Consider the following 44,433-nt stretch of genomic DNA (forward strand, 5'->3'; position numbering starts at 1 on the left):
GCAATGCGTGGCTAGGGTGAAAGCGCCACGGGCTTTCGGGAGCCCGCTTTGCTAAAATCGTAATTTTAAACGAGTTGGGCCGATCCCATTTTCCTATGAGCATCATCGACAACAGAAAAGCGTTCTTCGATTACTTCATCGAAGAGCGCCACGAGGCCGGGCTCGTGCTGGAAGGATGGGAAGTCAAGGCCATGCGCGCCGGGCGAGCCAACATCAAGGAAAGCTACGTCGTGATCAAGGACGGCGAGCTCTACCTGATCGGCACGCACATCAGCCCGCTGCCCGAGGCCTCGACGCACATCCAGCCGGACCCCACGCGCACCCGCAAGCTGCTGCTCCATCGCGAGGAAATCGACAAGCTGATCGGCAAGGTCGAGCAGCGCGGCTTCACGCTCGTGCCGCTGAACTTTCACTACAAGGGCGGCCGCGTGAAGTGCGAGATCGGCCTCGCCAAGGGCAAGAAGCTGCACGACAAGCGCGAAACCGAGAAGAAACGCGATTGGGAGCGCGAAAAGGCGCGCCTGATGCGCTCGCCCACCTGATTCTTCCGGAAGTTCAGATGGACAACGGGCCGCTCATGCGGCCCGTTGTCATTTGCAGCGGCCGGAGCGCTTATGCGCCCTTCGCCGCCCCGGCCCCACTGATCTGCCCCTCGCGCAGGCCTGCCCGGTTCACGATCGTCAGCGCTGAAGCGATCATCGAGCTCAAGTCGCCCATATTGCCCGGCACGATCAGCGTATTGCCCTGCTTCGCCAGATTGGCGAAAGCATTCACGTACTGTTCGGCCACCTTGAGGTTGACGGCGTCCATCCCGCCCTGCGCCTGGATCGAGTTGCCGATCTTCTGGATGGCCTGCGCGTTGGCCTCGGCCACTGCGAGAATGGCGGCCGCCTGACCCTGCGCCTGGTTGATCGCCGCCTGACGCTCGCCTTCCGACTTCTGGATCGCTGCTTCGCGCGCGCCGGCTGCCAGGTTGATCTGCTCCTGCTTGCGGCCTTCCGAGGCCGCGATGAGCGCGCGCTTTTCGCGCTCGGCGGTGATCTGCGCCTGCATGGCGTGCAGGATTTCCTTCGGCGGCGTGAGATCCTTGATTTCGTAACGCAGCACCTTCACGCCCCAGTTCGATGCGGCTTCATCGAGCGCCGACACGACGCTATGGTTAATGAAGTCGCGTTCCTCGAAGGTCTTGTCGAGTTCGAGCTTGCCGATCACCGAGCGCAGCGTGGTCTGCGAAAGCTGCGTAATCGCGAACACGAAATTGCTCGAGCCGTACGACGCCTTCATCGGATCGGTCACCTGGAAGTACAGCACGCCATCCACCTGAAGCTGCGTGTTGTCTCGCGTGATGCAGACCTGGCTCGGCACGTCGAGCGGAATCTCCTTGAGCACGTGCTTGTACGCCACGCGATCCACGAACGGCAGCACGATCGTCAGCCCCGGCGTAAGCGTGGCGTGGTAGCGCCCAAGCCGTTCGAGCACCCAGGCATGCTGTTGCGGCACGATCTTGATAGTCTGCGCGATCAGCACGACGACGATCACGAGCAGAATCAGGCCGACGACTGGGACTTGCATACGGGACCTCCGTTCGCTTCTGTGTGGTGTGTTGGTGTGAGGTGAATTCGGCCGGTCACGCGTGGCGCGCGTCGTCGCGAGCGGCGCCGGGCGCATTGGCATCGCGCCGCTCGCGCTTCGCCGCCACGACGAGGCAACTGCCGCGCACTGCCTTGATTTCATAGAGCGGCGCGTCTTCGGGCTCGCCGGGCGCGAGTTCGACGTCCCATTCGGCGCCGCGATACATCGTGCGCGCGCGGCCGTCGCGCCATGCGGCGACAGCAAGCGTCGCGCCAATATCGAGGTTCACGCCCGGATCCGTCGAGGCGTCGGTCATGCGCCGGCGGCGGCCAAAACGCGAGCGCCGCAGCGTGACCACGGCCGCGAGCCCGACCGCCGCCGCGACGAGCAGCTGCCCGTCGAGCGGCCAGCCAAGCTCATAGCTGAGCGCGCCGGCGAGAAAGCCGAGCGCGATCATCAACAAATAGAAGGTGCCGGTCATCAGCTCGGCGACGATGAGCACGCCAGCGGCAATCCACCAGAACAAACCATGCGGACCCACGACGACCTCCCAAAGTAAAACACCCCGGATAGACCGGGGTGTTATAGCACGAAGCTGACACTTTTTTCCGCAGCGTGCAGTGACGCAGGGGAAGCTGCATCAAGCTCCGTATGTGCCGAAGATTGACGCCCTCGGCACCGCGCTTACTTACTTCGACTGCGACTTCGCCAGCTGCTGCCACGTCTCGACAACCGAGTCCGGGTTCAGCGAGATCGAAGCGATGCCCTCTTCCGCGAGCCACTGGGCGAAATCCGGGTGATCGGACGGGCCCTGACCGCAGATGCCGACGTACTTGTTCAGACGGCGGCAGGTTTCGATCGCGCGCTTGAGCATGAACTTCACGGCCGGATCGCGCTCGTCGAAGTCGACGGCCAGCAGTTCCATGCCCGAGTCCCGGTCGAGGCCGAGCGTGAGCTGCGTAAGGTCGTTCGAGCCGATCGAGAAGCCGTCGAAGTACTGCAGGAACTCTTCGGCGAGAATCGCGTTCGACGGCACTTCGCACATCATGATCAGCTTGAGGTCGTTCACGCCGCGCTTGAGGCCGAACTTCTCGAGCAGACCGACCACGCGCTCCGCCTGCTTGAGCGTGCGCACGAACGGCACCATGATCTCGACGTTCGCGAGACCCATTTCTTCACGCACGCGCTTGAGCGCCAGGCACTCCATTTCGAATGCCTGCGCGAAGTCCTCGGCGATGTAACGCGACGCGCCGCGGAAACCCAGCATCGGGTTTTCTTCGTCCGGCTCGTAGCGCGAACCGCCGATCAGCTTCTTGTACTCGTTCGACTTGAAGTCCGACAGACGCACGATGACGGGCTTCGGATAGAACGCCGCCGCGATCGTGGCGATGCCTTCCGTGAGCTTGTCGACGTAGAACGCGCGCGGCGAGGCGTGGCCGCGTGCCACGCTTTCCACGGCCTTCTTCAGGTCCGCGTCGACATTCGGGTACTCGAGAATCGCCTTCGGGTGCACGCCGATGTTGTTGTTGATGATGAACTCGAGACGCGCGAGGCCAACACCCGCGTTCGGCAGCTGCGAGAAGTCGAACGCGAGCTGCGGGTTGCCGACGTTCATCATGATCTTGACCGGAATGGCCGGCAGATCGCCACGCTGGACTTCGCTGACTTCGGTTTCGAGCAGCCCGTCGTAGATGCGGCCTTCGTCGCCTTCCGCGCACGAAACCGTCACGAGCGCGCCGTCCTTCAGCACGTCGGTCGCGTCGCCGCAGCCCACCACGGCCGGCACGCCCAGCTCGCGCGCGATGATCGCCGCGTGGCAGGTACGGCCGCCACGGTTCGTGACGATCGCCGAAGCGCGCTTCATCACTGGCTCCCAGTTCGGGTCGGTCATGTCGGCGACGAGCACGTCGCCCGGCTGCACGCGTTCCATTTCGGACGGGTCGTGAATCACCTTCACGCGGCCCGCGCCGATCTTCTGGCCGATCGCGCGGCCCGTTGCGAGCACCTGCGACTGGCCCTTGAGCTTGAAGCGCTGCTCGACCTTGCCGGCGGCCTGGCTCTTCACGGTCTCCGGACGCGCCTGGAGAATGAAGATCTTGCCGTCGAGACCGTCCTTGCCCCACTCGATGTCCATCGGACGCTGGTAGTGCTTCTCGATGATGACGGCGTACTTCGCCAGCTCGATCACGTCTTCGTCGGTGATCGAGAAGCGGTTGCGCTGTTCGTGCGAGACGTCGACCGTCTTCACGCGGCCCGGTTCACCCGGCTGCGTGAATTCCATCTTGATGAGCTTCGAGCCGATCGAGCGGCGGATGATCGGAGCCTTGCCCTGCGCGAGCGTGGTCTTGAAGACGTAGAACTCGTCCGGATTCACGGCGCCCTGCACGACCGTTTCACCGAGGCCGTAGCTCGACGTGATGAAGACGGCGTCCTTGAAGCCCGATTCCGTGTCCAGCGTGAACATCACGCCTGCGGCGCCGCGGTCCGAGCGGACCATGCGCTGCACGCCAGCCGACAGCGCGACTTCGGCGTGGGTGAAGCCCTTGTGGACGCGATAGGAAATGGCGCGGTCGTTGTAGAGCGACGCGAACACGTGCTTGAGGCGATCGAGCACGTCTTCGATGCCGACCACGTTGAGGTAGCTTTCCTGCTGACCGGCAAACGATGCGTCGGGCAGGTCTTCCGCCGTTGCCGACGAACGTACGGCGAACGAGAGCTCGGACGGCGAACCGTTCTGCAGCGTCTCGAAACCGGCGCGGATGTCCGCTTCGAGTTTCGGCTGCAGCGGCGCGTCGATGATCCACTGACGGATCTCCTTGCCAGCTTCGGCCAGCGCCTTCACGTCGTCGACGTCGAACGTCTCCAGACGAGCCGCGATCCGTTCGGTCAGGTTGTTATGTTTCAGGAAGTCGCGGAAGGCGAGCGCCGTCGTCGCGAAACCCGTGGGCACTCGCACGCCTGCCTCAGCCAACTGGCTGATCATTTCGCCGAGCGAGGCGTTCTTGCCGCCCACGATCTCGACATCGGTCATCCGCAACTGCTCGAAAGGCACTACATACGCCTGATCCTTGGCAACGGTGTTAGTCATACAAGCCCCTAAGTGTGAAAAAAATTCACGATTGCGCAAGTGGGCTCGAACGCGGTCCGCCCATTGGGGACGGATTCACGTCTTGCGCAACCTGTTGGAGAAGCAATCGCTCAAGAGCCGAGCGAATTTCCATTCAATGGAAAAGCACGAAGATGCGGGCGATTACATAAAGTTAGACGGAATCGCTGCAAATTGACACCAGAATGCACCGCGATAGGCGGCGGTTTGGCGCGGTTGCACTGCAATTGCTTATCCAACAGGTTGCCGCTATTCTACCGTGCCGACTCTCGAATTTGTGCCAGTCGGCGAGAATTGCCCCTCGGTCCCGCCGGACGGGGCTTTCCGGGCGCCCAAGCCTGTCCCGAGCGGCCCTGCAGCTCACGTACCCAGCCTCAACCGATGCCGCCTACCGTATTCATCGTCTCCGACGGTACCGGGATCACTGCCGAAACTTTCGCGCATTCGATCCTGTCGCAGTTCGACCAGAAATTCCGCCTCGTGCGCGTGCCCTTCGTCGATTCGTCCGAAAAGGCCTACTCGACCGCCGAGAAGATCAACGAAGCCGCCGTGCAGGAAGGCCGCCGTCCGATCGTGTTCACGACGCTCGTGGACAGCAACTCGAACGAGATCGTCAAGCGCGCGAATGCGCTCGTGATGGACATGTTCCAGACCTTCGTGGAACCGCTCGAGCAGGAGCTGGAGCTCAAGTCGAGCCACGCCATGGGCCGCGGCCACCAGAACGCCGACACCGACGAATACAAGAACCGTATCGAGGCGATCAACTTCTCCCTCGCGCACGACGACGGGCAGTCCGACCGCAATCTCGCCGACGCCGACGTCATCCTCGTGGGCGTGTCGCGCAGCGGCAAGACGCCGACGAGCCTCTATCTCGCGATGCAGTACGGTGTGAAGGCCGCGAACTACCCGCTCATCCCCGACGATTTCGAGCGCGGCAAGCTGCCGAATGCGCTGCTTTCGCATCGAACGAAGATTTTCGGCCTCTCGATCGATCCGCAGCGCCTGACCGAGATCCGCAACGAGCGGCGCCCGGGCAGCAAGTACGCCGCGCTGGAAAATTGCCGCTACGAGGTCAACGAAGCCGAGGCGATGATGCGGCGCGAAGGCATCAAGTGGCTCTCGTCGACGCACAAGTCGATCGAGGAAATCGCCACCACGATCCTGCAGGAAATCCGCATCGACAAGCCGTCGTATTGAAACGCCCGGCCTGAAACGAAAAGGCCCGCATCTGAGCGGGCTTTTTTATTGCTATCCGGCGCGAGTGTCAACGTGCGTGACGCTGCTGCCGGCATTGCTCGAACACGCACACCGCCGCCGCCGCCGCGACGTTGAGCGACTCCATGCCGCCCGGCTGCGGGATGGTCACGCGCAGCGCGGCCGCGTCGCGCCAAACCTGCGAGACGCCCGCTCCTTCGTTGCCGAACACCCACGCGACCTGGCCCGTCAGATCGGCCTCGTCGATCGCCTGCGCGCCGTGCGAATCGGTGATGACGACCGGCACGCCGAGCATCTCGACGAGCGCTTCGGCCTCCACGTTCTCGAACACCTGTAAGAGGAAATGCGCGCCCATTGCCGAGCGCAGCACCTTCGACGACCACACATAGGCCGTACCCGGCGTGCAGAATACCCTGTCGATGCCGGCGGCCGCCGCGCTGCGCAGGATCGAGCCGACGTTGCCGGCGTCCTGCAATCCGTCGAGCACGAGGCAGGTCGATGCAACGCGTTCGGGCAACGGCGCTTCAGGCATATCGACGAGCAGTAGCAGCCCTACGCCGTGCACGACGTTCGAGAGCTGCCCGAAGAGTGCATCGGGCAGTGTGATGACGCGGCGCTCGTCGACGCGGGCAACGATCGCCTGCGCTTCTTCGTGCGCGAGCGCGCCTTCGGTCACGACGCAGTACTCGGGCTGTGTGCCGCCGTCGAGCCACGCGCTCGCGAGATGGAAGCCTTCGAGCAAGGCCTGATGGCTGCGCCGCTGTTGATGCGTCGAGCCGGCGAGCGCCTTCAGACGCTTGTAGAGCGGATTGTCGCGCGAGGTAATGGCTTTCACGGGCGGCTCAGGCGTGTCAAATGAGAATCGGGAGATAGAAAAACGGCTGCGCCGGCACCGTGCGAGACGGCGCCGGCTCGCGCGAGACGCCGTCAGCGGCGGCTCAAGGCAGCGGCGCGAAGGCGTCGTCTTCTTCGAGGCCGGCGGCGTCGCTGACCACGGTCGAAGCGTCGGGCAGGACGATGCCGTGCAGCACGTAGGCGTCGCGCACGGGAGCGAACGAGCGCCGGTGATGCTCGCACGGACCATGTACGCGCAACGCTTCGAGGTGCTGCGGCGTGCCGTAGCCCACATGGGCGTCGAAACCGTAATACGGATGGCGTTGGTGCAGATCGATCAGCATGCGGTCGCGCGTAACCTTGGCGACGATCGACGCCGCCGAAATGCTCGGCACGAGCGCGTCGCCGCCGATCACTGCCTCGCTGCGCACCGGCATCACCGGGCAGCGATTGCCGTCGATCTTCGCGAGCGTCGGCACGAGGCTCAAGCCCTCGACCGCGCGCCGCATCGCCAGCATCGTCGCGTGCAGGATGTTGAGCGTGTCGATTTCCTCGACGCTCGCCGATGCGACGCACCACGCGAGCGAGCGTTCGACGATGCGCTCGTAGAGCGTTTCCCGCGCCTGTGCCGTCAGCACCTTCGAATCGTTGAGCCCGCGAATCGGCCGGGCCGGATCGAGAATCACGGCCGCGGCAACCACGGGCCCGGCGAGCGGCCCGCGGCCGGCCTCGTCCACGCCGCAGATCACGTCGTCCGGCGATTCGAACAGCAGTCCGGCCTGGCGCGCCGCCTTGCGACGCGCGGCGAGCTTGAGCGCCGCCTGCGACGGCGGTTTTTTCTCCGCCGGCGCTGTCGTGCGCCTGGCCGTGCGCTTGATCGTGCCCTCGCTCATGCCCGCCCCTTTCGGCCTTCGACGATGCTCGCGACCACCTCGGCCGCGCGCTCCGCTGTGTTCTGGCGCAGGGTCAGATGCATCTGCGTGAACACCTCGGTCAGCGTGCGCCGGTTTGCCTCGTCCTGCAACTGCGTGAGCGTCGCGTCGGCAAGCGCGTCTGGCGTCGCGAAGTGCTGCAGAATTTCCGGCACGACGAAGCGCCCCGCGAGAATGTTCGGCAGGCCGACATACGGCAGGTAAGCCTGACGGCGCATGATCTGCCCCGTGAGCCAGGGCACCTTATAGGAGATGACCATCGGCTTCTTGAGCAGCGCCGCTTCGAGCGTGACCGTGCCGCTCTTCACGAGGATTGCGTCGGCGGCCGTCATGGCGAGTTGCGACTGGCCGTCGATGATCGTGAGCGCGAGACCCTGATGCGCGTTCGCGAGTTCCTGCAGCTGCGCGTGGATGGCCGGCGTTGCCGCCGGCATCACGAAACGCAGCGCCGGCTCGCGCCGCTGCATGATCTGCATCGCGTCGAAGAAGGTCGGCCCGATCAGGTTGATTTCCGAGCGGCGGCTGCCCGGCAGCACCGCGATCACCGGGCCGCTTTCCGGCAGGCCCAGCGTGCGGCGCGCACCGGGCATATCCGGTTCGAGCGGAATCTCGTCGGCGAGCGGATGGCCCACGTACGATGCCGCCACCCCGGCCTTCTCGAGGAGCGCCGTTTCGAACGGAAACACGCAGAGCATGTGATCCACAGCCTTCTGGATCTTCTTGATGCGACCGCCGCGCCACGCCCAGATCGACGGGCAGACGAAGTGGATGGTCGGAATACCCGCGTCGCGCAGCGCGTGCTCGAGACCGAAGTTGAAGTCAGGCGCGTCCACGCCGATGAAGGCGTCAGGCGGCTCGGCCAGCAGCTGATGCTTGAGCTCGTTGCGGATGCGCAGAATCTCGGGAATGTGCCGCAACGCCTCGACGTAGCCGCGCACCGAAAGTTTTTCCATCGGCCAGTGCGCATCGAAGCCGGCGGCCATCATGCGCGGGCCGCCGATTCCGTAGTACTGCGTAGTGTCGGGCAAGCGGGCTTTGAGACCTGCAAGCAGCGACGACGCAAGCAGGTCGCCGGACGGCTCGCCGGCGACCATTGCCAGGCGCAGCGGACGCGTTTGCAGCGCCATCGATCAGCGAATGATGCCGCGTTGCGACTGCTCGACGAAGTCGAGCAGCGCCTTCACGTGCACGTCGCCGTCGCCGCCCGCCTGCGCGAGGTCGGCGAGCTGCACCTTCGCCTCTTCGAGCGAGAGCCCGTTCTTGTAGAGCGTGCGATACGCCGAGCGCAGCGCGGAAATCGCGTCAGCCGAAAAGCCGCGACGGCGCAGACCTTCGACGTTGATGCCGTGCGGCACCGCCTTGTTGCCGGCGGCGATCACGAACGGCGGCACGTCCTGCACGAGCGCCGAGGCGCCGCCGACCATCGAATGCGCGCCGATGCGCACGAACTGGTGCACGCCGGTCATGCCGCCGACGATCGCGTGGTCTTCGACGAACACGTGGCCCGCGAGCTGCGCGTTGCTCGACATGATGACGTTGTTGCCCAGACGGCAGTCGTGGCCGACGTGCACGTAGGCCATGATCCAGTTGTCGTCGCCGATGATCGTGACGCCGGTGTCCTGCACCGTGCCCGTATGCAGCGTCGTGAACTCGCGGATGGTGTTGCGGCTGCCGATCACGAGCTTGGTGGGCTCGCCCTTGTACTTCATGTCCTGCGGACGGCCGCCGATCGACGCGTAGTGGCCGATCGTGTTGTCTTCGCCAATCGTCGTGTGGCCTTCCAGCACGCTATGCGAACCGACATTCGTGCGTGCACCGATGGTGACGTTCGCACCGATGACCGCGAACGGTCCGATTTCGACCGATTCGTCGATCTGCGCGCCCGACTCGACGACCGCAGTGGGATGGATCCTGCTCATTCGTCCTCGCTCTCCGATTCTGTTTCCGTGCGCCGGCGCCTCGAGGTCAAGGCGCGCTGCGGCATGCGGCGGCGCTTCTTATTGCGCCGCGTCCATTTTCTTGACGGTGCACATGAGTTCCGCCTCGCAGGCCACGGAGCCTTCCACTTCGGCCACCGCCTTGAACTTCCAGATGCCGCGCATGTAGCGCTCGAACGTCACGTTGAGGATGAGCTGGTCGCCCGGCTCGACCACGCGCTTGAAGCGCGCGCCGTCGATGCCCACGAAGTAGTACAGCGTATTCTCGAAGTCCTGCTCTTCCTCCGAGAACGTGAGCAGCGCGGCGGTTTGCGCCAGCGCCTCGAGAATCATCACGCCGGGCATGACCGGACGCTGCGGGAAGTGTCCCGTGAAAAAGGGCTCGTTGACCGTCACGTTCTTCAACGCCTTGATGCTCTTGTGCGGCTCGAGCTCGATGACCCGGTCCACCATCAGGAACGGATAGCGGTGCGGCAGCAGCGTGAGAATCTTGTGGATGTCGAAGTTGAGTTTTTCGATGTTCATGGTGGTTCTGCTCACGCAGGAATTGCGCGTGTGACTTTCGATTTCGATATTCGAGGCGCCGGACCAAACACGCCCGCGCTGACGCGAAGTATGCGCCACGCCCGCGCTCCCGTGCATGCGTATTGCCCCGGGCGGGCAGCCCCGGGGCGGCCAGTCTGGTCGTCCGCGACGCAAAGCGGCGCGCCGCTCCCGCGACACGCCGCCCGCTACCTCGATACTGCTTTCTTATTCGCCCTGCGGCTTCTGGGCTACCGCCGCCTCGAGCGCCTTGATACGGTCGCGCAGCTTGTCGATGTTACGCAACAGCGCGGCGCTCTTGTTCCAGTCGGCATGATCGACCGCCGGGAAAGCGCTCGTGTAGATGCCAGCCTTCGGCAACGACTTCGAGACACCCGACTTCGCCGTGACGATCACGTAGTCGCCCAACGTGACGTGCCCCGCGACGCCCACCGCGCCGCCAATCATGCAATGACGCCCGATCGTCGTGCTGCCCGCAATGCCGGCGCAGCCCGCGATGACCGTGTACGCGCCGATCCGGCAGTTGTGGCCGATCTGCACGAGGTTATCGATCTTCACGCATTCTTCGATGATCGTATCGGCCATCGCGCCACGGTCGATCGTGGTGTTCGCGCCGATCTCGACGTCCGGCCCGATGGCCACGCCGCCCACCTGCGGAATCTTGACCCAGCTACCCGTGCGCGCGGCGCCCTCGCCCGTGAAATCGGGGGCGAAACCAAAGCCGTCCGAACCGATCACGGCGCCGGCATGCACGATGGCGCGCGGGCCAAGCTTGCAGCTGTGGTAGACGGTCACGCCCGGATACAGGTGCGAGCCCTCGTCCACCTGGGTGCCGCGGCCGATGAAGACGTTCGCGTCGAGCCGTACGTTTTCCCCGATCACTGCGCCGGCTTCGACCGTGACGTTCGGGCCGATCACCGCGCTCGCGGCAACCTGGGCCTTCGCGTCGACGTGGGCGCTGGCGTGGATGCCCGGCTGCGCCTTCGGCGCGGCGAGGTCGATATACGCCTGCGCGACACGCGCGAAGTAAGCATACGGATTCGGTGTGACGATGAAGTTGCGTCCTTCGCGCGATGCGAGCTTCTCGAGGTCGCCGGGGCTGATGAGCACCGCGCCCGCCCGGGTCGTCTCGACCTGCGCGAGATACTTCGGATTGGCGAGGAACGCGAGCTGTTGCGGACCAGCCTGGTCGAGCGGCGCCAGCGAACTGACGCGTTGCGTCGCATCGCCCACCACCTCGCCGCCGAACCGCCCGACGATGTCCTCAAGCGTAAATGCCATGCGCGTGCTGCTCCTGCCTAGTTGCTTTTCGTTGCCTTAGTTGCTGCTGCTACCGCCCGCGCTATTCGCTGCGAGCGCCTTCAGCACCTGGTCGGTGATGTCGATGCGCGGGCTCACGTACACCGCTTCCTGCACGATCAGGTCGTAATGCTGCTGCTCGGCGATCTGCTTGATCACCTTGTTCGCGCGATCGAGCACCGCAGCCAGTTCCTCATTGCGGCGCTGGTTCAGGTCTTCGCGGAATTCGCGCTGCTTGCGCTGGAAGTCGCTGTCGAGCGCGGACAGGTCGCGCTGCTTCGACGCGCGATCGGTCGGCGCCATCGACGGGCCGTTCTTGTCGAGCGAATCCGACATCGACTTCAGGCGCTGCGCCATGTCCTGCAGATCCTTGTCGCGCTTGGCGAACTCGGCTTCGAGCTTGGTCTGCGCGGCCTTCGCGGGAGCGGATTCGCGCAGGATGCGATCGGAGTTCACCGCCGCGATCCTGGCTTCCTGCGCCTGCGCCACGCCCATGCCAAAACCGAGGAGCGCCAGCGACACGGTCATCGCCCCGATCGTCCGTCTGGAAAACATACCCGTTAGCAAAGTCATCCTCTCGTTTCCTGGATTCCGGCGCTGTGCGCTGCGCGCGCAACCATCGCCGGGCAAAACATACGTCAGAACGCCGTCCCGATCTGGAACTGGAACTTCTGGTACTGGTCGCCCGTGTGCTTGGTCACCGGGAAGCCCAGGCTCAACTTCAGCGGGCCGATCGGCGAAATCCACGCGAGACCGAAACCGTAGCTGTAACGCAGGCCGTTGGCGCCAATGCTGTTGCCTTCCGTGCCCCAGACGTTACCACCATCGACGAACGTGAAGACGCGCAGCGTGCGGTCATAGCCCGTACCCGGCAGCGGGAAGGTCAGCTCGATGTTGCCGACCAGCATCTTCGAGCCGCCGATCGGGTCGTTCGTCGTCTTGTCGCGCGGACCCAGCGAGCTCGGCTCGTAGCCACGCACCGAACCGATACCACCGGCGTAGTAGTTCTTGAAGATCGGGTACGGCTTGCCGCTGAGGCCGTTACCGTAGCCGCCCTGGAAGTTCAGGCCCAGCACGAAGCCTCGCGCGAACGAGTAGTAGTACTGCGCCTGAATATCGGCCTTGTAGTACTGCGTACCGCCGACCGGCGTGCCGTATTCGGCGTTCGCCTGCGTGAAGTAGCCCTTGCTCGGCACGAGCGCGCTGTCACGCGCGTCGCGCGACCAGCCCACCGTGAGCGGCACGTTGTTCGACACGCGGCCAAACTGGTTCACGTAGTCGATATAGCTCTGCGGCGTGTTCGAGTCGATGTCGAGCGTGTCCTGCTCGAAGCCGGCGCCGAAGTAGACCGTGTCGACTTCCGAGAACGGGATGCCGAACTTGAGGTCGCCGCCCATCGTGATGATGCGGAAGCTCGAATCGGTCGAGTAGTACAGCGGCTGGTACGTGCGGTAGTAGACGTCGGTAATGCGCTTGATGCCGTCCACCGTGAAGTACGGGTCCACCTGCGTGAGAGCCAGCGTGCGGTACGTCTTCGCGGTGTTCACGTTCAGCGAGAGCGAGGTGCCCGAACCGAACACGTTGTCCTGCGACACGCCCGCCGACAGCACCACCTTGTCGGTCGACGAGAAGCCCGCACCCAGCGTGATCGCGCCGGTCGGCTTTTCAGCGACCTTCACGTTCACGTCCACCTGGTCGGCCGTGCCTTCCACGGGCACCGTGGTCACGTCGACGTCGGTGAAGTAGCCCAGACGGTTGATACGGTCCTTCGAGAGCGCGAGGCGGTTCGAATCGAACCAAGAGCTTTCGAGCTGGCGCATTTCGCGGCGCACGACTTCGTCGCGTGTGCGCGTGTTGCCCACCACGTTGATGCGGCGCACGTACACGCGGCGGCTCGGATCGACCTGCAGCGTGAGGTTGACCGTGTGGTTCGCCTGATCGATCTGCGGCAGCGCATTGACGGTCGCGAACGCGTAACCGTATTCGCCGAGCTTGTCGACGATGGCCTTGGTCGTGGCCTGCAGCTTCTCGGCCGAGAAGGTGTCGCCCGGCTTGATCTTGATGAGCTTCTTGAGCTCGGCCTCACGGTCGAGCAGATTGCCCGACAGCTGGATGCCCGACACCTTGTACGGCTCACCTTCGTGAATGCCGATGGTGAGGTACATGTCCTTCTTGTCGGGCGAGATCGAGACCTGCGTCGAGTCGATGTTGAACTCGAGGTAGCCGTGGTTCAGGTAGTACGAGCGCACGTTCTCGAGGTCGCCCGTAAGCTTTTCCTTCGAGTACAGGTCGTTCTTCGTGTACCACGAGAACCAGTTCGGCGTGGACAGCTGCATCTCCGAGAGAAGCGTGCCGCTGCTGTACGTCTTGTTGCCGATGAAGTTGATCTGGCGGATCTTCGCGCTCGGACCTTCGACCACCGAAAACAGCAGACCGACGCGATTGCGGTCGATCGGTGTGACCGTGGTCGTGACCTCGGCGGCGTAGAAGCCGCGCGTGAGGTACTGGCGCTTGAGCTCCTGCTCGGCCTTGTCGACGAGTGCCTTGTCGTAGTAGCGGCCTTGCGAGAGACCCACGGCGCGCAGCGCCTTCGTGAGGTTGTCCTTGTCGAATTCCTTGATGCCCGCGAAGTCGATCGTGCCGATGGCCGGGCGCTCCTGCACCTGCACCACCACTACGCCGCCTTCGGTGGCGATCTTCACGTCGTTGAAGAAGCCCGTCGCATACAGTGCGCGGATGGCCTCGGACGCCTTGTCGTCGGTGAACGTGTCGCCCTGCTTGATCGGCAGGTAGGCGAACACCGTGCCCGGCTCGACGCGTTGCAGCCCTTCGATGCGGATGTCCTGAACCACGAAAGGCGTCGTTGCTGCGTGGGCAACGAGTCCATGTGCGGCGATCGCCGCGGCCGCAACCGTTTTTGGAACCAAGCGATGAGGTCTAAACAACGTGCTTCCCCAATTATGTATAGCTGCATCAGGTCAGGCGGCCCGCCCACGGACGCCGCCAGACATCTTTAAAAATGGATTAACCGAGCCAGATCGTTGAACAACGCGATCGCCGACAGTGCGACGATGCAGGCAAGTCCCGCGCGCTGCAGTACGAGCTGCCAGCGGTCCGAGACGGCTTTGCCCGTTACGGCTTCAACCGCATAATATAACAGATGCCCCCCGTCCAATACCGGAATTGGGAGCAGATTCAATACGCCGAGGCTGATGCTCACGAGAGCGAGGAACGACAGGAACGCCGAGGGACCGAGTCTCGCGCTCTTGCCGGCATAGTCGGCAATCGTCACCGGGCCCGACAGATTCTTCAGCGAGGCTTCGCCCGTGATCATGCGGCCGAACATCCTCAGCGAATACACGGCAATGTCCCACGTGCGATACGCACCGAGCCGCACGCTCTCGAGCGGCCCGTAACGCACGTCCACGGAAGGCGCCTGCGCCGAGAGCGCCGCGCCGATTCGGCCCACTTCCTCACCGGTCTGCGCGTCGCGCTGCAGGGCGGGAGTGACCGTGAGCATGAGCGTCTGCTGCGCGTGCTGGGAAGCGTCGCCGCGCGCGACCGTGAGCCGCACGGGCTTGCCCGCACGCGCCTTCACCCAGGCGATGAAAGTGCTTGCGCTGTCCACGGGCCGGCCATCGACGGCGCGCAGCTGATCGCCCGCCTGCAGCCCGGCATGTTGCGCCGCACTACCCGCCTCCACCGCCGCCACCTTGAGCGTGTTGCCGCCCGCCTCGAGGCCGAGCTTCGCCATGAAGTCGTCGTCGAGATCCTTGCCGGTCAGTTGCGAGAGATCGAGCGGAAAATCGTAGGTGCCCTCGCCATCGCGCGCGGCAAGGACGACATGGCCCTGGTCGAACGCCGTGGCGAGCAGTTTCCAGCGCAGGTCCGACCACGATCGCACGGGCTCGGTGCGGCTGCCATTTGCATCGCTCACCGAAAGAATCGTTTCGCCGCCCTGGAAGCCGGCACGCGCCGCTGCCGTTTGCGCGGGCGGCGCCGCGACAATCGCCTTCTGCTCGGTCACCCCGCTCGCGTAGACCACGGAAAAGAGCGCAATGGCCAGCACGAAATTGGCGATCGGCCCCGCCGCGACGATCGCAATGCGCTTGCCAACCGACTGGCGGTTGAATGCATGTGGCAAATCGCTTGCGGGAATCTGATCGGCCGATTCGCGCTCGTCGAGCATCTTCACGTAGCCGCCGAGCGGCAGCGCTGCGATGGTCCACTCGGTGCCGCTCTTTTTGCTGACCCACTGGACGAGCGGCCGGCCAAAGCCGATCGAGAAACGCAGGACCTTCACGCCGCACAGACGCGCGACGCTGTAGTGCCCGTATTCGTGCACGACGACCAGAACGCCGATCGCCACGACGAATGCGACCAGTTCGGTAAGCAGGTTCATGAGCGCCTCCTGGGCTGGAAGCAGCGCACCGGTGCGGGAGCGGCCCCGAGGTCAGGCTCGCGTGCCTGAGGGGCCGCCAGGGCCCTTCCGCAAGCCCCTCGCTGACCTGTCAGGCCGGCACCGGCAGGCTGTCGATGATGGTGTGAGCCGCGCGGCGAGCCGCCGCGTCGGCTTCGAGCACGACTTCGAGACTCGACGCATTGCGGTTCTCGAGCGCGTTCAGTACGGCATCCACCGTCTGGGCGATGGCCATGAAGCCGATGCGCCGGTTCAAAAATGCCTCCACTGCCACTTCGTTCGCGGCGTTCAGTGCCGCGCTCGCCACGCCGCCGGCGGCCAATGCCTGCATCGCGAGTGCGAGACACGGGAAGCGCGCGTAGTCGGGTTTTTCGAACGTGAGCGTCGCGATTTGCGCGAGATCCAGCTGCGCGACGCCGGAATCGACACGGTCCGGGTACGCCAGCGCGTGCGCGATCGGCGTGCGCATGTCGGGGTTGCCTAGTTGCGCGAGCACCGAACCATCGGCGTACGAAACCATCGAGTGGATCACGCTCTGCGGGTGAATCAGCACGTCGATGCGCTCGCCCGGCAGGTCGAACAGGTAGTGCGCCTCGATCACTTCGAGGCCCTTGTTCATCATCGTGGCCGAATCGACGGAGATCTTGCGGCCCATCGACCAGTTCGGGTGCTTGCAGGCCTCGTCGGGCGTCACATTCACGAGCGTCGAGGGCTCGCGGGTGCGGAACGGGCCGCCGGAGGCGGTCAGGATGATCTTCGTGACGCCGTCGCGCTCGGCGTTCTCGCGCGGGAAGCACTGGAACACGGCGTTGTGCTCGCTGTCGAGCGGCAGCAGAACGGCGCCGCTGTCGCACACGGCATCGATGAAGATGTCGCCCGACATCACGAGCGCTTCCTTGTTGGCGAGCAGGATCTGCTTGCCGGCCTTCGCCGCTGCGAGCGTGGGCGCGAGACCCGCCGCACCGACGATGGCCGCGACCACGGTGTCGCACCCGTCGCTCTTCGAGACTTCGACGAGCGCCTGCGGCCCGTAGGTCACGACGGTCTTCGAGCCGGCCGCGCGCAGCTTGCACTCGACCTGTGCGGCGGTGTCGGCGTCGCCGACCACGGCCACTTCGGGGGCGAAGCGCAGGCATTGTTCGACGAGCTTCTCGCCGTTGCGATGCGCAGTGAGCGCATAGACCGAGAAGCGTTGCGGATGACGCGCGACGACGTCGAGCGTGCTGTCTCCAATCGAGCCCGTGGAACCGAGCAGTGTGAGTCGTTTTTGCATATTCAAATCTCTAACCTGGCGTCCCGGCCAGACGCCTTTAGCCGAGCAGCAGCATGGCGAGCGGCAGCACGGGCAGCAGTGCGTCGATGCGGTCGAGGACTCCGCCGTGGCCCGGCAGAAGCCCGCTCGAATCCTTCACGCCGGCCTGGCGCTTCATCATCGACTCGAACAGATCGCCGATCACGCTGAACGCGACCAGCACGGTAAGTACGAAAAGCGCACGGCCGAGCCCGATCTGGGCGGCGAGCGCGGAATACAGCGTGGGTTCGAACGCGTGCAGCGCGATTGCCGCTCCGGACACCACCATCACGGCCGCCCAGCCGCCCACGGCGCCCTCCCAGGTCTTGCCGGGGCTGATCGCAGGCGCAAGCTTATGCCTTCCGAATGCCTTACCTGCAAAGTATGCGCCGATATCGGCCAGCCAGACCACGAGCAACAGGGACAGAACAAACGCCACGCCGGCCGTGCGCGCGGCCACCAGGGCGTGCCAGCAGGCCGCGAAAACGACGAGCCCGGCGGCCAGCAGGAAGGCGCGCCAGGCGCCGGCGGCGAGCACCGGCTTGTGCAGCAGCACGTAAGGGCCGGCAATGATCCAGAACACGCCCGCCGCCTGAAAGAGCGGCCGGGGCGCCGGCAGGCGCGTACTGAGCGCCACGGCGGCCGCCGCGATCATGGCGTAGACGATCGAGCCGGTCGCGCCCGCCTTCAGCAGACGCGCCCACTCCCATGCGGCGAAGACGACCACGACGCCGATCAGCGCGCCGAACGCCGCCACAGGCGCGAACAGCGTGATCGGCAGGAAGACTGCCAGCAGGACGAGCGCCGTAATGACGCGGGTCTTCAGCATGAAAGCGAATCGGCGTTCTGGGCGACGACCTGCGCGCTCGTGCGGCCGAAGCGGCGCTCGCGCTCCGCATACGAGGCAATGGCGCGGCTGAGCGCTTCGGCGTCGAAATCCGGCCAGAACGTATCGGTGAAATAGAACTCCGCGTAGGCGAGTTGCCAGAGCAGGAAGTTGCTCACCCGCTGCTCGCCGCCCGTGCGAATGAAGAGATCCGGTTCGGGCGCGTAGGCCATGGCCAGATGCTGGGACAGCGTGTCTTCGGTGACGGGAACCGGCTGGCCCGTGGCCGCGGCTTCCTCGACCAGCTTGCGCGTGGCCTGCAGGATATCCCAGCGGCCGCCGTAGTTCGCGGCGATCGTGAGGGTGAGACGGGTGTTGCGCGCGGTTTTGGTTTCCGCGCGGCGAATCAGGTCCTGGATGCGCTCATTGAACATCGACAGGTCGCCGACCACGCGCAGGCGGATGCCGTTCGCGTGCAGGCGCGCCACCTCGCGCTCGAGCGCAGTGACGAAGAGGCGCATGAGGAACGACACTTCGTCGGTCGGGCGGCGCCAGTTCTCGGAGCTGAACGCGAAGAGCGTCACGTATTCGACGCCGCGCTGCACGCACGATTCGACGACCGAGCGCACGGCGTCGACGCCGCGCGTGTGGCCCGCGACGCGCGGCAGGCGCCGCTGGGTTGCCCAACGGCCATTGCCGTCCATGATGATCGCGATGTGGCGCGGCACGGCCGCCACGTCGGGCACGCGAACGGTTGAGCTGGTATAGGTCATGGCCGTCGGACTGTAACTGCGATAAGAAAGGGAAACCGCCTGGAATCTGGCGAATCTGGAGGCCTGAGGCCTCAGACCGTCATGATCTCGGCTTCCTTCGTCTGGACGAGCTTTTCGATTTCGGTCACGAAGCGGTCGGTCAGCTTCTGCACTTCGTCGCCGCCACGGCGCTCGTCGTCTTCGGAAATTTCCTTGTCCTTCACGAGCTTCTTGAGCTGCTCGTTGGCATCGCGACGCAGGTTGCGCACGGCGACCTTCGCCGTTTCACCTTCGTTCTTGACGACCTTCGTGAGCTCCTTGCGGCGTTCTTCGGTCAGCGCGGGCATCGGCACGCGGATCAGGTCGCCGTGCGTGGCCGGGTTCAGGCCGAGATCCGACTCGCGGATCGCCTTTTCGATGACCGGCACCATCTTCTTTTCCCACGCCTGCACGCCGATCGTGCGCGCGTCGACGAGCGTGAGGTTCGCGACCTGCGAGATGGGCACGGGCGAGCCGTAGTAGTCGACCTGGATGTGGTCGAGCAAACCGGTATGGGCGCGGCCCGTGCGGATTTTCGCCAGATCGCTCTTGAACGCTTCGATCGAGCGCTGCATTTTCTGCTCGGCGCCCTTCTTGATGTCAGCCACAGCCATTTTGATACCTCCGAACCTTCATAACGGAACGGGCCCGCCGGCGCGCTGATGGGCGGCGCGGCCCGTGTTCGAACCTCTCGTGAAACGAGAGTTTACACGTGGACGAGCGTACCTTCGTCTTCGCCCAGAACGATGCGCTTGAGCGCACCCGGCTTGACGATGGAAAAAACCCGGATCGGCAGCTTCTGGTCGCGGCACAGCGCGAACGCGGTGGCGTCCATCACCTGCAGATTGCGGCCAATTGCCTCATCGAAGCTGATCGTCGAGTAGCGCGTGGCGGTCGGGTCCTTCTTCGGGTCGGCCGAATAGACGCCGTCGACCTTGGTGGCCTTCAGCACGACTTCGGCGCCGACTTCCGAGCCGCGCAGCGCAGCAGCCGTGTCGGTGGTGAAGAACGGGTTACCCGTGCCGGCGGCGAAGATCACGACCTTGCCTTCTTCGAGCTGGCGAATCGCGCGGGGGCGGATGTACGGCTCGACGACCTGGTCCATGCGCAGCGCCGACTGCACGCGCGCCTCGATGCCCGCGTGACGCATGGCGTCCTGCAGCGCGAGCGCGTTCATCATCGTGGCCAGCATGCCCATATAGTCGGCCGTGGCGCGGTCCATACCGGCTGCGCCGCCCGCGACACCGCGGAAAATGTTGCCGCCGCCGATCACGACTGCGAGCTGGGTGCCCAGACGCACCACCTCGGCCACGTCTGCCACCATACGTTCGATCGTGGCGCGATTGATGCCGAAGGCATCATCGCCCATCAGGGCTTCGCCGGAAAGTTTGAGCAGGACGCGTTTATAGGCGGGTGTGGGCATGGAGGTATCCAGGATCGCGCGCAAAGGGCAATAACTTGAAACTGTAGGGGTGAAATACGGCTTCGGGCAAGCGCCGCCAGAAATAGCGAAGATTTCCGACGCCGCGCACGGCGGGGGACTACCATGCGCGTCGCCGCTACGCTGCCCGCCACGGCGGATTGCTCCGCCACGGCTTACCACTGAACAAACTGCGGTGCTGCAACAACTGCAGTCGCCGCCTGCCGCGCCGGGCGCGGCGAGACGGGCTGACCGATCCTTATTGCTGCTTTGCAGCAGCGACTTGCGCGGCCACTTCGGCAGCGAAGTCGTCCTGGCGCTTCTCGATGCCTTCGCCGACCACGAAGAGGGCGAACTTCTGCACCGTCGTGCCAGCAGCCTTGAGCATCTGCTCGATCGTCTGCTTGTCGTTCTTAACGAACGGCTGGTTCAGCAGCGAGACTTCCTTCAGGTACTTCTGGACCGAACCTTCGACCATCTTCGCGACGATCTCAGCCGGCTTGCCCGATTCGGCAGCCTTCTGCTCGGCGATGCTGCGCTCCTTGGCGATCAGGTCGGCAGGCACGTCGTCCGACGACAGCGAGACCGGCTTCATCGCGGCGATGTGCATCGCGACGTCCTTGCCCACTTGCTCGTCGGCACCCGTGTACTCGACCAGCACGCCGATGCGCGTGCCGTGCAGGTACGCAGCCAGCTGGTTGGCGGTTTCGAAACGCGCGAAACGGCGGATCGAGAGGTTTTCGCCGATCTTGCCGACCAGTGCGAGGCGCACTGCGTCGACCGTCGAGCCGTCCAGCGCCAGCGCCGACAGAGCGGCGACGTCAGCCGGGTTTTGCGTGGCGACGAGTTCGGCGATCTTCTTCGAGAAGCCGATGAAGTCATCGTTCTTCGAAACGAAGTCGGTTTCGCAGTTCAGTTCGACGATCGCGCCAGCGCCGCCGCCGATGAACGACGAGATCACGCCTTCAGCCGTGACGCGCGAAGCGGCCTTGCTGGCCTTGTTGCCGAGCTTCACGCGCAGCAGTTCTTCGGCACGCGCCAAGTCGCCGTCGGCTTCCGTCAGCGCCTTCTTGCATTCCATCATCGGCGCGTCGGTCTTCGCGCGCAGTTCTGCCACCATGCTTGCGGTAATTGCCGCCATCATTCGCTCCTTGAGTCTGTCTGGTACACGCCGCCCGCCTTTCGACGCGGCCGGCAGAAATTCGTTTCCGTTTCCGCCTGCGGTGAAACGCTTTTTTACAGCTGCTTCTACAGGGCTACGGTGCCGCTCATATGACGCGGCGACGAAAGTCGCGGCTTAAAAAAAAGGGGCCTATGGAAAGCCCCCTTTTCTTGCCGGACACGGGGCAGCTTACGCCTCCGGGTTGACCTCGACGAACTCGTCGTCGCCGTCGTTGCCGCGCGCAGCGACAACCACGTCGTTGACCGCGTTCGCACGGCCTTCGAGGATCGCGTCAGCCACGCCTTGCGTGTAGAGCGCAACAGCCTTGCTCGCGTCGTCGTTGCCCGGGATCACGTAATCGATGCCTTCCGGCGAGTGGTTCGTGTCGACCACGGCGATCACGGGGATGCCCAGCTTGTTCGCTTCCGTCACGGCAATCTTGTGGTAGCCGACGTCGACCACGAAGATCGCGTCCGGAATGCCGCCCATGTCCTTCACGCCGCCGATCGACTTCTGCAGCTTGGCGATTTCGCGTTCGAACAGGAGCGCTTCCTTCTTGCTCATCTTCTCGAGCTCGCCCGCTTCCACGGCTGCTTCCATGTCCTTCAGGCGCTTGATCGAAACCTTCAGCGTCTTGAAGTTGGTCAGCATGCCGCCGAGCCAGCGTGCGTTCACGAACGGCATACCAGCGCGTTGCGCCTCTTCGGCGATCGTGTCGCGCGATTGACGCTTCGTGCCGACGAACAGGATCGTGCCGCGGTTCGCTGCCAGTTGACGCACGTACTTCAGCGCGTCGTTGTACATCGGCAGCGTCTTTTCGAGGTTGATGATGTGAATCTTGTTGCGATGACCGAAGATGAAGGGGGCCATCTTCGGGTTCCAGAAGCGCGTTTGGTGACCGAAGTGGACACCGGCTTCCAGCATTTGGCGCATGGTAACTGCCATGAGAAATTCTCCGCTAGGGTTTGGGTCTGAAGCCGGCTGCCGTATCGGTGCGCCCTCCCATTTCCGGAGATCGACGCGCCCGACACCCTGGGTGCGCCGGCTTGCGAGTGTGCTGCCTGAAGAAGATGCTTCCGAATGTTCTTCGCGCACCCGCCAAAATGCGTTTTTGGCAAAGCGCTCCGCGGCAACGGCGGATCCAGCCACTTCCACGAACTCCGAACGCTATGGGAAGCGACTTAGCCGAAGAGTATAGCACGCAAACTGCCCCTTACTCAAGACAGCTATTACCCGCGGAATACGGCGCCATCAATGGCAATGCGGCGCGCGCCGCATTTGCCATTGATGGCGCCCCGCCTTCTCAAAAGTCAGCGACCCCTGGCATTAGGTGCGATAATTCGATATTCGACTGCATTTCCGGGCGCATACCATGGCCATTTCGATCAAGAACGAACAAGACATCGCGCAAATGCGCGTCGCCTGCCGGCTGGCGAGCGAGGTGCTCGACTACATCACGCCGTTCGTCACCGCGGGTGTGACGACGGGTGAGCTCGACCGCCTTTGCCACGAGTACATGACCAACGTGCAGGGCACGGTGCCCGCGCCGCTGAACTATCAGCCGCCGGGCTATCCGCCCTACCCGAAGGCAATCTGCACCTCTGTGAACGACGTGATCTGTCACGGTATTCCCGGCGACAAGGCGCTGAAGAACGGCGACGCGCTCAATATCGACATCACCGTCATCAAGGAAGGCTATTTCGGCGACACGAGCCGCATGTTCATCGTCGGCGAAGGCTCGATCCTCGCGAAGCGCCTCGTGCAGACCACCTATGAATGCATGTGGCTCGGCATCGACCAGGTGCGTCCCGGCGGCCATCTGGGCGACATCGGCCACGCCATTCAGCGCTACGCCGAAAGCCAGGGCTACAGCGTGGTGCGCGAATACTGCGGCCACGGCATCGGCACGGTGTTCCACGAAGATCCGCAGGTCCTGCACTACGGCCGCCCCGGCACCGGCATCGAGCTCGTGCCCGGCATGATCTTCACCGTCGAGCCGATGATCAATGCCGGCCGCCGCGACATTCGCACCATGCCGGACCAGTGGACCGTCAAGACGAAGGACCGCAGCCTCTCGGCACAGTGGGAACACACGGTACTCGTGACGGAAACCGGCTACGAAGTGCTGACGGTCTCGGCGGGTACGCCCGCCAAGCCTGCCATCGTCGCGCAGATGGCGGGCACCGCGGCCTGAGCGCCCGACTAAGTGCCGGAAAGCGCTTCGTGGCGCGATCCGGCGCAAAATGGATAGGCTCGTAGAACATCGGCCTGCGGCCTCGAGGCAGTACGTCCAGCGCGAGCGATGCACCGAATGCGGACGCCGCCCGGCGCCCGCGGCCGATGAGGCGGCCCGTAAAGCAGCCGACGCATTAACCGACGAACCAACGCGGCCAGCCGCCATCGCGAGGCGCGCCGCGCGCACGACCAGCCGCCCGCCCAACCACGCCAGACACGACCCGAGCCCATGAGTGTTCCCGCTGTCGCCGTTCCCGATACGTCGTCGCTGAAGTCCGACTACAAGGCCGCCAAGGCCCAGTTGCTCGAGCGTTTCAAGACCGCGACCAATGTCGACTCGCTGATGCGCGCCCTCGCCCGCATCACCGACGACACCTTGCGCAGCGCCTGGGACCGGTGCGAGCTGCCGGCCACGCTGGCGCTCGTGGCGGTGGGCGGCTTCGGGCGCGGCGAGCTTGCGCCCTGGTCCGACGTCGACATCCTCGTGCTGCTGCCGGACGACGAGCCGCTCGCGCCGCTCGAAGAACGCATCGAGCGTTTTATCGGCCTTGCATGGGATCTCGGACTCGATATCGGCAGCAGCGTGCGCAGCGTCTCGCAATGCCTCGAAGAAGCCGCCAATGACGTCACCGTGCGCACGTCGCTCCTCGAGGCGCGCCGCATCACGGGCAGCGCGACGCTGTTCGGCGACTTCGCGCAGCGCTATCGCGACGCCATGGACCCGCGCGCGTTCTTCCAGGCGAAGGTGCTCGAAATGCGCCAGCGCCATGCGCGCTTCCAGGACACGCCCTATTCGCTCGAACCCAACATCAAGGAAAGCCCCGGCGGCCTGCGCGACCTGCAGCTGATCCTCTGGATCACCGAGGCCGCCGCCTTCGGCAGCAGCTGGAAGGAGCTGGACCAGCGCGGCCTCATCACCGGGCGCGAGGCGCGCGAACTGCGCCGCAACGAGGCATTTCTCAAGGCGCTGCGCGCGCGCCTGCATGTGATCGCGGGCCGCCGCCAGGACATCCTCGTGTTCGACCTGCAGACGGCCGTGGCCGAAAGCTTCGGCTACAAGGCGAGCAGCGCGCGGCGCGCGAGCGAACAGCTCATGCGCCGCTACTACTGGGCCGCGAAGGCGGTCACTCAGCTTTCTACCATCCTGATCCAGAACATCGAGGCGCAGCTCTTCCCGAGCACGAGCGGCATCACGCGCACGCTCTCGGAGCACTTCGTCGAGAAGCAGGGGATGCTGGAGATCGTCAGCGACGACGTGTTCGAGCGCGAGCCGCACGCAATCCTCGAGGCGTTCCTGCTCTACGAGCAGGTGCCCGGCGTGAAGGGCCTGTCGGCGCGCACGCTGCGCGCGCTCTACAACGCGCGCGAGACCATGGACCAGAACTGGCGCCGCGACCCGGAAAACCGCCGGCTCTTCATGGAGATCCTCAAGCAGCCGGCCGGGATTACGCACGCCATGCGCCTCATGAACCAGACGAGCGTGCTCGGGCGCTATCTGCTGAATTTCCGCCGCATCGTCGGGCAGATGCAGCACGACCTCTATCACGTCTATACGGTCGATCAGCACATCCTGATGGTGCTGCGCAATATGCGCCGCTTCGCCGTGGCCGAGCATGCGCACGAGTATCCGTTCTGCAGCCAGCTCATCGCCAACTTCGAGCGTCCGTGGGTGCTCTACGTCGCGGCGCTGTTCCACGACATCGCCAAGGGCCGCGGCGGCGACCACTCGCAGCTCGGCATGGCCGACGCGCGGCGCTTTTGCCGCGAGCACGACATCACGGGCGACGACGCGGACCTGGTCGTCTGGCTCGTCCAGCAGCACCTGACGATGAGCCAGGTCGCCCAGAAGCAGGACATCACCGACCCTGAGGTCGTGAAGCGCTTCGCGGAGCTCGTCGGTACGGAGCGGCGTCTTTCGGCGCTCTACCTGCTGACGGTCGCCGACATTCGCGGCACGAGCCCAAAGGTCTGGAACAACTGGAAAGGCAAGCTGCTCGAAGACCTCTACCGCTCGACGCTCGCCGTGCTCGGCGGCGCCAAGCCCGACGCGCACTCGGAGCTCAAGACGCGTCAGGAGCTGGCGCTTGCGCTGCTGCGTCTCGAGACCGTGCCGGAGCACGCGCACCGCGCGCTCTGGGACAAGCTCGACGTCGGCTACTTCCTGCGCCACGACGCCGCCGATATCGCCTGGCAAACGCGCGTGCTCTACCGCCACGTCGAGGCGCCGGAGCCGGTCGTGCGTGCGCGCCCGTCGCCGATCGGCGAGTCGCTGCAGGTGCTCGTCTACGCGCAGGACCGCCCCGACCTGTTCGCGACGATGTGCGCGTACTTCGACCGCAGCGGTCTTTCCGTGCTCGACGCGCGCGTGAGCACCACGCGCCACGGCTACGCGCTCGATAACTTCATCGTCGCCCACACCGAGGGCGACGTGCACTACCGCGATATCGCGAACCTCGTCGAGCAGGAACTCGCGGCGCGTCTGAAGGCGACGGGCAATGCCCTGCCCGAGCCGTCGAAGGGCCGTCTCTCGCGCCTGTCACGCACCTTCCCGGTGACGCCGCGCGTCGACCTGCGGGCCGACGAGCGCGGCCAATACTACATCCTGTCCGTGTCGGCGAACGACCGGCCGGGCCTTCTCTATTCCATCGCGCGCGTGCTCGCGGAGCATCAGGTCGGCGTCCATGCGGCGCGGATCAATACGCTCGGCGAACGCGTGGAAGACGTGTTTCTGCTCGACGGCTCGGGGCTCTCCGACAACCGCCAGCAGATTCATGTCGAAACCGAATTGCTGCGCGCGATCGCAGTGTGAATGACCCAAGCGAAATACCAGATCCATGCGAGCCAAACTGACAGCCAAACATCCGCGCCCGACCACTCCGGAACGCGCCCCCGTCCGCCGCGGCAGTACGACCGCGCGTAAGCCGGTGCGGCCGGCGGAGGTGCGGGCGACGGACGCTCGGCCGACATCGGCCGCGAAGACTTCCGCCGGGAAGCCCGTGCGCGCCTCAACCGGACGCACCGCGCCTCGCACTGGCGATACGCGCCCGGGCGAGCGCCCGGCGCGGCCGGCTCGCGAAGGCGGATTCGGCGACGAGCGCCGCCCAGCCCGTCGCTCCGGCGATGAGGCGCGTGGATTTGCACGCGGCCGTGACGAAGGTGGTGCACGCCCCTTCGCGCGCCGCGCCGAGGGTGACGACCGACGTCCGCCGCGCAGCCGTGAAGAAGGTGGCGCACGCTCCTTCGCGCGCCGTGCCGAGGGTGATGATCGTCGTCCGCCGCGTAGCCGTGAAGAAGGTGGCGCACGCTCCTTCGCGCGCCGTGCCGAGGGTGATGATCGTCGTCCGCCGCGTAGCCGTGAAGAAGGTGGCGCACGCCCCTTTGCACGACGCACCGAGGGCGATGACCGACGTCCGCCGCGTAGCCGTGAAGAAGGTGGCGCACGCCCCTTCGCGCGCCGTGCCGAGGGTGATGATCGTCGTCCGCCGCGTAGCCGCGAAGAAGGAGGCGAGCGTCGCTTCGAACGACGCACCGAGGGCGATGATCGCCGCACCGCACGTGGCCGCGATGAAGGCGGCGCACGCCCCTTCGCGCGGCGTGCCGAGGGCGACGACCGACGCCCGCCGCGCAGCCGCGAAGACGGTGGCGAACGTCGTTTCGAACGACGCACCGAAGGCGATGACCGTCGCCCCGCACGCGGCCGCGACGAAGGCGGTGCACGCCCCTTCGCGCGTCGTACCGAGGGCGATGACCGCCGCCCGCCACGCAGCCGCGAGGAAGGCAGCGAGCGTCGCTTCGAACGGCGCAGCGAAGGCGATGATCGCCGCCCGCCGCGTAGCCGCGGCGAAGGCAGCGAGGGACGCTTCGAACGGCGCAGTGACAGCGACGACCGCCGCCCCGCACGCACCCGCGACGAGGGCACGGATCGCCGTTTCGCGCGCCCGGTGAAATCCGCCTGGAGCGATGACCGCGGCGGCGCTGCGCCGCGCGCTCGCCGCAGTACCGAAGAAGGCGGTGGCAGCCGCAAGACCGCCAGCCCTGTCAAACCGGTTGGGAAGCCCCCGCGCCGCACCGACGACGCCGAAACCGCACCGCGCCGCACACCGCGCGAAGAAGTCGATGGCGACAACACCCTGCGCCTTTCCAAGCGCATGTCCGAACTGGGCCTGTGCTCGCGCCGTGAAGCCGACGAATGGATCGAAAAAGGCTGGGTTTATGTGGACGGCGAAGTCGTCGACACGCTCGGCGCCAAGGTCACGCCGAATCAGCGCATCGAAGTCGATCCGGCCGCGCTCGCCGCGCAGGCGCGCCAGGTGACGATCCTGCTGCACAAGCCGGTGGGCTACGTGTCGGGCCAGGCCGAGGACGGCTATGAACCCGCCGCCACGCTCATCACGGGCGAGAATCATTGGGACGGCGACCACTCGGGCATCCGCTTCTCGGCGAAGCATCTGCGCACGCTCGCGCCGGCCGGCCGCCTCGACATCGACTCGACCGGCCTGCTCGTGCTGACCCAGGACGGTCGCGTGGCCAAGCAGTTGATCGGCGAGAGCTCGGACATCGACAAGGAATACCTCGTGCGCGTCACCTACAACGACATCGAGACCGAAATCGACCAGCACTTCCCGCCCGAGTTGCTCGCTCAGCTGCGCCACGGCCTGTCGCTCGACGACGTGCCGCTCAAGCCCGCGCAGGTGAGCTGGCAAAACGGCGAGCAGTTGCGTTTCGTGCTGCGCGAAGGCAAGAAGCGCCAGATCCGTCGCATGTGCGAACTGGTCGGCCTCAAGGTCGTGGGCCTCAAGCGTGTGCGCATGGGCCGCGTGCTGCTCGGCGCACTGCCGCAGGGCCAATGGCGCTATCTGGCCGCCAACGAAGCGTTCTAGCGCCACATCGGCGTCGAACGCCGCACTGTATGAAAAACGGGAGCCAGATGGCTCCCGTTTTTCTTGATGCTTCGACTTTCAGTCGTCGCGGTTCGGGTCGAGTTCCGGAAACAGGACCTCCGTAAAGCCGAACTTCGAGAAGTCGGTAATGCGCATGGGGTACAGCTTGCCGATCAGGTGATCGCATTCGTGCTGGACGACCCGTGCGTGAAAGCCCTCGGCCACACGTTCGATGGGCGTGCCGTACTGATCGAAGCCGTCGTAGCGGATCATCGAATAGCGGCTCACGGCGCCGCGCAGGCCCGGCACCGAGAGACACCCCTCCCAGCCCTCTTCCATGTCGTGCGACAGCGGATGGATGACCGGGTTGATGAGCACCGTCTGCGGCACGGCCGGCGCCTCGGGATAGCGCTCGTTCTGCTCGAAACCGAAGATCACCACCTGCAAATCGACGCCGATCTGCGGGGCGGCGAGTCCGGCGCCGTTCGCCGCATGCATGGTGTCGAACATATCGGCAATGAGTTCGTGCAACTCGGGCGTATCGAAGTGATCGACCGGCCTCGCAATGCCAAGCAGGCGCGGATCGCCCATTCTGAGAATTTCGCGAATCATGTCGTTTGCCCCTCCAGGAGCTTGCGCATTCCTTCTTCGTCGAGCACCGGCACGCCGAGTTCCTCGGCTTTTGCGAGCTTGCTGCCCGCGTCGGCGCCCGCCACCACGTAATCGGTCTTCTTCGATACCGAGCCGGCGACCTTCGCACCGGCTGCTTCGAGCATCTCCTTTGCCTCGTCGCGCGAGAGCGTGGGCAGCGTACCCGTGAGCACCACCGTCTTGCCGGCCAGCACGCCCACCGGCGCCTTGGGCGCGGGCGGCCCTTCCGCCCATGTCACTTTGCCCGGCGCGCGCAGTTGCTCGATCACTGTGCGGTTATGCTCTTCCGCAAAAAACTCGTGGATCGCAAGCGCGACGATAGGGCCCACATCGTTGACTTCGAGCAATTCCTCGACCGTCGCGTTCATGATCGGATCGAGCGAGCCGAAGTGCTTCGCAAGATCCTTCGCCGTCGATTCGCCCACGTGCCGGATGCCGAGCGCGTAAACGAAGCGCGCAAGTGACGTCGATTTGGCCTTCTCGAGCGAGTCGAGCAGGTTCTGCGCCGACTTGTCCGCCATGCGCTCGAGTTGCGCGAGCGTGCCGAAGCCGAGATTGAACAGATCGGCGGGCGTGCGCACGAGGTTCTGGTCGACCAGCTGGTCGATGATCTTCTCGCCCAGGCCGTCGATATCGAGCGCGCGGCGCTGGGCGAAGTGCCAGAGCGCCTGCTTGCGCTGGGCCGGACAGAACAGTCCGCCCGTGCAACGCGCGATTGCCTCGTCGGGCAGCCGCTCGATGCGCGACCCGCAGACCGGGCATTCGGTCGGCATGACGAACTCGTGGGCGTCGGCCGGACGGCGGTCCATGAGCGCACTGACCACCTCCGGAATCACGTCGCCGGCACGCCGCACGATCACCGTGTCGCCGATGCGGATGTCCTTGCGCCGCACCTCGTCTTCGTTGTGCAGCGTGGCGTTGGTCACCGTCGCGCCGCCGACGAACACCGGCTCGAGCCGCGCGACCGGCGTAATCGCGCCCGTGCGGCCCACCTGGACGTCGATCGCCAGCAGCTTCGTGAGCGCTTCCTGGGCCGGGAACTTGTGCGCGAGCGCGAAGCGCGGCGCGCGCGAGACGAAGCCGAGCGCATCCTGCTCGTCGCGGCGGTTCACCTTGTAGACCACGCCGTCGATGTCGTACGGCAGGCCGTCGCGCTTCTCGCCCACCGTGCGGAAAAATTCCAGCAGACCGTGCGCGCCCTTCACGACCGCTCGCTCGGCATTGACCGGCAGGCCCATTTCCGCGTACCAGTCGAGCAGTTCGCTATGGGTGGCCGGCATCGGCTCGCCGTCGAGCACGCCAATGCCGTAAGCGAAAAACGAGAGCGGCCGCTGCGCCGTGATTTTCGGATCGAGCTGGCGCAGGCTGCCCGCCGCCGCGTTGCGCGGGTTCGCGAATTCCTTGTGGCCGGCATCGCGCTGACGCTGGTTCATGCGCTCGAAGTCGCGGCGGAACATCAGCACCTCGCCGCGCACGTCGAGCACCTTCGGCACGCGCTTGCCCTTCAGGCGCAAGGGCAGCGAGCGGATCGTGCGCACGTTCTCCGTGACGTTCTCGCCGGTCGCGCCATCGCCGCGCGTGGAGGCCTGGACGAACACGCCGTCGACGTAGCGCAGCGAGATGGCGAGGCCGTCGAACTTGAGTTCGGCGGCGTATTCGACCTCGACGACTCCGGCGCCTTCGATCTTGCCGAGCGCATCGGCCACGCGCTTGTCGAACGCGACGATGTCTTCGTCGGCAAAGCCGTTGTTGAGCGACAACATCGGCACGTCGTGGACCACGGGCTCGAAGCCCCCGGCGACTTCGCCACCCACACGCTGCGTGGGCGAATCGGGCGTGATGAGGTCGGGATGATCGGCTTCGATTTGCTGAAGTTCGCCGAACAGCTTGTCGTATTCCGCGTCAGGCAGCTCCGGCTGGTCGAGCACGTAGTAGGCGTGATTCGCACGCTCGAGTTCGGCGCGCAACCACACCGCGCGCTGTGCAGCGGTGGCTTCTTCGGGGGGACGGGCGGAAGTACGGACCATGCCTTGGGGCAACTCGCTGTTGAAAATGATTTCGGACGTCAGATTATCTCAGGAAGCCGCGCGTGTCGCATCGGGCGAGCGGCTATCTGCGTGCGCCGCCGAACGGGTCTCGCAAGCGTCCTGGCCGAATGGCCGACGTTGCGTGCGTCGCACTGACACCCAGGGCCCGCAGGGCGACCTTGAATGCACTGCAACACGCGTGCCGATGCCCTCTACGCTGTACCGGGCGCGCGCAAAAAAGGCGCGGCGCCCTTAGGGCGTCGCGCCTTTTTTTCTGGCCGGCTGCCGGCCTTCGGCGTTACTGGCTGAACAGACGCCGCGTGGCCGGCGAGCCCGCCGGAATACCGGCCTGCTCCAGCTTCGCGTAGAGCGTCATCAGCTGCTTGTCGATCGACTGCAACACCGATTCCGGCAGCGGCCGGCGCTGGTCGTCGACCACGCGCCCGCCAATGCGCTCGGCAAGCGATTTCGCGTAGTCGCACATCAGGCGGAACGGCAGGATGTCTTCTTCGGCCACGGGCACGTCGAGGATCAGCGTGATCAGTTCACCGCCCTTGTACGTGAGGTCGTCGCGCAGGAAGTTGGTGTCGCCGAACTGCAGCATGAAAACGGGGCTCTGCTTCGCATCGAGCTTGACGAAGCGCGTGCCGTCGCGCGAAAGCAGCAAGCCGTCCTGCGCCGCCACCGCCTGCACGTAGTTTGCCGACCACGGCGCGCCGTCCGACATCACGTTCACGGAAAGCTGGGCGTCGCATTGCGCCGCGAAGCCGTCCAGTTCGCGCGCCATGGCGACCGTCTCCATCATGTCCGGAAACTCGGGCGCGGCGTCGAGCGCGTCGGCGAATTGCTGCACGCCGGTCACGAATTCCGAGAACTCGAGTTCGTTGAGCGGGCCGTTGCGATTCGCGAGTTGCGCGGCCGCGCGCAGTTCCTCGTAGCGCACGCCGCTCTGGAGCAACTCCCAGCCGTCGCCCCCTTCGGGTTTGCCTTCGATATGAACCGGCTTGCTGCCCGCGCGGCGCAATCGCTGCGCAAACGGAATCACCCGCTCGCCTGCCACCGGCGCACCAAGCCGGATCGGCACGATGCAGTCGATGCGACGGTCGACCACGGCGGGCGGCGCCGAAGAGATCGTCGTGGCCGCCGGCATGACCGGCTCGATGCGCTCCGCTTCGTCGCCATCGTCCTTTGCGGATTGCGGGGCAGCCGCAGTTGCAGCCGGCGCCTTGTCGGCAGCCTTCTCGGCAACTTCGTGCGCGTCGGATTCAGCTTCCGGAAAGCCGTTGGGTGTCGTCGTTTCCGCCTGGATGTCGGCTGGCGTGTCGAGCGGCGCAGCAGTGCCGAAACCCGGCTCCACGCGCCCGGCTTGCGTGCTGCCCGCGAGCGACGGCTCGCGGCGCGACGGAGCATGGGCCGGTTCGATGAACGGGCTCGGCTCCTGGAACTCGTCGCGCTGCGGCGCTTCGACTGCCTCTTCGGGCATCGGGCGCGGCATGCGCCGGCGCACTCTCGCGCCCTGCCACGCGTTGTACACCACCACGCCCCCGACGACCACGGCGCCCGCGCCGATCAACCCGAGAGTCAATTCATCCATGCATGCTCCATCAGCAATTCTTTTTCGACGGCGTGCTCATTGCATGCGCCGTTGCTCTGGCGCGCGCATTGCGCGCGGCGGCTGCCTCACTGATGGCGCCGCCGGCCGCGCATCGCGCGCCGTCCGTTAGACCGTATAAATCGATTAGACCGTATTTTGGGCGAAACCCGCTGCCGTTTCCATGTCGACCGCGACGATGCGCGAAACGCCCTGCTCCTGCATCGTCACGCCAATGAGCTGCTGCGCCATCTCCATGGCGATCTTGTTGTGCGAAATGAACAGGAACTGTGTTTTGTCCGACATCGCGCGAACAAGGTTCGCGAAGCGCTCGGTGTTCGCGTCGTCGAGCGGTGCGTCCACTTCGTCTAGCAAGCAGAACGGCGCCGGGTTGAGCTGGAACATCGCGAACACGAGGGCCGTGGCCGTGAGCGCTTTCTCGCCGCCGGAGAGCAGGTGAATCGTCGAATTCTTCTTGCCGGGCGGTTGCGCCATCACCTGCACGCCGGCGTCGAGAATCTCGTCGCCGGTCATGATGAGCTTCGCCTGACCGCCGCCGAACAGGCGCGGGAACAGCTCGCCGAAATGACGGTTCACCTCGTCGAAGGTGCCCTGCAGCAGCGTGCGCGTTTCCTGGTCGATCTTGCGGATCGCGTCTTCGAGCGTCTCGATTGCGCTCGTGAGGTCGGCCGACTGCGCGTCGAGGAAGGTCTTGCGCTCCTTCGCCGCGGCCAGTTCGTCGAGCGCGGCCATGTTCACGGGCCCAAGCGCCGTAATCGCGTTGTTGATGCGCGTAACCTCGCCTTGCAGATACGACGGCTTCATATCGGCCGTGAGCTTTTCCTGCAGCGCGGCCTCGTCGACGCCCGCAGCCTGCAGTTGCTCGACGAACTGCTCGCCGTTCAGGCGCGCGGCCTGCTCCTTGAGCTGAAGCTCCGTGATGCGGTCGCGCAACGGCTGCAACGCGCGCTCCGCGGCGAGGCGGGTTTCGTCGGCGGCCCGCAGCTTCGCGCTCAGATCGTCGAGTTCGGCGCGCGCGGCACGCAGCGTATCTTCCTTCTGGGCGCGAATTTCCAGCGCGTCCTGCAGGCCCGTGTGCGCGGTCTGCTCGTTGATCGTTTCCAGCTCGGCGCGCGCGTCTTCGAGCGACGCGGCCACGCGTTCGCTCTGATCGTGCGCGACCTGAATGTTGCGCTTCAACTCTTCGATGCGGTTCGCCATGTTGCGCGCGGCAAAGCGCGCGTCGGCCGCCGCACGTTCGAGGTCGCGCGCCTCATTGCGCGCCGCGCCGAGTTCCTCGTCGAGCGACTCGAAGGCGAGCTGGTTGTCCTCGAAGCGGGCCTGCAGTTCGGCGAGTTCCACATCGTGGCGCTCGAAGTTCGCTTCCGATTCTGCCCGCAATGCGCGCTGCTCTTCGATCTGCGTGCGGATCTCGTCGAGCTCTTCGCGGATCTGCGTGCTGCGCGCCGTGTAGCGTTCATGCGCCTGCGTCAGCTTGAGCACATCCATCTGCAGCGCGTGCACGCGCTGGGTCGCGCGCTCGGCCTGCTGGCGCACATCCGTGAGCACCTGGGCGGCCTGCGTGTGCGCCGCTTCCGCGCGCACGACAGCCGTGCGAGCATCGTCGGCGAGCAGCGTCTGGGCGCGCACCTGGCGCTCGAGATTCTCGATTTCCTGCTGACGCGCGAGCATGCCGGCCTGCTCGGTGTCGGCGGCGTACAGCTGCACGCCTACGCGCGTCACCGTATGGCCAGCCTTCACGACGAACGCGCCGCTGCCTGGCAGCTGCGCACGCTGGGCGAGCGCTTCGGCGAGATCGTTCGCAACGTAGGTCGAGCCGAGCCATTCGGTGAGCACCGCGCGCAAGCCTGCATCGTCGATACGGACGAGCGAGAGCAGCGGCGTGAGTCCCGCGGCCGCAGCGCTTGCCTGACCCGCGGCCGGCGGCGAATAGAACGCGAGCTTCGCAGGTGGAGCGTCGCTCGCGAATGCCTTCACCCAGTCGAGGTTCGACACCTCGAGCGCGGCGAGCCGCTCGCGCAACACCGATTCGAGCGCCGTTTCCCAACCGGCTTCGACGTGCAGCTTTTTCCACAGCCGCGGCAACGCGCCCAGTTCGTGACGTTCGAGCCACGGCTGGACCTTGCCTTCCGTCTGCACGTTTTCCTGCAGTTGCTTGAGTGCAGCGAGACGGGCTTCGAACTGGTGGATCTGTGCGTTTTCCGCCTGCACGCGCTCGTGTGCGGCGCGGCGTTCCGCGTCGAGGCGCGGCACCGTTTCCTGCGCGTCGGCGAGGCGCGCCTGCGCTTCGTGAAGGACTTCCTCCTGCTCGGCCAGCTGCATGCGCAGCTCTTCGAGCTGAGCTTCGTCCGGCGCGTCGAGGCCGCCTTCCTCCGACTTCAGACGCTCGTGGCGCTGCTGAAGCTGCTGAAGCATCTGGTCGGCGTTGCGTTGATGCGCGGCTTCGAGCTTGATGGCCTGCTCGGTGCGCGCGATGCCCGCGCGCTCGTCGTTCAGTTGCGCCTGCGCGTCGCGCCAGCGGTTTTCGAGCGCGGGCAGCGCTTCCTGCTTCGCCGCCGCATCTTCCTCGGCCAGCGCAGCCTTTTCCTCGGCGATCGCCAGTTGTTCTTCGGCGTCTTCGATGTCGTCCTGTGCCTTCTGCGCCTGGACCTGCCATTGCTCGCGCTGCGCGGTGAGCGCGGCGATCTGCGCCTGCACGCGGTTGCGCGACTCGACGATGAACTTGATCTCGGCCTCGAGACGGCTCACCTCGGCGTTCGCTTCGTAAAGCGCGCCCTGCGCGCCCTGCATGGCGTCGCTTGCCGAGTAGTGGGCCACGCGCAGCGTTTCGAGCTGCGCTTCCACTTCGCGCAGCTGCGCGGTATGGCGCTCCAGGTCGATCTGCGCCTGCTCGATCGCGCGCTGCTGGCGTTGCTGCTCGCCCGCTGCCTCGTTCTTGCGCAAGAGCCACAGAAGGCGCTGCTTTTCCTCGCCCTCGGCCTGCAGCTCGCGATATTTCGTGGCAACGACCGCCTGGCCCTCGAGCTTTTCCAGGTTGCTGGACAGCTCGCGCACGATGTCCTCGACACGCGTCAGGTTCTCGCGCGTGTCGTGCAGGCGGTTCTCGGTCTCGCGGCGGCGTTCCTTGTATTTCGACACGCCCGCGGCTTCTTCGAGGAACACGCGCAGCTCTTCGGGCTTCGCCTCGATGATCCGCGCGATCATGCCCTGCCCGATGATCGCGTAGGCGCGCGGGCCGAGGCCAGTACCCAGGAAAATATCCTGAATGTCGCGCCGGCGCGCCGGCAGGTTGTTGATGTAGTAGCTCGACGTGCCGTCGCGCGTGAGCACGCGCTTCACGGCAATCTCGGCATACTGGCCCCACTGCCCTGCGGCGCGGCCGTCCGCATTGTCGAACACCAGTTCGACGCTCGCGCGGCTGCCCGGCTTGCGCGCGGTGGAACCGTTGAAGATGACGTCCTGCATCGACTCGCCGCGCAGCTCGGACGCCCGGGATTCACCCAGCACCCAGCGCACCGCGTCGATGATGTTGGATTTCCCACAGCCGTTTGGCCCGACCACCCCGACGAGTTGGCCCGGAACCTGGAAATGCGTGGGATCGACGAATGATTTGAAGCCAGCGAGTTTAATCGAGGTCAGACGCACGGCGATATCGCTGTTTGAATAGTGGTGAACGGGACCGCCCGTGCCGTACGTCGCTTGCCGCCGCGCATCCGGTATCGATCGCGCGACGGCGGAGTGCGCACTGGGCAGCCGCCACGGCTCGCCGTACGAACGCGCATGCACGCGTGCGGCCGGCGGGAATCAGCGGCAATCATACCATCGCACGCGCGCCATTCCGCGCGCGGGAAGGCCCTGGGCCCGTTCCGCCGCCTGCGCTGCCATCGCCATTGCCGCCGCCGTTGCCATCATCGCCGCCGGGGCCGCTGCCGTCGGCGTCGTCCGCGTCATCGGTGCGGCTGGCGTCGGCGTGGGTCATGACGCTCGCATCGGCGCTCGCGTGCGCGCCGCCCTTGCGCGCATCCTGCGCCCGGTGCACCCAGCTCGACAACAGGGAAGCCAGCACGATGCAGGCGCCGCCCGCCCATTCGCGCGGGCCCGGCGTCTCGCCGGCGAAGAGCCACGACGTGAGCGCCGTCACGACGATCTCGAACAGCATGATGATCGAGGCGCGGTTTGCCGGCACGCGGGCGAGCCCGTACTGGACGAGCATGTTGTTGCTGCCGAGCACGATGCCGAGCGCGAGCACGAGCAGCACGACGCGTGCGAGATGCTCGCGCGCCGGTGCGGCCGACATCGGCTCGAAACAGGAGGTCAGCAAGCCGAACAGCGCCGCGCCCGCGAAGATCACGGCCGTGCGCATCTCGGGCTTCATGTGCGGCAGCACGCGGCTCGTCTTTACGACGAGCACGTTGCTCATCGCGAAACCCATGCCGCCGATGAGACCGGCCCATTCGGCCGCGTTGGCGGGCAGCGGCACGCCGAGCCGCGGCGACCAGAGCATCAGCACCGCCCCCAGCAGCGAGAGCGCCGCCAGCGCGCCGCCCGCCCAGTTCAGGCGCTCGTGCAGGATGAAGTGCGCGAAGATCGCCGTCCACGCCGGGGTCAGATAAAAGAGCAGCAGCACGCGCATCACTTCGCCGTGGATTGCGCCCCACACGAACCCGACGTTGGTCACGCCCGCGGCGAGTCCGAGCATCGGCAGCACCCAGTGCCAGCGCACGCTCGCGAGCGAGCGCCAGCGCAGCACCAGCACGAAGAGACAGCCGGCCGCGCTCGTTGCCGCGCTCGAGGCCGTACCGGTGAGCCCGGCGGCCGCCAGCATGCGCAGCGGATACCAGACAAAACCCCAGACGGACGCGCCAATCATGATGGCGAGCGTCGGCCAGGCGGCGCGCAAGCCCGTGCTCTGGCTCATGGCTTGCGCTGCCCTTGGCCCGGCCGCGCGTTCGCAGCGCCTGCGCCTTGGTTCGAAACGTCGTTCGAAGCTTTCATGCTTTTCCTTTATTTCGTCGCCCGGCAGGCACCGGCCGCGCCAGGGCGGGATCCGGCCGGCGCCCGCAGCAGCAGCGGCGCCACGCTATAATCGACCGCTTGCAGCCGCAAGGCCGCGCCGTTCATCGGTGTTTGTACGCCGAGCGCGGTGCAACCGGCTCGCCGGCCCGCAGTGGCCACCCGAATCCTGCGCGCCATGCCATCCGTCTTTCGCCCACGCCTGTCCAGCCCCAAGTGAATCCGCTACTCGATACCCTTCAGTCCTATCCCTTCGAAAAGCTGCGCGTGCTCTTCAAGGACATCACGCCGAACGCCGGCCTGCGCCACATCAGCTTCGGGATCGGCGAGCCGAAACACCCCACGCCGGCGCTGATCCGCGACGCCATCGTCGCTTCGCTCGACGGCCTCTCGTCGTACCCGGCCACGGCGGGCACCCCGGCGCTGCGCGAGTCGATTGCGAACTGGGTGAAGGCGCGCTACGGGCTGCCGGCCATCGATGCGAACACGGAAATCCTGCCTGTGTCCGGCTCGCGCGAGGCGCTGTTCGCGCTCGCGCAGGCCGTGGTCGACCCGACAGCGGGCGTGAAAGACCCCGCAAAGCGGGCGATCGTACTCTGCCCGAACCCTTTCTACCAGATCTACGAAGGCGCCGCGCTGCTCGGCGGCGGCGAGCCGTACTTCGTAAATAGCGATCCGGCCCGCAACTTCGCCTGCGACTATTCGCAGGTTCCCGAAGAAGTCTGGGCGCGCACGCAGCTGCTGTACGTGTGCTCGCCCGGCAATCCCACGGGTGCCGTGATCACGCTCGACGACTGGCGCGAGCTGTTCGCGCTCTCCGACCGCTACGGCTTCGTGATCGCCTCGGACGAGTGCTACTCGGAGATCTACTTCGACGAGGCCACGCCGCCGCTCGGCGGTCTCGAAGCGGCGCACAAGCTGGGCCGCGGCTTCGAGCGCCTCGTCATGCTGTCGAGCCTTTCGAAGCGCTCGAACGCGCCGGGCATGCGCTCGGGGTTCGTCGCCGGGGACGCCGCCATCCTCAAGCAGTTCCTGCTGTACCGCACCTATCACGGCGCGGCACTGTCGCCGGTCTGGCAATCCGCCAGCATCGCGGCATGGGGCGACGAGGCGCACGTCCGCGAAAACCGCGCGAAATACGTGAAGAAGTTCTCGACCGTCACACCCATGCTCGCCGACGTGCTCGACGTGAAATTGCCCGACGCCGCGTTCTACCTCTGGGCCAACGTCGCGCGCACCGGCCTCGCGGACACCGCGTTCGCCCAGCGTCTCTACGCCGACTATAATGTGACGGTTCTGCCCGGCTCGTTCCTCGCGCGCGAGGCGCATGGCACGAATCCGGGTAAAGACTTCGTGCGCATGGCGCTCGTCGCCGACGTCGAGGAGTGCATCGAAGGCGCGCAGCGCATCGTCGAGTTCTGCCGCTCGCTCAAACCGTAAAGCCTTTTTCGTGCGCGCCGCGGTCCCGCCCCTTGCGGCGCGCAACACCGCTTTCAACCATCAATCTCACGAAATCACCACCATGTCGCAACAACTTCAGCAGATCATCGACACCGCCTGGGAAAACCGCGCCGACTTCTCGCCCAGGTCGGCTCCGAACGACGTGCGCGAAGCCGTCGCCCATGTCATCGCCGAGCTGGACAAAGGCGCGCTGCGCTGCGCCGAGAAGAAGGACGGCGACTGGGTCGTCAACCAATGGGTGAAGAAGGCCGTGCTGCTGTCGTTCCGCCTGGAAGACAACGCACCGATGCCCGCGGGCGGCTACAGCCAGTTCTACGACAAGGTGCCCTCGAAGTTCGCCAACTACACGGCCGAAGACTTCGCCGCCGGCGGCTTTCGCGTCGTGCCGCCGGCCATCGCGCGCCGCGGCTCGTTCATCGCGAAGAACGTCGTGCTGATGCCGTCGTACACCAACATCGGCGCCTATGTCGACGAAGGCACGATGGTCGATACGTGGGCCACGGTCGGTTCGTGCGCGCAGATCGGCAAGAACGTGCACCTTTCGGGCGGCGTCGGCATCGGCGGCGTGCTGGAGCCGCTGCAGGCCAACCCGGTCATCATCGAAGACAACTGCTTCATCGGCGCGCGCTCGGAAGTCGTGGAAGGCGTGATCGTCGAAGAGAACTCGGTCATCTCGATGGGCGTCTACCTTGGCCAGTCGACCAAGATTTACGATCGCGAAACCGGCGAAGTCTCGTACGGCCGCATCCCGGCAGGCTCGGTCGTGGTCGCGGGCAACCTGCCCTCGAAGGACGGCTCGCACAGCCTGTACTGCGCCGTGATCGTCAAGAAGGTCGACGCCAAGACGCGCGCCAAGGTCGGCCTGAACGAGCTGCTGCGAGGCGACTGATGGCGAAGTCCGCCAAGACCGTCGTCTACGGCATTCCGAACTGCGACACCGTGAAGAAGGCCCGTGTGTGGCTCGAAGAGCATGGCGTCGAGTTCGAGTTTCACGACTTCAAGAAAGCTGGCGTCTCGAATGCGCTCGTCCAGGACTGGCTCAAGGACGTGTCGCTCGATCAGCTGATCAACAAGCGCGGCACGACCTGGCGCGGCCTGTCGGACGTGCACAAGGCCGAAGCCGACACGACCGCCGGCGCGATCGCGCTGATGATCCACAAGCCGTCGATCATCAAGCGGCCCGTCGTCGTGGTGAACGGCCGCGTAAAGACGCTCGGCTTTTCCGCCGACCAGTATGCGGAGCTGTTCGCTTGAGCGCCGCATGAGACCGGTGCGTCTGAACTGCTTGATGGCAGCTTGGGCGCACATGGTCATGACACGTTGTTGCCGGCCCCTGCTCCATCAGCGGCGCCGGCATTTTTATTGAAAGTGGTCTTTTTATGTCCGCCACCCTCGCCCTTACCGAAGCCCTGATCGCGCGCGCGTCCGTCACGCCCGACGACCAGCACTGCCAGCGCATCATGACCGAACGCCTTGGTGCGCTCGGCTTCGCGTGCGAAACGATCGAATCCAACGGCGTGACCAACCTGTGGGCCGTCAAGCGCGGCACTGCGGGCGCGCAAGGCCCGCTGCTCGCCTTCGCAGGCCACACCGACGTCGTGCCCACCGGCCCCATCGAGCAATGGAGTTCGCCGCCGTTCCAGCCCTCGCATCGCGACGGCATCCTCTACGGCCGCGGCGCCGCCGACATGAAGACTTCGCTCGCGGCCTTCGTGGTGGCGAGCGAAGAGTTCGTGGCGACGCATCCGCAGCATCGCGGCGCCATCGCGTTCCTCATCACGAGCGATGAAGAAGGCCCGGCCACCGACGGGACCGTGAAGGTCGTCGAGGCGCTGCAGGCGCGCGGCGAGAAAATGGATTACTGCATCGTGGGCGAGCCGACTTCGACGCATACGCTCGGCGACTGCGTGAAGAACGGCCGCCGCGGCTCGATGTCGGGCAAGCTCGTCGTGAAGGGTGTGCAGGGGCATATCGCCTATCCGCATCTCGCGAAGAACCCGGTGCATCTGCTGGCGCCCGCGCTCGCCGAACTCGTCGCCGAAAAGTGGGACGACGGCAACGAGTACTTCCCGCCCACCACGTGGCAGGTGTCGAACATGCACAGCGGCACCGGCGCGAGCAACGTGATTCCGGGCCACGCTGATGTGATGTTCAACTTCCGCTTCTCGACCGCGAGCACGGTGGAAGGCCTGCAAAAGCGCGTCCACGCGATCCTCGACAAGCACGGCCTCGAATACGACCTGCACTGGAGCGTGAGCGGCCTGCCCTTTCTCACGCCGCGCGGCGCGCTCTCGAATGCGCTCGAAAAAGCGATCCACGACGAAACCGGCGTCACGACCGAGCTTTCGACCACAGGTGGCACATCCGATGGCCGCTTCATCGCCCGCATGTGCGAGCAAGTCGTGGAGTTCGGGCCGCCGAACGCCAGCATCCACAAGATCGATGAGCATATCGAAGTGAAATTCATCGATCCGCTCAAGAACGTCTATCGCCGCGTGCTCGAACAGCTGATCGCCTGACCGGCCCACCGAACACGCTCTGGAGTCCAGAACATGACCCATCCGCTCGCCGCTACCTTTGCCACCGTTCGCGACCTGCTGCGCTACGGTGTCTCGCGCTTTTCGGCCGCGCAACTCGCGTTCGGCCACGGCTCGAACAACGCCTACGACGAAGCCGCGTACCTGATCCTGCACACGCTGCATTTGCCGCTCGACCTGCTCGACCCGTTTCTCGACGCGCGCCTCACGAGCGAGGAAATCGACAAGGTGCTCGGCGTGATCGAGCGCCGCGCGACCGACCGCGTCCCCGCGGCCTACATCACGCAGGAAGCGTGGATGCACGGCCTGCGCTTCTACGTGGATGAGCGCGTCATCGTGCCGCGCTCGTTCATTGGCGAGCTGCTCGCAGACGGCCTGCAGCCCTACGTGGAAGATCCCGAACAAGTCACGGCGGTGCTGGAGCTATGCACCGGCTCGGCGAGCCTTGCGATTCTCGCGGCGCACGCGTTTCCGAACGCCGACATCGATGCGGTCGATCTGTCCGCACCCGCCCTCGAAGTGGCGCGGCGCAACGTGCACGAACACGATCTCGACGAGCGCATCGCCCTCTTCGAAGGCGACCTGTACGCGCCGCTGCCCGAGCGCCGCTACGACGTGATCATCACCAACCCGCCGTACGTGAACGCCGACTCGATGCAGGCGCTGCCGCCCGAATACCGCCACGAGCCGGAACTGGCGCTCGCGGGCGGCGCGGACGGCATGGACATCGTGCGCCGCATCGTCAAGGACGCACGCAACTGGCTCACCGACGACGGTGTGCTGGTGATCGAAATTGGCAACGAACGCGAGAACGTGGAAGCGGCGTTCGGCGGCCTCGATCTCGTCTGGCTCTCGACGAGCGCCGGCGACGACCAGGTCTTCCTGATCCAGGCCTGCGATCTGCCGGTCTGATCGTCCTGTGCGAAAGAGCCGCGGCGCCTGTGCGCCGTGCCTCGCCGCGCGCAGGACCGGGGCGCTCGCCGTCATCGCAGCGGGTTCGGTAAGATTGAGCCCTCCGGCCGTGCGCTTCCCGGCGCGGGCCGGTCCTGCGTCCGGCTGAAGGAGCGTCCCACGCATCTATGCGATTCGACTGGTCACATCTCGGCACGCTGCTCGCGATCATCCATTTGCTCGGACTGATCGCAGCGTGCCACGCCATCCTCAACACGCGCACCTCGCAAGGCGCGATTGCCTGGGCCGTCTCTCTCGCGACGATGCCCTACCTCACGCTCGTCCCGTATCTCTTTCTTGGCCGCAGCAAGTTCGCGGGCTATGCGGACGCGCGGCGGCTGCGCAACGAAACCTTGCGCTCACGCGCTCACGCGCCCGACTGGGACAAGCTCGTCCGCGCGGGCGAATGGCCTGCCGACGAGCTGGGCGTACGCGTGATCCGCACGTTCGCGCGCCTGGGCGGGATGCCGCTCGTGCCGGGCAACGCCGTGCGCACGCTCGTGAATGGCGAAGCGACCTTCTCCGCCATCTTCGATGCGATCGAGCAAGCCCGGCACTACGTGATCGTGCAGTTCTTCATCGTGCGCGCCGACGCGCTCGGCGACATGCTCAAGGATGTGCTGCTCGACTGCACGAAACGCGGCGTACGCGTGTACTTCCTCTACGACAGCATCGGCTCGTTCGACCTGCCCGCCAGTTACGTGCACGAGTTGCAGGACGGCGGCGTGGAAGTGCACCCGTTCTCGACGAAACGTCACTTCGTGAATCGCTTCCAGCTCAATTTCCGCAACCACCGCAAGATCGTCGTGGTGGACGGCCAGCACGCATTCGTGGGCGGCCACAACGTGGGCATCGAATACCTGGGCGCGAACACGCGCCTTTCTCCGTGGCGCGACACGCATATCGAACTGCGCGGACCGGCGGTCGCCAACGTGCAGTTCGCCTTCACCGAGGACTGGTACTGGGCCACCCAGCAGTTGCCCGGCTGCGAGCCGCCCACGGTCGTGCCGCGGGACGGCGACGACATGTACTGCCTCGTTCTGCCCACGGGGCCGGCCGACCGCCAGGAGACCTGCTCGCTCTTCTTCGTCGAGGCGATCAATGCCGCGAAAAAACGCCTGTGGATCACGACGCCCTATCTCGTGCCCGACGAAGCCGTGTTTTCGGCCCTGCGCCTCGCGGCCCTGCGCGGCGTGGACGTGCGCATCATGATCCCGAGCCGGCGCGACCATTACGTGGTCTTCGAGGCGTCGATGCTGTACGCCTTCGATGCGGTACGCGCGGGCATCCGCATCTTTCGCTACAAGCCGGGCTTCCTGCACCAGAAGGTCGTGCTGATCGACGACGTGGCTGCGGCGATCGGCAGCGCGAATCTGGATAACCGGTCGTTTCGCCTGAACTTCGAGATCATGGTGCTGACCGTGCATCGCGGCTTCGCGGCCGAAGTCGAAGCGATGCTGCTGCGCGATTTCGACGAGGCGTTCGAGATCGATCGCAGCGAATACCGCGACGCGCCCGCGTGGCGCAAGATCACGATGCATCTCGCGCGGCTCTTCGCGCCGATTCTCTAGCGCGCCTGCGCCGCCAGGCTGCGCTCAGAGCTGCTTTTCGATGTCCGCTGCAATCGCCTCGGGTTTCGTCATCGGCGCATAGCGCTTCACCACATCGCCGTTGCGGTCGACCAGGAACTTCGTGAAATTCCACTTGATGCCGCCGAG

At 65.5% G+C, this 44,433-nt stretch carries 36 protein-coding genes and 2 pseudogenes; 13 read left to right on the forward strand and 25 right to left on the reverse strand.

The features are described from left to right. Positions 1–95: 95 nt before the first annotated feature. Complete coding sequence (gene smpB, locus AB4Y43_RS12585; protein ID WP_069265630.1) at positions 96–542, forward strand: SsrA-binding protein SmpB; 447 nt, start codon at positions 96–98, stop codon at positions 540–542. A 70-nt stretch (positions 543–612) separates the two neighbouring features. Here the strand turns inward: smpB and AB4Y43_RS12590 are convergent, their stop codons facing one another. From AB4Y43_RS12590 to ppsA, 3 genes are all read right to left on the reverse strand, one after another. Next, positions 613–1,572 carry an SPFH domain-containing protein gene (locus tag AB4Y43_RS12590; RefSeq protein WP_069265629.1) on the reverse strand — a complete coding sequence of 320 codons (960 nt, stop codon included), beginning with the start codon at positions 1,570–1,572 and terminating at the stop codon, positions 613–615. A 55-nt stretch (positions 1,573–1,627) separates the two neighbouring features. Beyond that, the gene (locus AB4Y43_RS12595) at positions 1,628–2,113 is read right to left on the reverse strand and encodes an NfeD family protein (RefSeq protein WP_141710708.1); all 486 of its coding nucleotides are present in this window, start codon (positions 2,111–2,113) and stop codon (positions 1,628–1,630) included. A gap of 147 nt (positions 2,114–2,260) precedes the next feature. Beyond that, positions 2,261–4,660, reverse strand: coding sequence for a phosphoenolpyruvate synthase (gene ppsA, locus AB4Y43_RS12600; RefSeq protein ID WP_069265628.1), 2,400 nt, complete (start codon positions 4,658–4,660; stop codon positions 2,261–2,263). 399 nt (positions 4,661–5,059) lie between these two features. On the opposite strand from ppsA, the gene AB4Y43_RS12605 reads away from it, so the two are divergent. Beyond that, entirely contained in the window at positions 5,060–5,875 is an 816-nt protein-coding gene (locus tag AB4Y43_RS12605) for a pyruvate, water dikinase regulatory protein (protein ID WP_028204047.1), read from the forward strand. A gap of 67 nt (positions 5,876–5,942) precedes the next feature. Here AB4Y43_RS12605 and AB4Y43_RS12610 read toward each other — a convergent pair whose 3' ends face one another. The 16 genes from AB4Y43_RS12610 to rpsB form a co-directional block, all read right to left on the reverse strand. Continuing rightward, positions 5,943–6,728 (reverse strand): TrmH family RNA methyltransferase, encoded by a 786-nt coding sequence (locus tag AB4Y43_RS12610; RefSeq protein ID WP_368605420.1) that lies wholly within the window; start codon positions 6,726–6,728, stop codon positions 5,943–5,945. Positions 6,729–6,831: 103 nt separating this feature from the next. Continuing rightward, on the reverse strand, positions 6,832–7,620 hold the full coding sequence (gene rnhB, locus AB4Y43_RS12615; RefSeq protein ID WP_368605421.1) for a ribonuclease HII: 789 nt from the start codon (positions 7,618–7,620) through the stop codon (positions 6,832–6,834). Beyond that, a complete protein-coding gene (lpxB, locus tag AB4Y43_RS12620) occupies positions 7,617–8,786 on the reverse strand; it encodes a lipid-A-disaccharide synthase (protein ID WP_368605422.1) in 1,170 nt (389 codons plus the stop codon). The genes rnhB and lpxB overlap by 4 nt, the downstream gene beginning before the upstream one ends. Before the next feature lie 3 nt (positions 8,787–8,789). Beyond that, positions 8,790–9,578 carry an acyl-ACP--UDP-N-acetylglucosamine O-acyltransferase gene (gene lpxA, locus AB4Y43_RS12625; protein ID WP_368727927.1) on the reverse strand — a complete coding sequence of 263 codons (789 nt, stop codon included), beginning with the start codon at positions 9,576–9,578 and terminating at the stop codon, positions 8,790–8,792. Positions 9,579–9,656: 78 nt separating this feature from the next. Further along, positions 9,657–10,121, reverse strand: a complete 465-nt coding sequence (gene fabZ, locus AB4Y43_RS12630; RefSeq protein WP_028204052.1) for a 3-hydroxyacyl-ACP dehydratase FabZ — start codon at positions 10,119–10,121, stop codon at positions 9,657–9,659. Positions 10,122–10,346: 225 nt separating this feature from the next. Then, positions 10,347–11,420, reverse strand: a complete 1,074-nt coding sequence (gene lpxD, locus AB4Y43_RS12635) for a UDP-3-O-(3-hydroxymyristoyl)glucosamine N-acyltransferase (protein WP_368727928.1) — start codon at positions 11,418–11,420, stop codon at positions 10,347–10,349. Positions 11,421–11,456: 36 nt separating this feature from the next. Continuing rightward, the gene (locus AB4Y43_RS12640) at positions 11,457–12,005 is read right to left on the reverse strand and encodes an OmpH family outer membrane protein (protein WP_141710716.1); all 549 of its coding nucleotides are present in this window, start codon (positions 12,003–12,005) and stop codon (positions 11,457–11,459) included. 71 nt (positions 12,006–12,076) lie between these two features. Beyond that, the gene (gene bamA, locus AB4Y43_RS12645; protein ID WP_342945832.1) at positions 12,077–14,383 is read right to left on the reverse strand and encodes an outer membrane protein assembly factor BamA; all 2,307 of its coding nucleotides are present in this window, start codon (positions 14,381–14,383) and stop codon (positions 12,077–12,079) included. A 68-nt stretch (positions 14,384–14,451) separates the two neighbouring features. Continuing rightward, positions 14,452–15,840 (reverse strand): RIP metalloprotease RseP, encoded by a 1,389-nt coding sequence (gene rseP, locus AB4Y43_RS12650; RefSeq protein ID WP_368617638.1) that lies wholly within the window; start codon positions 15,838–15,840, stop codon positions 14,452–14,454. A 109-nt stretch (positions 15,841–15,949) separates the two neighbouring features. Then, positions 15,950–17,131 (reverse strand): 1-deoxy-D-xylulose-5-phosphate reductoisomerase, encoded by a 1,182-nt coding sequence (locus AB4Y43_RS12655; RefSeq protein ID WP_368727929.1) that lies wholly within the window; start codon positions 17,129–17,131, stop codon positions 15,950–15,952. 37 nt (positions 17,132–17,168) lie between these two features. Beyond that, positions 17,169–17,978: a phosphatidate cytidylyltransferase gene (locus AB4Y43_RS12660; protein ID WP_368727930.1), complete on the reverse strand. Its 810-nt coding sequence runs from the start codon at positions 17,976–17,978 to the stop codon at positions 17,169–17,171. Continuing rightward, a complete protein-coding gene (locus AB4Y43_RS12665) occupies positions 17,972–18,748 on the reverse strand; it encodes an isoprenyl transferase (RefSeq protein ID WP_069265619.1) in 777 nt (258 codons plus the stop codon). Before AB4Y43_RS12665 ends, AB4Y43_RS12660 begins: the two co-directional genes overlap by 7 nt. A 71-nt stretch (positions 18,749–18,819) precedes the next feature. Further along, positions 18,820–19,380, reverse strand: a complete 561-nt coding sequence (gene frr, locus AB4Y43_RS12670; RefSeq protein ID WP_069265618.1) for a ribosome recycling factor — start codon at positions 19,378–19,380, stop codon at positions 18,820–18,822. Between the two features lie 92 nt (positions 19,381–19,472). Beyond that, entirely contained in the window at positions 19,473–20,189 is a 717-nt protein-coding gene (gene pyrH, locus AB4Y43_RS12675; protein ID WP_028204061.1) for a UMP kinase, read from the reverse strand. A 256-nt stretch (positions 20,190–20,445) separates the two neighbouring features. Continuing rightward, positions 20,446–21,327 (reverse strand): translation elongation factor Ts, encoded by an 882-nt coding sequence (gene tsf / locus AB4Y43_RS12680; RefSeq protein WP_069265617.1) that lies wholly within the window; start codon positions 21,325–21,327, stop codon positions 20,446–20,448. Positions 21,328–21,537: 210 nt separating this feature from the next. Further along, on the reverse strand, positions 21,538–22,293 hold the full coding sequence (gene rpsB / locus AB4Y43_RS12685; protein WP_069265616.1) for a 30S ribosomal protein S2: 756 nt from the start codon (positions 22,291–22,293) through the stop codon (positions 21,538–21,540). A 427-nt stretch (positions 22,294–22,720) separates the two neighbouring features. On the opposite strand from rpsB, the gene map reads away from it, so the two are divergent. The 5 genes and pseudogenes from map (at position 22,721) to AB4Y43_RS12710 (ending at position 28,463) form a co-directional block, all read left to right on the forward strand. Further along, positions 22,721–23,542: a type I methionyl aminopeptidase gene (gene map, locus AB4Y43_RS12690; RefSeq protein WP_069265615.1), complete on the forward strand. Its 822-nt coding sequence runs from the start codon at positions 22,721–22,723 to the stop codon at positions 23,540–23,542. A gap of 270 nt (positions 23,543–23,812) precedes the next feature. After that, on the forward strand, positions 23,813–26,392 hold the full coding sequence (locus AB4Y43_RS12695; protein ID WP_368727931.1) for a [protein-PII] uridylyltransferase: 2,580 nt from the start codon (positions 23,813–23,815) through the stop codon (positions 26,390–26,392). A 320-nt stretch (positions 26,393–26,712) separates the two neighbouring features. Continuing rightward, a complete protein-coding gene (locus AB4Y43_RS12700; protein WP_368727932.1) occupies positions 26,713–27,528 on the forward strand; it encodes a hypothetical protein in 816 nt (271 codons plus the stop codon). 203 nt (positions 27,529–27,731) lie between these two features. Next, positions 27,732–27,794, forward strand: a pseudogene (locus AB4Y43_RS12705) (hypothetical protein); the annotation flags it as partial. 99 nt (positions 27,795–27,893) lie between these two features. Then, positions 27,894–28,463 carry a pseudouridine synthase gene (locus tag AB4Y43_RS12710; protein WP_324153263.1) on the forward strand — a complete coding sequence of 190 codons (570 nt, stop codon included), beginning with the start codon at positions 27,894–27,896 and terminating at the stop codon, positions 28,461–28,463. Positions 28,464–28,541: 78 nt separating this feature from the next. Here AB4Y43_RS12710 and def read toward each other — a convergent pair whose 3' ends face one another. The 5 genes from def to AB4Y43_RS12735 all read right to left on the reverse strand — a co-directional run bounded on the left by def (position 28,542) and on the right by AB4Y43_RS12735 (position 37,671). Further along, positions 28,542–29,075 carry a peptide deformylase gene (gene def, locus AB4Y43_RS12715; RefSeq protein WP_069265612.1) on the reverse strand — a complete coding sequence of 178 codons (534 nt, stop codon included), beginning with the start codon at positions 29,073–29,075 and terminating at the stop codon, positions 28,542–28,544. Further along, complete coding sequence (gene ligA / locus AB4Y43_RS12720) at positions 29,072–31,141, reverse strand: NAD-dependent DNA ligase LigA (RefSeq protein WP_368727933.1); 2,070 nt, start codon at positions 31,139–31,141, stop codon at positions 29,072–29,074. The genes def and ligA overlap by 4 nt, the downstream gene beginning before the upstream one ends. 298 nt (positions 31,142–31,439) lie before the next feature. Then, complete coding sequence (locus AB4Y43_RS12725) at positions 31,440–32,735, reverse strand: cell division protein ZipA C-terminal FtsZ-binding domain-containing protein (protein WP_368727934.1); 1,296 nt, start codon at positions 32,733–32,735, stop codon at positions 31,440–31,442. 144 nt (positions 32,736–32,879) lie between these two features. Next, positions 32,880–36,398, reverse strand: a complete 3,519-nt coding sequence (smc, locus tag AB4Y43_RS12730; protein ID WP_342945838.1) for a chromosome segregation protein SMC — start codon at positions 36,396–36,398, stop codon at positions 32,880–32,882. A 169-nt stretch (positions 36,399–36,567) separates the two neighbouring features. After that, positions 36,568–37,671, reverse strand: a complete 1,104-nt coding sequence (locus AB4Y43_RS12735; protein ID WP_368727935.1) for a DMT family transporter — start codon at positions 37,669–37,671, stop codon at positions 36,568–36,570. Positions 37,672–37,982: 311 nt separating this feature from the next. Between AB4Y43_RS12735 and dapC the strand changes: the two genes are divergently transcribed. From dapC to cls, 6 genes are all read left to right on the forward strand, one after another. Next, complete coding sequence (gene dapC / locus AB4Y43_RS12740) at positions 37,983–39,206, forward strand: succinyldiaminopimelate transaminase (RefSeq protein ID WP_342945840.1); 1,224 nt, start codon at positions 37,983–37,985, stop codon at positions 39,204–39,206. 82 nt (positions 39,207–39,288) lie between these two features. After that, the gene (gene dapD / locus AB4Y43_RS12745) at positions 39,289–40,116 is read left to right on the forward strand and encodes a 2,3,4,5-tetrahydropyridine-2,6-dicarboxylate N-succinyltransferase (protein WP_069265609.1); all 828 of its coding nucleotides are present in this window, start codon (positions 39,289–39,291) and stop codon (positions 40,114–40,116) included. After that, the gene (locus AB4Y43_RS12750; protein ID WP_028204073.1) at positions 40,116–40,481 is read left to right on the forward strand and encodes an ArsC family reductase; all 366 of its coding nucleotides are present in this window, start codon (positions 40,116–40,118) and stop codon (positions 40,479–40,481) included. The genes dapD and AB4Y43_RS12750 overlap by 1 nt, the downstream gene beginning before the upstream one ends. Positions 40,482–40,606: 125 nt before the next feature. After that, positions 40,607–41,746, forward strand: a complete 1,140-nt coding sequence (gene dapE, locus AB4Y43_RS12755; RefSeq protein WP_069265608.1) for a succinyl-diaminopimelate desuccinylase — start codon at positions 40,607–40,609, stop codon at positions 41,744–41,746. Positions 41,747–41,779: 33 nt separating this feature from the next. Continuing rightward, the gene (gene prmB / locus AB4Y43_RS12760) at positions 41,780–42,676 is read left to right on the forward strand and encodes a 50S ribosomal protein L3 N(5)-glutamine methyltransferase (protein WP_342945841.1); all 897 of its coding nucleotides are present in this window, start codon (positions 41,780–41,782) and stop codon (positions 42,674–42,676) included. A gap of 167 nt (positions 42,677–42,843) precedes the next feature. Next, positions 42,844–44,286: a cardiolipin synthase gene (gene cls, locus AB4Y43_RS12765; RefSeq protein WP_342945842.1), complete on the forward strand. Its 1,443-nt coding sequence runs from the start codon at positions 42,844–42,846 to the stop codon at positions 44,284–44,286. Positions 44,287–44,310: 24 nt separating this feature from the next. Here cls and AB4Y43_RS12770 read toward each other — a convergent pair. After that, a pseudogene (locus AB4Y43_RS12770) lies at positions 44,311–44,433 on the reverse strand (glutathione peroxidase); the annotation flags it as partial.

This window comes from Paraburkholderia sp. BR10872, assembly GCF_040965835.1.
In the GTDB taxonomy this organism is placed as follows: Bacteria; Pseudomonadota; Gammaproteobacteria; order Burkholderiales; family Burkholderiaceae; genus Paraburkholderia; species Paraburkholderia nodosa_A.

Coding starts and splice junctions, on each gene's coding strand:
- smpB (WP_069265630.1), top strand. CDS start 96: ATGAGCATCATCGACAACAGAAAAGCGTTCTTCGATTACTTCATCGAA.
- AB4Y43_RS12590 (WP_069265629.1), bottom strand. CDS start 1,572: ATGCAAGTCCCAGTCGTCGGCCTGATTCTGCTCGTGATCGTCGTCGTG.
- ppsA (WP_069265628.1), bottom strand. CDS start 4,660: ATGACTAACACCGTTGCCAAGGATCAGGCGTATGTAGTGCCTTTCGAG.
- AB4Y43_RS12605 (WP_028204047.1), top strand. CDS start 5,060: ATGCCGCCTACCGTATTCATCGTCTCCGACGGTACCGGGATCACTGCC.
- rnhB (WP_368605421.1), bottom strand. CDS start 7,620: ATGAGCGAGGGCACGATCAAGCGCACGGCCAGGCGCACGACAGCGCCG.
- lpxB (WP_368605422.1), bottom strand. CDS start 8,786: ATGGCGCTGCAAACGCGTCCGCTGCGCCTGGCAATGGTCGCCGGCGAG.
- lpxA (WP_368727927.1), bottom strand. CDS start 9,578: ATGAGCAGGATCCATCCCACTGCGGTCGTCGAGTCGGGCGCGCAGATC.
- fabZ (WP_028204052.1), bottom strand. CDS start 10,121: ATGAACATCGAAAAACTCAACTTCGACATCCACAAGATTCTCACGCTG.
- lpxD (WP_368727928.1), bottom strand. CDS start 11,420: ATGGCATTTACGCTTGAGGACATCGTCGGGCGGTTCGGCGGCGAGGTG.
- rseP (WP_368617638.1), bottom strand. CDS start 15,840: ATGAACCTGCTTACCGAACTGGTCGCATTCGTCGTGGCGATCGGCGTT.
- AB4Y43_RS12655 (WP_368727929.1), bottom strand. CDS start 17,131: ATGCAAAAACGACTCACACTGCTCGGTTCCACGGGCTCGATTGGAGAC.
- AB4Y43_RS12660 (WP_368727930.1), bottom strand. CDS start 17,978: ATGCTGAAGACCCGCGTCATTACGGCGCTCGTCCTGCTGGCAGTCTTC.
- AB4Y43_RS12665 (WP_069265619.1), bottom strand. CDS start 18,748: ATGACCTATACCAGCTCAACCGTTCGCGTGCCCGACGTGGCGGCCGTG.
- frr (WP_069265618.1), bottom strand. CDS start 19,380: ATGGCTGTGGCTGACATCAAGAAGGGCGCCGAGCAGAAAATGCAGCGC.
- pyrH (WP_028204061.1), bottom strand. CDS start 20,189: ATGCCCACACCCGCCTATAAACGCGTCCTGCTCAAACTTTCCGGCGAA.
- tsf (WP_069265617.1), bottom strand. CDS start 21,327: ATGGCGGCAATTACCGCAAGCATGGTGGCAGAACTGCGCGCGAAGACC.
- rpsB (WP_069265616.1), bottom strand. CDS start 22,293: ATGGCAGTTACCATGCGCCAAATGCTGGAAGCCGGTGTCCACTTCGGT.
- map (WP_069265615.1), top strand. CDS start 22,721: ATGGCCATTTCGATCAAGAACGAACAAGACATCGCGCAAATGCGCGTC.
- AB4Y43_RS12695 (WP_368727931.1), top strand. CDS start 23,813: ATGAGTGTTCCCGCTGTCGCCGTTCCCGATACGTCGTCGCTGAAGTCC.
- def (WP_069265612.1), bottom strand. CDS start 29,075: ATGATTCGCGAAATTCTCAGAATGGGCGATCCGCGCCTGCTTGGCATT.
- ligA (WP_368727933.1), bottom strand. CDS start 31,141: ATGGTCCGTACTTCCGCCCGTCCCCCCGAAGAAGCCACCGCTGCACAG.
- AB4Y43_RS12725 (WP_368727934.1), bottom strand. CDS start 32,735: ATGGATGAATTGACTCTCGGGTTGATCGGCGCGGGCGCCGTGGTCGTC.
- AB4Y43_RS12735 (WP_368727935.1), bottom strand. CDS start 37,671: ATGAGCCAGAGCACGGGCTTGCGCGCCGCCTGGCCGACGCTCGCCATC.
- dapD (WP_069265609.1), top strand. CDS start 39,289: ATGTCGCAACAACTTCAGCAGATCATCGACACCGCCTGGGAAAACCGC.
- AB4Y43_RS12750 (WP_028204073.1), top strand. CDS start 40,116: ATGGCGAAGTCCGCCAAGACCGTCGTCTACGGCATTCCGAACTGCGAC.
- dapE (WP_069265608.1), top strand. CDS start 40,607: ATGTCCGCCACCCTCGCCCTTACCGAAGCCCTGATCGCGCGCGCGTCC.
- prmB (WP_342945841.1), top strand. CDS start 41,780: ATGACCCATCCGCTCGCCGCTACCTTTGCCACCGTTCGCGACCTGCTG.
- cls (WP_342945842.1), top strand. CDS start 42,844: ATGCGATTCGACTGGTCACATCTCGGCACGCTGCTCGCGATCATCCAT.